This window comes from Klebsiella sp. CN_Kp088 (assembly GCF_040064335.1).
Taxonomy (GTDB): Bacteria; Pseudomonadota; Gammaproteobacteria; order Enterobacterales; family Enterobacteriaceae; genus Klebsiella; species Klebsiella aerogenes.
Window position 1 is genome coordinate 1 of record NZ_JBEAIQ010000018.1, and the last position, 57,671, is coordinate 57,671.

44 protein-coding genes and 1 riboswitch (1 of these 45 running past the window's edge) are annotated in these 57,671 nt (G+C 57.1%); of the genes, 20 read left to right on the forward strand and 24 right to left on the reverse strand.

The window, feature by feature from the left end:
* Positions 1-65 precede the first annotated feature (65 nt).
* The 4 genes from ABLV08_RS09210 to citS form a co-directional block, all read right to left on the reverse strand.
* Entirely contained in the window at positions 66-1,367 is a 1,302-nt protein-coding gene (locus tag ABLV08_RS09210) for an oxaloacetate decarboxylase subunit beta (protein ID WP_348855770.1), read from the reverse strand.
* Between the two features lie 15 nt (positions 1,368-1,382).
* The gene (gene oadA, locus ABLV08_RS09215) at positions 1,383-3,149 is read right to left on the reverse strand and encodes a sodium-extruding oxaloacetate decarboxylase subunit alpha (protein ID WP_348855771.1); all 1,767 of its coding nucleotides are present in this window, start codon (positions 3,147-3,149) and stop codon (positions 1,383-1,385) included.
* Between the two features lie 15 nt (positions 3,150-3,164).
* Complete coding sequence (locus ABLV08_RS09220) at positions 3,165-3,413, reverse strand: oxaloacetate decarboxylase subunit gamma (RefSeq protein WP_015703617.1); 249 nt, start codon at positions 3,411-3,413, stop codon at positions 3,165-3,167.
* Between the two features lie 157 nt (positions 3,414-3,570).
* A complete protein-coding gene (citS, locus tag ABLV08_RS09225; RefSeq protein WP_015368309.1) occupies positions 3,571-4,911 on the reverse strand; it encodes a citrate/sodium symporter CitS in 1,341 nt (446 codons plus the stop codon).
* A gap of 255 nt (positions 4,912-5,166) precedes the next feature.
* Between citS and citC the strand changes: the two genes are divergently transcribed.
* The 9 genes from citC to ABLV08_RS09270 all read left to right on the forward strand — a co-directional run bounded on the left by citC (position 5,167) and on the right by ABLV08_RS09270 (position 16,146).
* The gene (gene citC / locus ABLV08_RS09230; protein WP_046883337.1) at positions 5,167-6,195 is read left to right on the forward strand and encodes a [citrate (pro-3S)-lyase] ligase; all 1,029 of its coding nucleotides are present in this window, start codon (positions 5,167-5,169) and stop codon (positions 6,193-6,195) included.
* A gap of 30 nt (positions 6,196-6,225) precedes the next feature.
* Complete coding sequence (gene citD / locus ABLV08_RS09235) at positions 6,226-6,519, forward strand: citrate lyase acyl carrier protein (RefSeq protein WP_012542888.1); 294 nt, start codon at positions 6,226-6,228, stop codon at positions 6,517-6,519.
* Positions 6,516-7,385, forward strand: coding sequence for a citrate (pro-3S)-lyase subunit beta (gene citE / locus ABLV08_RS09240; protein ID WP_015368307.1), 870 nt, complete (start codon positions 6,516-6,518; stop codon positions 7,383-7,385). Before citD ends, citE begins: the two co-directional genes overlap by 4 nt.
* 10 nt (positions 7,386-7,395) lie before the next feature.
* Positions 7,396-8,922 carry a citrate lyase subunit alpha gene (citF, locus tag ABLV08_RS09245; RefSeq protein WP_015368306.1) on the forward strand — a complete coding sequence of 509 codons (1,527 nt, stop codon included), beginning with the start codon at positions 7,396-7,398 and terminating at the stop codon, positions 8,920-8,922.
* Between the two features lie 19 nt (positions 8,923-8,941).
* Positions 8,942-9,850: a triphosphoribosyl-dephospho-CoA synthase CitG gene (gene citG / locus ABLV08_RS09250; RefSeq protein WP_015368305.1), complete on the forward strand. Its 909-nt coding sequence runs from the start codon at positions 8,942-8,944 to the stop codon at positions 9,848-9,850.
* A 227-nt stretch (positions 9,851-10,077) separates the two neighbouring features.
* Complete coding sequence (gene dapB / locus ABLV08_RS09255) at positions 10,078-10,899, forward strand: 4-hydroxy-tetrahydrodipicolinate reductase (RefSeq protein ID WP_015704365.1); 822 nt, start codon at positions 10,078-10,080, stop codon at positions 10,897-10,899.
* 455 nt (positions 10,900-11,354) lie between these two features.
* A complete protein-coding gene (gene carA, locus ABLV08_RS09260) occupies positions 11,355-12,503 on the forward strand; it encodes a glutamine-hydrolyzing carbamoyl-phosphate synthase small subunit (protein WP_015704367.1) in 1,149 nt (382 codons plus the stop codon).
* 17 nt (positions 12,504-12,520) lie between these two features.
* Positions 12,521-15,745, forward strand: coding sequence for a carbamoyl-phosphate synthase large subunit (gene carB / locus ABLV08_RS09265; RefSeq protein WP_348855772.1), 3,225 nt, complete (start codon positions 12,521-12,523; stop codon positions 15,743-15,745).
* Between the two features lie 167 nt (positions 15,746-15,912).
* Entirely contained in the window at positions 15,913-16,146 is a 234-nt protein-coding gene (locus tag ABLV08_RS09270; RefSeq protein WP_015704368.1) for a YgdI/YgdR family lipoprotein, read from the forward strand.
* Positions 16,147-16,196: 50 nt separating this feature from the next.
* Here ABLV08_RS09270 and ABLV08_RS09275 read toward each other — a convergent pair whose 3' ends face one another.
* Positions 16,197-19,037 (reverse strand): autotransporter outer membrane beta-barrel domain-containing protein, encoded by a 2,841-nt coding sequence (locus ABLV08_RS09275; protein ID WP_348855773.1) that lies wholly within the window; start codon positions 19,035-19,037, stop codon positions 16,197-16,199.
* Between the two features lie 382 nt (positions 19,038-19,419).
* Between ABLV08_RS09275 and kefF the strand changes: the two genes are divergently transcribed.
* The 3 genes from kefF to folA all read left to right on the forward strand — a co-directional run bounded on the left by kefF (position 19,420) and on the right by folA (position 22,488).
* Positions 19,420-19,953 (forward strand): glutathione-regulated potassium-efflux system oxidoreductase KefF, encoded by a 534-nt coding sequence (kefF, locus tag ABLV08_RS09280; protein WP_015704370.1) that lies wholly within the window; start codon positions 19,420-19,422, stop codon positions 19,951-19,953.
* The gene (gene kefC / locus ABLV08_RS09285) at positions 19,946-21,811 is read left to right on the forward strand and encodes a glutathione-regulated potassium-efflux system protein KefC (RefSeq protein WP_048230107.1); all 1,866 of its coding nucleotides are present in this window, start codon (positions 19,946-19,948) and stop codon (positions 21,809-21,811) included. The genes kefF and kefC overlap by 8 nt, the downstream gene beginning before the upstream one ends.
* Positions 21,812-22,008: 197 nt before the next feature.
* Positions 22,009-22,488: a type 3 dihydrofolate reductase gene (gene folA, locus ABLV08_RS09290; RefSeq protein WP_032713333.1), complete on the forward strand. Its 480-nt coding sequence runs from the start codon at positions 22,009-22,011 to the stop codon at positions 22,486-22,488.
* A gap of 631 nt (positions 22,489-23,119) precedes the next feature.
* On the opposite strand, the gene apaH is transcribed toward folA, so the two are convergent.
* From apaH to lptD, 6 genes are all read right to left on the reverse strand, one after another.
* Positions 23,120-23,968: a bis(5'-nucleosyl)-tetraphosphatase (symmetrical) ApaH gene (gene apaH, locus ABLV08_RS09295; RefSeq protein ID WP_015368293.1), complete on the reverse strand. Its 849-nt coding sequence runs from the start codon at positions 23,966-23,968 to the stop codon at positions 23,120-23,122.
* Positions 23,969-23,972: 4 nt separating this feature from the next.
* Positions 23,973-24,350 carry a Co2+/Mg2+ efflux protein ApaG gene (gene apaG, locus ABLV08_RS09300; RefSeq protein WP_015368292.1) on the reverse strand — a complete coding sequence of 126 codons (378 nt, stop codon included), beginning with the start codon at positions 24,348-24,350 and terminating at the stop codon, positions 23,973-23,975.
* 2 nt (positions 24,351-24,352) lie between these two features.
* Positions 24,353-25,174 (reverse strand): 16S rRNA (adenine(1518)-N(6)/adenine(1519)-N(6))-dimethyltransferase RsmA, encoded by an 822-nt coding sequence (rsmA, locus tag ABLV08_RS09305; protein ID WP_348855775.1) that lies wholly within the window; start codon positions 25,172-25,174, stop codon positions 24,353-24,355.
* Positions 25,171-26,151, reverse strand: a complete 981-nt coding sequence (gene pdxA, locus ABLV08_RS09310; RefSeq protein WP_049052656.1) for a 4-hydroxythreonine-4-phosphate dehydrogenase PdxA — start codon at positions 26,149-26,151, stop codon at positions 25,171-25,173. Before pdxA ends, rsmA begins: the two co-directional genes overlap by 4 nt.
* Positions 26,152-26,263: 112 nt before the next feature.
* The gene (gene surA, locus ABLV08_RS09315; RefSeq protein WP_015368289.1) at positions 26,264-27,550 is read right to left on the reverse strand and encodes a peptidylprolyl isomerase SurA; all 1,287 of its coding nucleotides are present in this window, start codon (positions 27,548-27,550) and stop codon (positions 26,264-26,266) included.
* Positions 27,551-27,604: 54 nt separating this feature from the next.
* Positions 27,605-29,950, reverse strand: a complete 2,346-nt coding sequence (gene lptD / locus ABLV08_RS09320) for an LPS assembly protein LptD (RefSeq protein WP_032713339.1) — start codon at positions 29,948-29,950, stop codon at positions 27,605-27,607.
* 240 nt (positions 29,951-30,190) lie between these two features.
* On the opposite strand from lptD, the gene djlA reads away from it, so the two are divergent.
* Positions 30,191-31,018 carry a co-chaperone DjlA gene (gene djlA / locus ABLV08_RS09325; protein ID WP_032713340.1) on the forward strand — a complete coding sequence of 276 codons (828 nt, stop codon included), beginning with the start codon at positions 30,191-30,193 and terminating at the stop codon, positions 31,016-31,018.
* Positions 31,019-31,050: 32 nt separating this feature from the next.
* Here djlA and ABLV08_RS09330 read toward each other — a convergent pair whose 3' ends face one another.
* Both ABLV08_RS09330 and ABLV08_RS09335 read right to left on the reverse strand, forming a co-directional pair.
* Positions 31,051-31,749, reverse strand: a complete 699-nt coding sequence (locus ABLV08_RS09330) for a response regulator (protein WP_045386012.1) — start codon at positions 31,747-31,749, stop codon at positions 31,051-31,053.
* Entirely contained in the window at positions 31,739-33,364 is a 1,626-nt protein-coding gene (locus ABLV08_RS09335; RefSeq protein ID WP_032713342.1) for a sensor histidine kinase, read from the reverse strand. Before ABLV08_RS09335 ends, ABLV08_RS09330 begins: the two co-directional genes overlap by 11 nt.
* A 275-nt stretch (positions 33,365-33,639) precedes the next feature.
* On the opposite strand from ABLV08_RS09335, the gene ABLV08_RS09340 reads away from it, so the two are divergent.
* Both ABLV08_RS09340 and citX read left to right on the forward strand, forming a co-directional pair.
* Positions 33,640-35,004, forward strand: a complete 1,365-nt coding sequence (locus ABLV08_RS09340; protein WP_015368284.1) for a 2-hydroxycarboxylate transporter family protein — start codon at positions 33,640-33,642, stop codon at positions 35,002-35,004.
* Between the two features lie 169 nt (positions 35,005-35,173).
* Complete coding sequence (gene citX, locus ABLV08_RS09345) at positions 35,174-35,713, forward strand: citrate lyase holo-[acyl-carrier protein] synthase (protein ID WP_045386015.1); 540 nt, start codon at positions 35,174-35,176, stop codon at positions 35,711-35,713.
* Positions 35,714-35,775: 62 nt separating this feature from the next.
* Here the strand turns inward: citX and rluA are convergent, their stop codons facing one another.
* The 6 genes from rluA to araB form a co-directional block, all read right to left on the reverse strand.
* Positions 35,776-36,435 (reverse strand): bifunctional tRNA pseudouridine(32) synthase/23S rRNA pseudouridine(746) synthase RluA, encoded by a 660-nt coding sequence (gene rluA / locus ABLV08_RS09350; RefSeq protein ID WP_348855777.1) that lies wholly within the window; start codon positions 36,433-36,435, stop codon positions 35,776-35,778.
* Positions 36,436-36,447: 12 nt separating this feature from the next.
* A complete protein-coding gene (rapA, locus tag ABLV08_RS09355) occupies positions 36,448-39,354 on the reverse strand; it encodes an RNA polymerase-associated protein RapA (protein ID WP_015704377.1) in 2,907 nt (968 codons plus the stop codon).
* 131 nt (positions 39,355-39,485) lie between these two features.
* Positions 39,486-41,843, reverse strand: a complete 2,358-nt coding sequence (polB, locus tag ABLV08_RS09360; protein ID WP_149271478.1) for a DNA polymerase II — start codon at positions 41,841-41,843, stop codon at positions 39,486-39,488.
* Positions 41,844-42,459: 616 nt separating this feature from the next.
* Positions 42,460-43,155 carry an L-ribulose-5-phosphate 4-epimerase gene (gene araD, locus ABLV08_RS09365; protein WP_015368280.1) on the reverse strand — a complete coding sequence of 232 codons (696 nt, stop codon included), beginning with the start codon at positions 43,153-43,155 and terminating at the stop codon, positions 42,460-42,462.
* A 53-nt stretch (positions 43,156-43,208) separates the two neighbouring features.
* Complete coding sequence (gene araA, locus ABLV08_RS09370) at positions 43,209-44,711, reverse strand: L-arabinose isomerase (protein ID WP_015368279.1); 1,503 nt, start codon at positions 44,709-44,711, stop codon at positions 43,209-43,211.
* Positions 44,712-44,721: 10 nt separating this feature from the next.
* Entirely contained in the window at positions 44,722-46,431 is a 1,710-nt protein-coding gene (gene araB / locus ABLV08_RS09375; RefSeq protein ID WP_032709876.1) for a ribulokinase, read from the reverse strand.
* A gap of 334 nt (positions 46,432-46,765) precedes the next feature.
* Here araB and araC point away from each other — a divergent pair, with 334 nt between their 5' ends.
* Positions 46,766-47,611 carry an arabinose operon transcriptional regulator AraC gene (gene araC / locus ABLV08_RS09380; RefSeq protein ID WP_015368277.1) on the forward strand — a complete coding sequence of 282 codons (846 nt, stop codon included), beginning with the start codon at positions 46,766-46,768 and terminating at the stop codon, positions 47,609-47,611.
* 128 nt (positions 47,612-47,739) lie between these two features.
* Positions 47,740-48,507 (forward strand): DedA family protein, encoded by a 768-nt coding sequence (locus ABLV08_RS09385; RefSeq protein ID WP_015368276.1) that lies wholly within the window; start codon positions 47,740-47,742, stop codon positions 48,505-48,507.
* On the opposite strand, the gene thiQ is transcribed toward ABLV08_RS09385, so the two are convergent.
* The 4 genes from thiQ to sgrR all read right to left on the reverse strand — a co-directional run bounded on the left by thiQ (position 48,494) and on the right by sgrR (position 53,692).
* Positions 48,494-49,195, reverse strand: coding sequence for a thiamine ABC transporter ATP-binding protein ThiQ (thiQ, locus tag ABLV08_RS09390; protein WP_020079620.1), 702 nt, complete (start codon positions 49,193-49,195; stop codon positions 48,494-48,496). The genes ABLV08_RS09385 and thiQ overlap by 14 nt on opposite strands.
* Complete coding sequence (thiP, locus tag ABLV08_RS09395) at positions 49,179-50,789, reverse strand: thiamine/thiamine pyrophosphate ABC transporter permease ThiP (protein WP_032713348.1); 1,611 nt, start codon at positions 50,787-50,789, stop codon at positions 49,179-49,181. The genes thiQ and thiP overlap by 17 nt, the downstream gene beginning before the upstream one ends.
* Positions 50,765-51,748: a thiamine ABC transporter substrate binding subunit gene (thiB, locus tag ABLV08_RS09400; protein ID WP_045363426.1), complete on the reverse strand. Its 984-nt coding sequence runs from the start codon at positions 51,746-51,748 to the stop codon at positions 50,765-50,767. Before thiB ends, thiP begins: the two co-directional genes overlap by 25 nt.
* 31 nt (positions 51,749-51,779) lie before the next feature.
* Positions 51,780-51,999, reverse strand: a riboswitch (TPP riboswitch).
* Between the two features lie 37 nt (positions 52,000-52,036).
* Entirely contained in the window at positions 52,037-53,692 is a 1,656-nt protein-coding gene (sgrR, locus tag ABLV08_RS09405; protein WP_032709878.1) for an HTH-type transcriptional regulator SgrR, read from the reverse strand.
* A gap of 87 nt (positions 53,693-53,779) precedes the next feature.
* Here sgrR and sgrT point away from each other — a divergent pair, with 87 nt between their 5' ends.
* Complete coding sequence (sgrT, locus tag ABLV08_RS09410) at positions 53,780-53,932, forward strand: glucose uptake inhibitor SgrT (RefSeq protein WP_015704385.1); 153 nt, start codon at positions 53,780-53,782, stop codon at positions 53,930-53,932.
* 160 nt (positions 53,933-54,092) lie between these two features.
* Complete coding sequence (locus ABLV08_RS09415) at positions 54,093-55,277, forward strand: sugar efflux transporter (protein WP_015704386.1); 1,185 nt, start codon at positions 54,093-54,095, stop codon at positions 55,275-55,277.
* A gap of 44 nt (positions 55,278-55,321) precedes the next feature.
* Here ABLV08_RS09415 and ABLV08_RS09420 read toward each other — a convergent pair whose 3' ends face one another.
* Complete coding sequence (locus tag ABLV08_RS09420) at positions 55,322-56,632, reverse strand: MFS transporter (RefSeq protein WP_149271480.1); 1,311 nt, start codon at positions 56,630-56,632, stop codon at positions 55,322-55,324.
* Positions 56,633-56,862: 230 nt separating this feature from the next.
* Between ABLV08_RS09420 and ABLV08_RS09425 the strand changes: the two genes are divergently transcribed.
* On the forward strand, positions 56,863-57,671 hold the 5' portion of the coding sequence (locus ABLV08_RS09425) for a LysR family transcriptional regulator (RefSeq protein WP_047052913.1). It continues 88 nt past the right edge of the window; only the first 809 of its 897 coding nucleotides appear in the window; its start codon is at positions 56,863-56,865; its stop codon lies beyond the right edge, outside the window.

Genomic DNA, 57,671 nt, shown 5'->3' on the forward strand with positions numbered 1-57,671 from the left:
CTACAAACCGGAGCGGACCGGTAGCCCGGATAAGGCGCCAGCCGCCATCCGGGAAGGATGCCGGCTTACATCGCCAGCACGTACTTGAGCATCACCCCGGCGGCGATCGCCGAGCCGATCACCCCGGCCACGTTCGGGCCCATCGCGTGCATCAGCAGGAAGTTCTGCCCGTCCGCTTCCAGACCCACCTTGTTGGATACCCTCGCCGCCATCGGCACCGCCGACACCCCGGCGGAACCGATCAGCGGGTTGATCTTGTGTTTACTGAACACGTTCATCAGCTTCGCCATGATCACCCCGGCGGCGGTGCCCACGCAGAAGGCGATCACCCCCAGCAGCAGGATCCCCAGCGTCTGCGGCTGCAGGAACTTGTCCGCCACCAGCTTGGCCCCCACCGACAGTCCGAGGAAGATGGTGACGATATTGATCAGCGCGTTCTGCACCGTGTCGCTCAGCCGATCCACCACGCCGCTTTCGCGCATCAGGTTGCCGAAGCAGAACATCCCCAGCAGCGGCGCGGCGTCCGGCAGCAGCAGCGCCACCAGCAGCAACAGCACCGCCGGGAAGAGGATCTTCTCGCGTTTGCTCACCGTACGCAGCTGCACCATGCGGATCTTCCGCTCTTTGTCGCTGGTCAGCGCCTTCATGATCGGCGGCTGGATCAGCGGCACCAGCGCCATATAGGAGTAGGCGGCCACCGCGATGGCCCCCAGCAGCTCCGGCGCCAGCTTGCTCGACAGGTAGATAGCCGTCGGGCCGTCGGCGCCGCCGATGATGCCGATGGCCGCCGCCTGCGGCAGGGTGAAGTGGATGAAGCCGAAGTAGTTCAGCGTCAGCGCCCCGAGCACGGTGGCGAAGATCCCGAACTGCGCCGCCGCCCCCAGCAGCAGGGTGCGCGGGTTGGCCAGCAGCGGGCCGAAATCGGTCATCGCCCCGACGCCCATAAAGATCACCAGCGGCGCGATACCCGAGCCAATCGCCACCTTATAGAAGATGGCCAGCACTCCGGAGGAGTAGCCCATATCCACCGCCAGCGTCTCCATCTGCCCCTGTACCGACGGCTGGGCCAGCGCCAGCGCTTCCTTGATGGCGTGGACGTCCGGCGCGCAGTTGAGCTTCGCGGCAATCACCGCCAGCTGGACCGGGTCGTGATGGGCCAGCAGATTTTCCAGCGCGCTCAGCGCCAGCCCGGCCTCCGGGATATTGGAGAGCAGGCCGCCGAAGCCAATCGGCAGCAGCAGTAACGGCTCGAACTTTTTAGCAATCGCCAGCCACAGCAGCAGCAGGCTGACCAGCAGCATCGCGGCCTGGCCGGCCTGCAGGTGCATCAGCCCCATGCCCTGAATCAGGGCGTTCAGACTTTCCATTTGCGCTCCTCGTCCTTACGCCAGCTGCAGCAGGGTGTCGCCGACCGCCACCGCATCGCCGGATTTCACTGCGATACCGCGTACGGTACCGGCCTGCGCGGCGCGGATTTCGGTTTCCATCTTCATGGCTTCCAGAATCAGCAGCACCTCGCCTTCCGCCACCGCCTGGCCTTCGCTGGCCAGCACCTTCCAGATGGTGCCCGCCAGCGGCGCGGTCACCGGGGTGCCGGCGCCAGTCGGGGCGGCAGCCTGAACCGGTGCGGAAGACGGGGTGGTCGCCGTCAGCTGACTGACGTCGCCGCCGTCGCTGACCTTGACCACGAAGGCTTTGCCTTCCACTTCGACGGTGTAGATACCGGAGGCGGCGGCTTTTGCCGGCGCGGCAGAGGTGGCTTCTTCCACCTGCGGCACCGGCTCAAAGGCCGCCGGGTTGTGGCGGTTTTCGAGGAACTTCAGGCCGATTTGCGGGAACAGCGCCACGGTGAGCACGTCGTCGATGGCGTTTTCGGCAAGCGTGATGCCCTTCTCCTGCGCCTGGCGTTTGACGTCGGCTTCAAGCTCCGCCAGCTCCGGCTTGAGTAAATCCGCCGGGCGGCAGGTGACGGCGTCGGCGCCGTCGAGCACCCGCACCTGCAGGGCGGCGTTAACCGGCGCCGGGGTGTGGCCGTATTCGCCTTTCAGGATACCGGCGGTCTCCTTCGCAATGGTTTTGTAGCGTTCGCCGCCCAGCACGTTGAGCACCGCCTGGGTGCCGACAATCTGCGAGGTCGGGGTCACCAGCGGGATGAAGCCGAGGTCCTCGCGCACGCGGGGGATTTCCGCCAGCACTTCATCCAGACGGTGGGCGGCGCTCTGCTGCTTCAGCTGGCCTTCGAGGTTGGTGAGCATGCCGCCCGGCACCTGGGCGACCAGGATACGGCTGTCGGTGCCTTTCAGCTGGCCTTCGAAGGCGTGGTATTTTTTGCGCACCTCGCGGAAGTACGCGGCGATGCTCTCCAGCTTGTGGATATCGAGGCCGGTGTCGTACGGCGTGCCGGCGAGGGTGGCCACCAGCGCTTCGGTGGCCGGGTGGCCATAGGTGGCGCTCATCGAGGAGATGGCGGTATCGACGCCGTCGACGCCGGCTTCAATGGCCTTCAGCAGCGCCATCTCCGCCATGCCGGTGGTGGCGTGGCAGTGCAGGTGCAGGGTGACGTCATAGCGTTTTTTGATTTCGCTGACCAGCTCAAAGGCGGCATGCGGGGTGAGGATGCCGGACATGTCCTTGATGGCGATGGAGTCGACGCCGGTCTCCAGCAACTGTTCGGTGAGGTCGAGCCAGGTCTGCAGGGTGTGCGCCGGGCTGGTGGTGTAGCTGAGGGTGCCCTGGGCGTGGGCGCCGTGGCGGCGGACCGCCTGCAGGGCGGCCTGCATGTTGCGCGGGTCGTTCATGGCATCAAAGACGCGGAAGACGTCCATGCCGTTTTTGACGGCGCGCTCCACAAAGCGCTCCACCACGTCATCGGCGTAGTGGCGGTAGCCGAGCAGGTTCTGGCCGCGCAGCAGCATCTGCAGCGGAGTTTTCGGCATCGCCTTTTTCAGCTCGCGCAGGCGGACCCACGGGTCCTCGCCGAGGAAGCGGATGCAGGCGTCAAAGGTGGCGCCGCCCCAGCATTCGAGGGAGCGGTAGCCGACCTCATCGAGCGCAGCTGCAATAGGCAGCATATCGTCGAGACGCAGACGGGTGGCGAACAGGGACTGGTGGGCGTCGCGCAGGACGACATCGGTAATGGCAACGGTCATGAATTCCTCCGTGAATTAAGAATTAAGGCGGCGATGGTGGTGAATGGCGGCGACAATCGCCGGCTTTAAACGGGCGAAGTCGTCGGCGGGCGCGACGGCCGCAGGCGCCGGTTTGGGCGCGGCAGGCGGCTCAGGGAACAGACGGGTAACGGCGAGAGACATTCCCCGGATGGCGAAAATGAGCAGCAGCAGGAACGCCAGCACGAAGCCCATGCCGAGGAACATCAGGGTGAAGCCTTCGCCTAACAGAACGGCATCAGTCATAAAAAATCTCGAATAAGGGCACGATGGCGCGTTGGTTGGCGAGCTTGTCGACGCTTCCGGCTAAGGAGCAGGGTGGATTTCCCGCAGCCGCCCCCGGCGCTGGTCCCTGACTGGGTCAACTGCTTCGGCCGCTCAACGGCGCCATCGTGCGTATGGGTTAAATCATCATGCCGAACACGATGCTGGCGATGACCAGCACAATACCGCCGCCCAAACGGGAGGAGATTTGCGCATAAGAGATAAGGCTCATACGGTTACAGGCGGACAGAACTTCCAGGTCCCCGGATCCGCCGCGGTTAGCCATACACAGGCCAGCGGTGATCGCTGATTCAATTGGGAAGAAGCCCATCATCCAGCCGCCGATCGCCGCGCCGAGCACTGCGCCGATAACGATAATGGCGGCGATAACGACGTTAGCGAAGGTGATGGCATTGATGATTTCCTGCAGGTCGGTGTAGCAGACGCCGACGCCGACCATCAGTACCCACAGCAGCTGTTTAGAGAAGAAATCAGACAGACGCTTGGCGCCGGCTTTGATTTCCGGTGAACACAGGCCGGAGGCGTTCAGCGCTGCAACGATCAGCACCATCCACGCGAAGTAGTGAATCGAAACGCCGCCAATGCTTGGCAGGATTTTCTTCGCGACGACATACGCCAGCAGGAAACAGGTTGTGGCAAGCACCAGACCGACGGCGGTTTCACGATGCGTGATTTGTCCCGCTTTCTCGTCATCTTCGACTTTGAACGAGGCTTTACGCACCAGTTCGCCTTCGCCGCTCATCCAGGTGTGTTTTTTGCCGATGATATCGAGGACGGCGGCAAAGACGATGGCGAAGATGTTAGCGATGGTCAGAATAGCGATAGCGGTTGAGTAGTACTCTTCGCGAGAACGACCGGTGACGGAGTGATAGATCTCCGACAGCGGAACCGCGCCCGCGCCGTTGCCGCCGCCCATGATCGGCAGGACATACAGCATCATGATGCGATCCACCGGAATACCGAACACCAGGCCGATAGCGATGCCGAAAATAGACGCGCCGACAATGCCCATCAGGATGGTTGGAATATAGCCGAGCAGTGATTTCAGCAGCAGGCGGCGGTTCACCGACAGAATTGCTCCGGTAATTAATACCGCGATGAATAAGTTAAGGAAGTTACTCTTATCCATAACGTTGCTGATAGCATCGATTTCTTTCTGCGTAAAAATACCGGCGTAAACAAAATAAGCGGCTACCAGGAAAATCATTACTGGAGCACCACCTATATATTTGTTGAATATTGGCAGGCGTTTGCCAATTTCACCGAATATAGCGCCGATGATAAACATGATGGCAAAACCGCCGACGATGTCGGTGGGTAAAGCGTTATAAAAATGTGAAAGTAATAGCGTAATTAACGCAAACGCGTAAAGGGGAAGCGGCATGCCGAAGATTTTAAATCCCAGCAGGTCGCTAACGCCCTTCTTCTCCGTCGCCGGAGCCTGACTCATGTTAGTCATAAACGTTTTCCTGTTTATTGATGGAGTAATAATACCGGCGCATAGTAATAAATAGCTTTAGTGGTAAGGTGTGATTACCTTCACTGAATACTCGTGTTTTTTATTAATTTAATTGGTTTAATGATGCTGAATTAATTAACAACATAAAAACCATAAAGACAATTAAGCCACGAGAAAAACTGTGACTTAAATACAAGTATCAACAGCCGAACGCTGGCGAAATACAGTTCGTTTTGGAATAACGAAGCGCTAAAAATGACTCTGATATTAAAACGCGTTCAGCTATTAAAAGATAAACCGCGGCGAGAAGCGATCGATCGGTTTCTTCGCCAGCATCAGCTGTCGTTAGAAGCCGATTGTGAAATGGCGATCGTCGCCGAGTATCAACAGCGGCTGGTCGGCTGCGGTGCTATCGCCGGCAATGTGCTGAAATGTATTGCCATCGATCCCTCGCTGCAGGGGGAAGGGCTGAGCCTTAAATTACTGACCGAGCTCCTGACGCTGGCCTATGAACTGGGGCGTAGCGAACTGTTTTTGTTCACTAAACCTTGCAATGCCGCGCTATTTTCCGGCGCCGGCTTCTGGCCGATAGCCCAGGCGGGCGACCGCGCCGTGCTAATGGAAAATAGCCGCGAACGACTGACTCGTTACTGCCGACAGCTGGCGATGTACCGTCAGCCGGGAAGAAAAATCGGCGCTATCGTGATGAACGCCAACCCCTTCACCTTTGGCCACCGCTGGTTGGTGGAACAGGCGGCCAGCCAGTGCGACTGGCTACATCTGTTTGTGGTCAAAGAAGATGCGTCCTGCTTTTCCTATCACGATCGCTTCAAACTCATTGAACAGGGGATTACCGGCATCGATAAGGTGACGCTGCACCCCGGTTCGGCGTATCTGATCTCGCGGGCGACGTTCCCCGGCTATTTCCTGAAAGAGCAGGGGGTGGTTGATGACTGCCACAGCCAGATTGACCTGCAGCTCTTCCGCGAACGTCTGGCCCCGGCGCTACAGATTACCCATCGCTTTGTTGGCACCGAGCCGCTGTGTCCCCTGACCCGTAATTACAACCAGCGCATGAAGTCCCTGCTGGAAGCGCCAGGCGACGCGCCGCCCATTGAAGTGGTTGAGCTGGCGCGAATCGAAAAAAATGGCGGACCCGTGTCGGCCTCCCGAGTGCGCGAACTCTATCGACAGCGCAACTGGCAGGCGGTAGCGGCGCTGGTACCGCCGGGGACCCTCTCTTTTCTGATGCAACTGGCGGAAAGCGAACATCAAACCGCCTGATTTTTATGCCCTAACTAAGGATTTTCCCCTATGGAAATGAAGATTGACGCCCTGGCCGGCACGCTGGAATCCAGCGATGTGATGGTCAGGATTGGACCGGCGGCGCAGCCGGGCATTCAGCTGGAAATCGACAGCATTGTGAAACAGCAGTTTGGCGCCGCAATTGAGCAGGTAGTTAGAGAAACGCTGGCGCAGCTTGGCGTGAAGCAGGCCAACGTGGTGGTCGATGATAAAGGCGCGCTGGAGTGCGTACTGCGGGCCCGCGTACAGGCCGCGGCGCTGCGCGCGGCGCAACAGTCCCAATTACAATGGAGCCAGCTATGAAACCACGTCGCAGTATGCTGTTCATCCCTGGCGCTAATGCCGCCATGTTAAGCACTTCATTCGTTTACGGCGCCGATGCGGTGATGTTCGACCTTGAAGATGCCGTTTCGCTACGCGAAAAAGATACCGCCCGCCTGCTGGTGCATCAGGCGCTGCAGCATCCGCTGTATCAGGATATCGAAACCGTGGTGCGCATTAACCCACTGAATACGCCGTTCGGTCTCGCCGACCTTGAAGCGGTAGTCCGCGCGGGCGTGGATATGGTGCGTCTGCCGAAAACCGACAGCAAAGAAGATATCCATGAGCTGGAAGCGCATGTTGAGCGGATTGAACGCGAGTGCGGCCGGGAAGTGGGCAGCACCAAGTTAATGGCGGCGATCGAGTCGGCGCTGGGCGTGGTGAACGCGGTGGAGATCGCCCGCGCCAGCCCGCGTCTGGCGGCGATCGCGCTGGCGGCCTTCGATTACGTCATGGATATGGGCACCTCCCGCGGCGACGGTACTGAACTGTTCTACGCCCGCTGCGCTGTACTGCATGCCGCGCGCGTTGCCGGCATCGCCGCCTATGACGTGGTGTGGTCGGATATCAATAACGAAGAGGGCTTCCTGGCGGAAGCGAATCTGGCCAAAAACCTCGGTTTTAACGGCAAATCGTTGGTTAACCCACGACAAATTGAACTCCTGCATCAGGTCTATGCCCCGACGCGCAAAGAGGTCGATCACGCGCTGGAAGTGATTGCCGCGGCGGAAGAAGCCGAAACGCGAGGTCTTGGCGTGGTATCGCTGAACGGCAAGATGATCGATGGACCGATTATCGACCATGCTCGCAAAGTGGTGGCGCTCTCGGCTTCCGGTATTCGTGATTAAGGGGAATAAGATGAAAGAGACAGTAACAATGCTTAATCAGCAGTACGTGATGCCGGAAGGGTTAGCGCCTTATGCGGGCGTGACGGCGAAAAGCCCGTGGTTGGCGAGCGAAAGCGAAAAACGTCAGCGTAAAATCTGCGATTCGCTGGAAACGGCGATTCGTCGTTCCGGTTTGCAAAACGGCATGACCATTTCGTTCCACCACGCGTTTCGCGGCGGTGACAAAGTCGTCAATATGGTAGTGGCGAAGCTGGCGGAAATGGGTTTTCGCGATCTGACGCTGGCATCCAGTTCGCTGATCGACGCCCACTGGCCGCTGATCGAGCATATTAAAAATGGCGTGATCCGCCAGATCTACACCTCCGGCCTGCGCGGCAAGTTGGGCGAGGAGATCTCCGCCGGTTTGATGGAAAACCCGGTACAGATCCACTCCCACGGCGGTCGCGTACAGCTGATTCAAAACGGCGAGCTGTCGATTGATGTCGCGTTTCTCGGCGTTCCTTGCTGCGATGAGTTTGGCAACGCCAACGGCTTTAGCGGTAAATCACGCTGCGGTTCGCTGGGCTACGCGCGCGTTGATGCGGAACATGCCAAATGCGTAGTGCTGCTGACCGAAGAGTGGGTGGATTATCCTAACTATCCGGCCAGTATCGCCCAGGATCAGGTCGATCTGATAGTCCAGGTGGACGAAGTCGGCGATCCGGAAAAAATCACCGCTGGCGCGATCCGTCTGACCAGCAACCCGCGTGAGTTGCTGATCGCCCGCCAGGCGGCGAAAGTCGTTGAGCATTCCGGGTACTTTAAAGATGGTTTTTCGCTGCAGACCGGTACCGGCGGCGCCTCGCTGGCGGTGAGCCGCTTCCTCGAAGATAAAATGCGCCGTAACGGTATTACCGCCAGCTTCGGCCTTGGCGGCATCACCGGGACGATGGTTGACCTGCACGAAAAAGGGTTGATTAAAACGCTGCTCGATACCCAATCGTTCGATGGCGACGCGGCGCGTTCATTGGCGCAGAACCCAAACCACGTTGAGATCTCCACCAACCAGTATGCCAGCCCGGGTTCTAAAGGCGCCTCCTGCGAGCGCTTAAACGTGGTGATGCTCAGCGCGCTGGAAATCGATACCGACTTTAACGTTAACGTGATGACCGGCTCTAACGGCGTGCTGCGCGGCGCGTCCGGCGGCCATAGCGATACCGCCGCCGGCGCGGATTTGACGATCATTACCGCGCCATTAGTTCGCGGCCGTATTCCCTGCGTCGTGGAAAAAGTGCTGACCCGCGTCACGCCGGGAGCCAGCGTAGATGTGCTGGTCACCGACCACGGCATAGCGGTAAACCCGGCGCGCCAGGATCTGATCGACAATTTGCGCAACGCGGGCATTCCGCTGATGACTATTGAGGAACTGCAGCAGCGTGCGGAACTGCTAACCGGCAAGCCGCAGCCGATCGAGTTTACCGATCGGGTGGTGGCGGTGGTGCGCTATCGCGATGGCTCCGTGCTTGATGTTATTCGTCAGGTGAAAAACAGCGACTAAATGCAGAGGGGGAAGGGCAATGAGCGAAGTGTTAATCAATCCGCAGCGTTCGCTGCGCGTGAAACCGCTGAACGCTGAAGAGGTGGTCAGCGCGGTAGAGCGCGCGCTGTTGACCGAAGTTCGCCTGACCCCAAAGCCCGGGTTGGTGGATATTCGTAACGCTGGCGCCCATCACGATATGGACCTGGCCTCGTTTGAGGCCAGTACCGCGGTGGTGGCGCCGTGGATGGAGAAATTTTTCATCATGGGCCACGATACCGCGGCGATCGTGCCGGAACAGGTGTTAATGATGCTGCGTCCAGTGGGAATGGCCTGTGAGAACGATATGCTGGAGGTCACCGGCGGGGTGAATACCCATCGCGGGGCGATCTTCGCTTTCGGTTTGCTGAGCGCGGCGGCGGGAAGGCTGGTATCGAAAGGCGAGCCGATTGAACAGCATCGGCTATGCGACCAGGTGGCGCGATTCTGTCGCGGCATGGTTATGCAAGAACTCTCCGCTTCCAGCGGCGAACCGTTAAGCAAAGGCGAAGCCCATTTTCTACGTTATGGTCTCTCCGGCGCCCGCGGCGAGGCTGAGAGCGGCTTTCGTACCGTGCGAACCCAGGCGCTACCGGTGTTCAACCGCATGATGGAAGAGACTGGCGATAGCAACCTGGCGTTGCTGCAAACCTTGCTGCATCTGATGGCGTGGAATGATGACACCAATCTGGTCTCACGCGGCGGGCTTGCCGGCCTGAACTTTGTGCAGCAGGAGGCGCAGCGGCTGTTGTGGCAGGGCGGCGTCATGGCTGACGGCGGGCTGGAGGCGTTGCGTCAATTCGATGACGAACTGATTGCCCGCCACCTCAGCCCCGGCGGCAGCGCCGATTTGTTGGCGGTAACCTGGTTTTTGTCCGCTTTTCCCGCCGGTGAGCTTTTCCCTCTTTGATTTAGTACAACAACGCCTTAGCCCGCACCGCGCGGGCGGGGCGCTACCGTACCCCCACCCGAATTCCACTACTTAAACGCCGAATCGCGGCACAATCATATAGTTTTTACTGATATCGACCGCCGTTTGTCATAAATTTCTAATTATCGGCGTTTTTGAGTAGCGGCTATGCAACGGGCTGGTTACTCTGAAAACAATTCACGTGAAGTTAACAAAAGAGAATAGCTATGCAAGATGCACAAATCCGCGTGGCCATCGCCGGCGCGGGAGGCCGGATGGGACGCCAGTTAATACAGGCTGCGCTGCAGATGGAAGGCGTGGCGCTTGGCGCGGCGCTGGAGCGCGAAGGTTCAAGCCTGGTGGGCAGCGATGCGGGCGAGCTGGCAGGCGCAGGCAAATCAGGCGTTACGGTACAAAGCAGCCTGGCGGCGGTAAACGATGATTTCGATGTTTTAATCGATTTTACTCGCCCGGAAGGCACGCTCAACCATTTGGCTTTCTGCCGTCAGCACGGCAAAGGGATGGTGATCGGCACCACCGGTTTTGATGATGCCGGAAAGCAGGCGATTAGCGATGCCGCGCAGGACATTGCCATCGTCTTTGCCGCTAACTTTAGCGTTGGCGTCAACGTGCTGTTAAAGCTGCTGGAGAAGGCGGCGAAGGTGATGGGCGATTATACCGATATCGAAATTATCGAAGCGCACCACAGGCATAAAGTGGATGCGCCATCAGGTACCGCGCTGGCGATGGGCGAGGCGATCGCCGGGGCATTGAACAAAGATCTGAAGGACTGCGCCGTCTACAGTCGTGAAGGTCATACCGGCGAACGCGTTCCGGGTACCATTGGCTTTGCTACCGTTCGCGCGGGCGACATCGTCGGCGAACATACGGCGATGTTCGCCGATATCGGGGAACGTATCGAAATTACCCACAAGGCTTCCAGTCGGATGACTTTTGCCAATGGCGCCGTTCGTTCTGCTTTGTGGTTGAAAGACAAAAAAAGTGGTCTCTTTGACATGAAAGATGTGCTTGATCTGAATGCTTTATAATGATTATTACCCATCGTGATGTGGTTATTGCATTCAATATGTGATTGATTGCAAAGGGCAATATTTTATTGCCCTTTTTTATTTTTCCATCTTGAACTGTTTTTCTTTGTTAGTGGTTTAAAAATCTGACTTATCTCATGATTTATGGTTATTGGATTGTAAATTTTGACCATCTGGTCCACTTTTTTACCCTCCGGTGACTGATTTTACAGTTTTCCACGCCCGCAAGCGTTTTCTCAACCAGGTTAGTTGATCTTTTTACCGTAAAAATCGCCCGTTACGCGCCAGTGGCGTAAAATAAGGTTAAAAATATCTGCTTTAAGTTGACTTTTACCCGACATCTCTCCAGAATGCCGCCGTTTGCCAAAATTCTGCGGGCAAAAATTTGCATTGATTCAGATCTATGTCTGAATTAATATGCAAATAAAGTGAGTGAATATTCTCTGGAGGATGTTTTGATTAAGTCAGCGCTTTTGGTTCTGGAAGACGGAACCCAGTTTCACGGTCGGGCCATCGGGGCAACCGGCACGGCGGTTGGGGAAGTCGTTTTCAATACTTCAATGACCGGTTATCAAGAAATCCTCACTGATCCTTCCTATTCCCGCCAAATCGTCACTCTTACTTATCCCCATATTGGCAATGTCGGCACCAACGCCGCCGATGAAGAATCTTCTCAGGTACATGCACAAGGTCTGGTCATTCGCGACCTGCCGCTGATTGCCAGCAACTTCCGCAATACCGAAGACCTTTCTTCTTACCTGAAGCGCCATAACATTGTGGCCATTGCTGATATCGATACCCGTAAGCTGACGCGTTTACTGCGTGAGAAAGGGGCGCAGAATGGCTGCATCATCGCCGGCGATAATCTTGATGCCCAACTGGCGCTGGAAAAAGCCCAGGCATTCCCTGGTCTGAACGGCATGGACCTGGCGAAAGAGGTCACGACCGCAGAGACTTACGCCTGGACCCAGGGGAGCTGGACACTGGCAGGCGACCTGCCGGAAGCGAAGGCGGAAAGCGATCTGCCGTTCCACGTCGTGGCTTATGACTTCGGCGCCAAGCGCAATATCCTGCGGATGCTGGTTGACCGCGGCTGCCGCCTGACTATCGTTCCGGCGCAAACGTCGGCAGAAGACGTGCTTAAGCTGAATCCGGACGGTATTTTCCTGTCTAACGGCCCTGGCGACCCGGCGCCGTGCGATTACGCCATCGCGGCGATTGAAAAATTCCTCACCACCGATATTCCGGTCTTTGGCATCTGTCTCGGCCATCAGCTGCTGGCGCTGGCGAGCGGCGCGAAGACCATTAAGATGAAATTCGGCCACCACGGCGGTAACCACCCGGTTAAAGATATCGATAACAATGTAGTGATGATTACCGCTCAGAACCACGGCTTTGCCGTTGACGAAGCGACGCTGCCTGCCAACCTGCGCGTGACTCACAAGTCACTGTTCGACGGCACCCTGCAGGGGATTCATCGTACCGACAAGCCGGCGTTTAGCTTCCAGGGGCACCCTGAAGCGAGCCCGGGCCCGCACGATGCCGCGCCGCTGTTCGACCACTTTATCGAGTTAATTGAGCAATACCGTCAGTCCGCGAAATAATCAGGAGTAAAAGAGCCATGCCAAAACGTACAGACATAAAAAGTATCCTGATTCTGGGCGCGGGCCCGATTGTTATCGGTCAGGCGTGTGAGTTTGACTACTCTGGCGCCCAGGCCTGTAAAGCCCTGCGCGAAGAGGGTTACCGCGTTATTCTGGTGAACTCTAACCCGGCAACCATCATGACCGACCCGGAAATGGCCGATGCGACCTATATCGAGCCGATTCACTGGGAAGTGGTGCGTAAAATTATCGAAAAAGAGCGCCCGGACGCGGTGCTGCCGACCATGGGCGGCCAGACCGCGCTGAACTGCGCGCTGGAGCTGGAACGTCAGGGCGTGCTGGCAGAATTCGGCGTGACCATGATTGGCGCGACCGCCGATGCGATCGATAAAGCGGAAGACCGCCGTCGCTTCGACGTGGCGATGAAAAAAATCGGTCTCGACACCGCGCGTTCCGGCATTGCGCACACCATGGAAGAAGCGCTGGCGGTGGCCGCTGAAGTTGGTTTCCCATGCATCATCCGTCCGTCCTTTACTATGGGCGGCACCGGCGGCGGTATCGCCTATAACCGCGAAGAGTTCGAAGAAATCTGCGAACGCGGCCTGGATCTCTCTCCGACCAACGAACTGCTGATTGATGAATCGCTGATCGGCTGGAAAGAGTACGAGATGGAAGTGGTGCGCGATAAGAACGATAACTGCATCATCGTCTGCTCGATTGAAAACTTCGATGCCATGGGGATTCACACCGGCGACTCCATCACCGTCGCCCCGGCGCAGACCCTGACCGACAAAGAATACCAAATCATGCGTAACGCCTCGATGGCGGTACTGCGTGAAATCGGTGTGGAAACCGGCGGTTCTAACGTACAGTTCTCGGTGAACCCGAAAGATGGTCGCCTTATCGTTATCGAAATGAACCCGCGCGTCTCCCGCTCTTCGGCGCTGGCCTCAAAAGCGACCGGCTTCCCGATTGCCAAAGTGGCGGCGAAGCTGGCGGTAGGTTACACCCTCGATGAGCTGATGAACGACATTACCGGCGGCCGTACTCCGGCTTCCTTCGAACCGTCCATCGACTATGTCGTGACCAAAATTCCACGCTTTAACTTTGAAAAATTTGCTGGCGCTAACGACCGTCTGACCACGCAGATGAAATCCGTCGGCGAAGTGATGGCGATTGGTCGCACGCAGCAGGAATCTCTGCAGAAAGCGCTGCGCGGCCTGGAAGTGGGCGCCACCGGCTTCGACCCGAAAGTCAGCCTCGACGATCCGGAAGCGCTGACCAAAATCCGCCGCGAGCTGAAAGATGCGGGCGCCGAGCGTATCTGGTACATCGCTGATGCCTTCCGTGCGGGCCTCTCCGTCGACGGTGTCTTCAACCTGACCAATATCGACCGCTGGTTCCTGGTACAAATCGAAGAGCTGGTGCGCCTGGAAGAGAAAGTGGCGGCCGTGGGCATCAACGGCCTCGACGCTGACTTCCTGCGCCACCTGAAGCGTAAAGGCTTTGCCGATGCGCGTCTGGCGAAACTGGCGGGCGTGCGCGAAGCGGAAATCCGCAAGCTGCGCGATCACTACAACCTGTACCCGGTCTACAAGCGCGTGGATACCTGCGCGGCGGAATTCGCCACCGATACCGCCTACATGTACTCCACCTATGAAGACGAGTGCGAATCTAATCCGTCCGTTGACCGCGATAAAATCATGGTTCTCGGCGGCGGCCCGAACCGTATCGGTCAGGGTATCGAGTTTGACTACTGCTGCGTACACGCCTCGCTGGCGCTGCGCGAAGACGGTTACGAGACCATCATGGTCAACTGTAACCCGGAAACCGTTTCGACCGACTACGACACTTCCGACCGTCTGTACTTCGAGCCGGTAACGCTGGAGGACGTACTGGAAATCGTGCGCATCGAGAAGCCGAAAGGCGTCATCGTGCAGTACGGCGGCCAGACCCCACTGAAGCTGGCGCGTGAACTGGAAGCCGCAGGCGTGCCGGTTATCGGCACCAGCCCGGACGCCATCGACCGCGCTGAAGACCGCGAGCGCTTCCAGCATGCGGTTGACCGCCTGAAACTGAAGCAGCCGGCGAACGCCACCGTGACCGCGATTGAGCAAGCGGTTGAGAAGGCAAAAGAGATCGGCTATCCGTTGGTGGTGCGCCCGTCTTACGTGCTCGGTGGCCGCGCGATGGAAATCGTTTATGACGAAGCTGACCTGCGCCGTTACTTCCAGACGGCGGTGAGCGTCTCCAACGATGCGCCGGTACTGCTGGACCGTTTCCTCGACGACGCGGTTGAAGTCGACGTCGACGCTATCTGCGATGGCGAAATGGTGCTGATTGGCGGCATCATGGAACATATCGAACAAGCGGGCGTGCACTCCGGTGACTCTGCCTGTTCTCTGCCAGCCTACACTCTGAGCAAAGAGATTCAGGATGTGATGCGTGAGCAGGTGCAGAAACTGGCCTTCGAACTGCAGGTTCGCGGCCTGATGAACGTACAGTTCGCGGTGAAAAACAACGAAGTGTACCTGATTGAAGTCAACCCGCGCGCGGCGCGTACCGTACCGTTCGTCTCGAAAGCCACCGGCGTACCGCTGGCGAAAGTGGCGGCACGCGTAATGGCCGGTAAAACGCTGGCGCAGCAGGGCGTCACCAAAGAAATCATCCCGCCGTACTATTCGGTGAAAGAGGTGGTGCTGCCGTTCAACAAATTCCCGGGCGTTGACCCGCTGTTAGGGCCGGAAATGCGCTCTACCGGGGAAGTGATGGGCGTGGGCCGCACCTTCGCGGAAGCGTTCGCCAAAGCGCAGCTGGGCAGCAACTCCACGATGAAGAAACAGGGGCGCGCGCTGCTCTCCGTTCGCGAAGGCGACAAAGAGCGCGTTGTCGACCTGGCGGCAAAACTGCTGAAACAGGGTTTCGAGCTGGATGCAACCCACGGCACTGCGATTGTTCTGGGTGAAGCCGGTATCAACCCGCGTCTGGTGAACAAGGTGCATGAAGGTCGTCCGCACATTCAGGACCGTATCAAAAATGGCGAGTATACCTACATCATCAACACCACCGCAGGACGTCAGGCGATTGAAGACTCCAAGCTGATTCGCCGCAGCGCGCTGCAGTACAAGGTGCATTACGACACCACCCTGAACGGCGGCTTCGCCACCGCGATGGCGCTGAATGCCGATGCGACCGAGAAGGTTATTTCGGTGCAGGAAATGCACGCGCAAATCACTAAATAAGCGTACCGGCCGGGCCGGATAGCGACACATAGGGGCTGACGATATCGTCGGCCCTTTTTTTTACGGCAATCATCTTCGGAGAGTTCTGCTTTTATCTGCCTGCTGGGTCAGGCTAACTATAGTTAGCACGATAACGATACCAATTGATGAAAAGACAGGAGGATACAATGCGGAACAAAATTCTGGTGGCATCCGCGCTGGCGGCAACGGCGATGGTATTTGTGGCAGGTTGCTCATCAAATCAGTCGCTCAAAACGACAGATGGCAAAACAATTGTGACCAGCGGTAAGCCGCAGGTCGATGATGATACAGGCCTGGTATCCTACAAAAATGCGGAAACCGGTCGCGTGGAGCAGATTAATCGCGACCAGGTGAAGTCAATGGACGAGCTGGATAACTAAAAAAAAGCAGTGGCTTCGGCCACTGCTTTTTACCTTTCAGTGTATAGCGATTACCAACGGTGATTCAGCAGAATGTGGCCGCCATACGCGGCGTAGCTGTTTTCACCCCATTCGCCGCTGGCGCGCAGCGAGATGGTGGTCGTCTCGTTCACATTACCGGTTACGCCCAGCTCTAACTGACCGCGATCGTCCGGCGTATCGTTGCTGACTTTTTCGCCATTGAATGCCAGATCGTTTTGACCCGCGCCTTTCAGCCAGTTCACGGCGACATAAGGCTGCCACGCTTTAACATCGTGTTGCTCGAAATAGCTGCTCTTCACGCCGAGACGGCCAAACAGGCTATTGTTATCCACGGTCGTTACCCGCACGCCATCCGGATCGGTATGATTTTCCTGATCGAGATAGCTGTAGATCATCTGCGCCTGAGGTTCAATCTTCCAGGTACGCGTATTGTCTGAAGGGATCACCCATGCATGGCCGACTTCGACAGAGGCGGCAAAGCCTTTGCTATCATACTTTTCATTGTTGCGATTGCTGGTGACCGTGTTGTTATACCAGCTGTAGGACGCCCAGGTATCGATGTAGCTGCCCAGACGTAATTTCGGATCTTCCTGCCAGGTCGCGTACAGGCCAACGTTGAAACCGTCGACTTTACCCTGCGCGTCACGCACGTTGTGTTTCGCATCCGAGTCTGTTTTCGCCTGGCCCGCGCCAAACATGCCGCCGGCACGCAGTATCCCTTTGTCCATCGGCTTGCTCATGAAATCACTGCCGACCTGAAGCACGGTGGTAGTGGTGTCATAGCTGACTTTATCGCCGCCGGCATCGTTCTCATGATAGCGGCCCTTAACGTACATCCAGGTGTTCAGATTGTCTTCGTTGCGGAACGTGAGCTGGTCGCGATCGTCACGTTTATGCAGGAACATACTCTGCGCAGCAAGGTAGTTACCCAGATAAGCGCCGACTTCCGGCGCCATCACTTCTGGCGCGGATTGACCGCCATTATCGGTATTGCTGCCGTTACCGCTGTCGCCATCAGTGCCACTGCCGCCATCAGTGCCGCTATCGCTGCCGCTGTCACCATCGTCAGTATCATCCGACGGATCGTCAGACGGGGTCGCTTTGGATTCCAGATACCAGTTGCCGTTGTCGTGTTGATACAGACCATACTCATAAGCCCCGGCGACAACCGGTTTGGATAAGGTTAACTGTGCTTCTGAGCTGCCGCTGACGCTGACAATCTCCATACCATTAACGGTTTGCGCGCCCAGCCCGCCGATATTGGCGATGCTGACGCCAGACTGGCCGTAGCTGCTTCCGGTAATTGATAAATGGTCGGTCGGCGCGCTGTCTTCGCCCAGGGTGCTGTTCATTACGATCTGGCTGCCGGCGGAACCGGTATAGTCGCCGTTAATGGTAAAATTGTTGCCAACGCTATTATCGGCGGCGCTGAGTAACAGCGTACCGCTGTTGGTCACATTGCCGTTAATCGTATCGACGCCGGATGTTCTTAGCGTTGCGTTACCTTCAACCGCATTCCACGCCGCGAGGATACCGCCGCTGAGGATATCAATGTTGTTATTGACTTCGCCGGCGCTGGCAAATTGCGCGCCATTGTCAATGGTGAGGGTGGCGTCGCTGCCGACGACGCCGAGAGTAGCGCCTTCCGCGACCAGAGTGGTGCCGCTTTTCAGAAGGGTATTACCGGTGTAGCTATTGGTGCCGGTTAAGGTCAGGGTATTGGTATCGACTTTTTCCACGTTGCCGCTACCGATGATGCTGGTGGCAAACGTAGAGTCGCTTCCCTGATTGAAGATCAGTGTGCCGTTGTTGGTCATGCTGCCGGTGAGGGTCGCGGTCTTCTGCCCGTTCCCCAACTGTAGCGTGGCCGCTTCCGCTACCAGCGTGTTGCCGCTATTCGCGACAGCGCCCGCCAGCGTTAACTGGCCGCTATTAACCTGGAGGGAATCGCCGCTGCCGATGATGTCCAGGTTGCCGGTGAGCGTCCAGGCCTCGCCGTTCATTTTCACGGAGGCAAAACCGTCGCCGTCATTCAGGCCGACGAAGTTGCTGTCTTCTGTGCCAGAACCGACCAGCGAGAGTGTATTACCCGTTGAGCCCGTGGAGATGACATCGCCAATGAGGGAAGAGCCGGTATTGAGCACCAGGCTGTTATGTTTGCTGCTGGCAAACATGACGGCCGTACCGCCGCCGCCGAGTAAACCGCTGTTGATAATATCGGCTTTCGCGCTATCAACGACGTTGATCCCGTTTTGGCTGCCCTGCACGGTGCCGCTGTTGCTAATTTTGCTGTTGCCGTCGCTTAACGCCACACCATCACCAGCGGTACCAGTGATGGCGCCGCTGTTATCTAACCCGACGCCAATTTGCGAACTCAGGCCGTTTTTGCCGGTGATCACGCCTGTATCGGTATTGGTGATATTAATTGCCGATGACTCTTCGCTAACGAAAATACCGTTGTTGGCGCCAGTAATGATTCCACTATTATTAATCGCACCCGCCATTGATTGCACGTTAACGGCATTATCAGTTGCAGATGAAATAATTGCATTTTCATTATTGTTTATTTCAACGGATTGCCCATCGATGTTAATATTCAATCCTATTCCCATTCCGGAAATATTGCCATCATTGGTGATTTTTTTGACGTTCATTCCACTAACGGAAACTGCCGGGGTGTTCTCCGTGGATGAGACGGTGACATCCCGATTAATAACGTATTCGGTATCAGCCGAGAAGTCTTGCGGCACGGAGGTTGACTGGTCAATTGTGGCTGCGCTGACGACTATTGGCGTAACCATTAATAAGGTGGGAAATATCCTTGCCAGCGTTTTGGTTGTTCTGTTTAGTTCAAAGTGTTTATTGCTCATGTACACATCCATTTGCGTGAATAGCGTTTCCGGATAACGCTATCTATTAGAGATTGTTTTTAGTATAAAGTCGCGGGGCTCAAAATGAAGAGCGTAAAATTATTGGTTGCTCAATGCAGGGTGTATAGTTTTATTTTTTAAATAATGTATTAATTCCACCTTAAAATATATTGTGGTTGTATTATTCCTAATGATAAATTCGTATGGCGAATTCTTCTTACCTTTATTTTCCTTTAATTCTCTTTTTTTAGCCTAAATTTTGTAATGACCAACAGGTTGATCATCTGCTGCGATTGACTTTTCTCTCGTCATTACCCCCTTTCAGTGAGCGAGTTAACTGTCTACACTCACTGCTACAAGAATACAAAAGACAGGCCCATTCATGATTCTGATAATTTACTCGCATCCTTATCCGCATCACTCGCATGCGAATAAACGGATGCTTGAGCAAGCAGGGACGCTTGATGGCGTAGAGATACGCTCCCTCTATGAGCTATATCCCGACTTCAATATCGATATCGCTGCCGAGCAAGCGGCGCTGGCGCGCGCCGATCTGGTTATCTGGCAGCATCCAATGCAGTGGTACAGCGTACCGCCGCTGCTAAAACTGTGGATGGATAAAGTGCTGTCTCACGGCTGGGCGTACGGCCACAATGGTATTGCGTTGCATGGTAAATCGCTGATGTGGGCGGTTACTACCGGCGGCGGCGAAAGCCATTTCGATATTGGTTCATTCCCCGGCTTTGACGTGCTGGCGCAGCCTCTGCAGGCGACGGCGCTGTACTGTGGCATGAAATGGCTGCCGCCGTTTGCCATGCACTGCACCTTTATCTGCGATGACGAAACGCTGCAGGCGCAGGCCCGTCATTATCGTCAACGCTTAATCGAATGGCAGGAGGCGCATAACAATGGATAGCCATACGCTAATACAGGCGCTGATCTACCTCGGATCCGCTGCGCTTATCGTGCCGATCGCCGTGCGTCTGGGGCTGGGGTCGGTACTGGGGTATTTGATCGCCGGCTGCGTTATCGGCCCGTGGGGACTGCGACTGGTCACTGACGCAGAGGCGATTCTGCATTTCGCCGAAATCGGCGTCGTACTGATGCTGTTTGTCATCGGTCTTGAGCTGGATCCGCAGCGCTTATGGAAGCTGCGCGCCTCGGTATTTGGCGGCGGCGCGCTGCAAATGGTGGTGTGCGGCGCGTTTATCGGCCTGTTCTGCATGCTGCTTGGCTTGCGCTGGCAGGTTGCGGAGCTGATCGGAATGACGCTGGCGCTGTCGTCAACGGCGATTGCCATGCAGGCGATGAATGAACGTAACCTGACGGTGACGCAACTGGGGCGTAGCGCTTTTGCCGTGCTGTTGTTCCAGGATATCGCTGCTATTCCTTTGGTCGCGATGATTCCGCTGCTGGCGGCCAGCGGTGGCTCAACGACCCTGGCCGCGTTTGCGCTGTCGGCGTTGAAAGTGGCCGGCGCGCTGGCGCTGGTGGTGCTGTTAGGGCGCTATCTGACCCGGCCGGTGCTGCGCTTCGTTGCCCGTTCCGGCCTGCGCGAAGTATTCAGCGCCGTGGCTCTGTTCCTGGTCTTCGGCTTCGGATTGCTGCTGGAGGAAGTCGGGCTGTCGATGGCGATGGGCGCGTTTCTTGCCGGGGTGCTTCTGGCAAGTTCGGAATACCGTCATGCCCTGGAGAGCGATATCGAACCGTTTAAAGGGTTGCTGTTGGGGCTGTTCTTTATTGGCGTCGGTATGTCTATTGACTTCGGCACCCTCGTCACCCATCCGCTACGTATCCTGATCCTGCTGGTGGGTTTTTTGGCGATTAAGGCTCTGATGCTATGGCTGATTGCTAAACCACTGGGAGTGCCGCGCGCGCAGCGCCGCTGGTTTGCCGTGTTGTTGGGGCAGGGGAGTGAGTTCGCTTTCGTGGTCTTCGGCGCCGCGCAGATGGCCGATGTGTTGGATAGTGAGTGGGCGAAGGCGTTGACGCTGGCGGTGGCGCTATCGATGGCGGCAACGCCAATCCTGCTCGTGCTGCTGACGCGGATGGAGAAATCCGCCAGCGGCCAGGAGCGCGAAGCGGACGAGATTGACGAAGAGCAGCCGCGAGTGATTATCGCCGGTTTTGGCCGCTATGGGCAGATTGCCGGGCGCGTGCTGCTTTCCAGTGGCGTGAAAATGGTTATCCTCGATCACGATCCGGACCACGTTGATACCCTGCGCAAATTCGATATGAAGGTGTTTTACGGCGATGCTACGCGTGTGGACCTGCTGGAGTCTGCAGGGGCGGCAAAGGCAGAAGTGCTGATTAACGCCATCGACGATCCGCAGGCCAGCCTGCAGTTGGTGGAGCTGGCGAAAGAGCACTTCCCGCATCTGCAGATCATTTCGCGCGCCCGCGATGTCGATCACTACATTCAGCTGCGCCAGGCCGGGGTGGAAGCACCGGAGCGTGAGACCTTCGAATCGGCGCTGAAAAGCGGTCGTATGACGCTGGAAGCCCTGGGCCTTGGTGCTTATGAGGCCCGCGAGCGTGCCGATTTATTCCGCCGCTTCAACCAGCAGATGGTGGAAGAGATGGTGGCGATGGCGGAAAATGATGCCGCTTCGCGGGTGGCGGTATTTAAACGGACCAGCGATATGCTTACCGGCATCATCAACGAGGACCGTAATCATTTGTCGCTGGTGCAGCGCCACGGTTGGCAAGGTACTGAAGAAGGGCGGCACACCGGAGACGTCCGTGATGAGCCGGACAATAAGCCTTCAACCTGAGGTGGTAAGCAGATGTTGCGTTAACTTTACAGCTAACATTTTGTTTTCAATTTAGTTCCTGATCTGGCGGCTCATGAGGGTTACGTGGGCTCGCCAGCAAATCTAAAAATTTTCTTATTCTTTACTCTTCGTTCAGTCGACGAAGTATTACGCTTTCCGTATAGTGGCGGCAATTTTTTGCATTCGGGATATTTTCAATGATTAGTCTGATTGCGGCGTTAGCTGTAGATCGCGTAATTGGCATGGAGAACGCTATGCCATGGGACTTGCCTGCCGATCTCGCCTGGTTTAAACGTAACACCTTAAACAAGCCGGTGGTAATGGGGCGTTTGACCTGGGAATCCATCGGTCGCCCGTTGCCAGGACGTAAAAATATCGTTATCAGTAGCAAGCCAGGCAGCGACGATCGCGTGCTGTGGGTGAAGTCTGTTGATGAAGCGATTGCCGCCTGCGGCGACGCGGAAGAGATTATGGTGATCGGCGGTGGCCGCGTTTACGAGCAGTTCCTGCCAAAAGCGCACAAACTCTACCTGACCCATATCGATGCGGAAGTGGAAGGGGATACCCATTTCCCGGATTACGATCCGGACGAGTGGGAATCGGTATTCAGCGAGTTCCATGATGCCGATGCGCAAAACTCCCATAGCTACTGCTTCGAGATCCTCGAGCGCCGTTAAGCGAAATCGCATGGATTAAAAAACCCCGGTCGCGTCAGGCGTGGCCGGGGTTTTGTTTTTTCAGGAATCTCCCGATTACCGTCCGGTACGGGCCGTAGGCCGGGTAAGGCGTTAGCCGCCACCCGGTAAACAAACGGCGCCGTGGGTAGATACTGTTATCAGTTTGCAATGGTTTCGCTCCTCGAAAAGCGGTTGTTCTGTGCTGTTTCCGAACACATTGCGCTCCCGATATTTCTTCTGCGTTATGTCTCTCATGGCGCAGGGAGCGCACAGAGGGCGGCCAGTCGCCGCCGCCCTCTGTACTCCTGGGCTCTGGCCGCCAAAATCGCCACTTCGTGGTGCCTTCGACTTATCCCTGCAGGCTTCGGGTCGGGCCGAGGCTGCGTCCTTGCAAATCACGGCCCTCAGCCCGCATCCATGCGGGCTGCCCCGGCCTGCCGGGAACGTCTCAGCGATTTTGAGGCCACCAACACCGGCAGTTTCAGTAGCCATGGGGAGAGAGGTAGAGTTGAGAGCTTCAGCTCACAACGGTACAGGCCGTAGGTCGGGTAAGGCGTAGCCGCCACCCGGTAAACAAACGGCGCCGCGGGTAGCCCGGATAAGGCGCAGCGCGCCGCTATCCGGGAGCGACTCAGGAGGCGACTGCTTCGCCTTCGTCGAGGCTTTTCTGGCGGTTGGAACGCTGGGTGAAATACGTTTTATCTTCCCAGCGCAGGCAGGTCAGATCGCCACCCCAGCAGCAGCCGGTATCCAGCGCGTAGATCCCTTCCGGCGTACCGCGGCCTTCCAACGACGCCCAGTGGCCAAAGGCAATACTGTACTCGCGAGCGACAGGGCCCGGAATGGCAAACCATGGCTTCAGTGGGGCAGGCGCGTCTTCCGGCGCCTCTTTGCTGTACATATCCAACTGGCCGTTCGGGAAGCAATAGCGCATGCGGGTGAAGGCGTTGGTGATAAAGCGCAGGCGCGCCAGGCCGCTGAGCTCATTGCTCCAGTGGTTCGGCATATCACCGTACATCGCGTCGAGGAAGAACGGATAGGAGTCGCTGGCCAGCACGGCTTCGACATCGCGCGCGCACTGTTTGGCGGTTTCCAGATCCCACTGCGGCGTGATGCCGGCATGAGCCATCACCAGCTTTTTCTCTTCGTCCACCTGCATCAACGGCTGGCGACGCAGCCAGTTAAGGAGTTCGTCAGCGTCGGGCGCTTCCAGCAGCGGTGTCAGGCGGTCTTTGGGTTTGTTGCGGCTGATGCCGGCAAATACCGCCAGCAGGTGCAGGTCATGGTTGCCCAATACGATGCGCACGCTATCGCCGAGCGTTTTCACAAACCGCAGCACTTCCAGAGAGCCGGGGCCGCGTGCGACCAGATCGCCAGTGAGCCACAGTGTGTCCGTATCAGGGTTAAACTCCACCTGCTCCAGCAATGCGATCAGTTCATCGTAGCAACCATGAACGTCGCCAATAAGGTATGTAGCCATTGTTTTAATGTATAAGCGTTGGAACTGCGAGACGGAAGACAGGGATCTCGATATTGAACGGCACGCCGTTGCTATCAATCATCTCATAGTGACCCTGCATGGTACCCAGCGGCGTTTCGATAACCGCGCCGCTGGTATATTGATACTCTTCGCCGGCAGGGATGTGCGGCTGTTCGCCGACCACCCCTTCACCCTGGACTTCCGTCTCGCGACCGTGTCCATTGGTGATAAGCCAGTAGCGGCCGAGAAGCTGAACCTGACTCCGCCCCAGGTTGCGAATGGTGACGGTGTAAGCGAAGACGTAGCGCTCTTCTTCCGGAGAAGATTGCGATTCGATATAGACGCTTTGCACCTGGACGCAAACACGAGGCGAATTAATCATGGCTAGCTCTCCTTCGAAGGCAGATTGTGGGATAACCAGTTGGCCATCTTACAGTACTGCTCTACAGAAATATTTTCCGCACGTACCGCCGGGTCGACGCCCAGCTCCCTCAGCACTTCAACGCTAAACAGATTGCCGAGACTATTACGAATGGTCTTACGGCGCTGGTTGAAGGCTTCAGTAGTGATACGGCTCAGCACGCGGACATCCTTCACCGGGTACGGCATGGTGCGGTGCGGCACCAGACGCACGACGGCAGAATCCACTTTTGGCGGCGGCGTAAAGGCGGTCGGCGGAACTTCAAGTACCGGGATCACCTGGCAGTAGTACTGAGCCATTACGCTTAAACGACCATACGCTTTACTGTTCGGCCCGGCAACCAGACGATTAACCACTTCCTTCTGCAGCATAAAATGCATATCGGCAATGGCATCAGTATAGCTGAAGAGGTGGAACATCAGCGGCGTTGAGATGTTGTACGGCAGGTTGCCGAAGACGCGCAGCGGCTGGCCCATTTTCTCCGACAGTTCGCCGAAGTTCATGGTCATCGCATCCTGCTGGTAAATGGTCAGCTTAGGACCGAGGAACGGATGCGTCTGCAGGCGGGCCGCCAGATCGCGGTCCAGCTCGATAACGGTTAATTGATCGAGGCGTTCGCCGACCGGTTCGGTCAGCGCGGCGAGACCCGGGCCAATTTCGACCATCGCCTGGCCTTTCTGTGGATTGATGGCCGAGACAATGCTGTCGATCACGAACTGATCGTTGAGAAAGTTTTGCCCGAAGCGTTTACGGGCTAAATGGCCCTGATGGACTCGATTATTCATTGGGTATTAACAATCATTTTGATGGCGAGATTAAGCGCCGTGATAAAACTGCCGACGTCCGCTTTTCCCTGACCGGCTAATTCCAGCGCGGTACCGTGGTCAACGGAGGTACGAATAAAAGGTAAACCGAGCGTAATATTCACGCCACGGCCAAAGCCCTGGTATTTTAGCACGGGCAGGCCCTGATCGTGGTACATCGCGAGTACCGCATCGGCATTATCGAGATATTTTGGCTGAAAAAGGGTATCCGCAGGCAGTGGACCGCTAAGATTCATGCCTTTCGCCCGCATCTCTTCCAGCACCGGAATGATGGTATCGATCTCTTCCGTCCCCATGTGGCCACCTTCGCCGGCGTGGGGATTCAGGCCGCAAACCAGCACGTGCGGTTGAGCGATGCCAAATTTATGCCGCAGATCGGCATCCAGGATGGTAATCACTTCGCGCAGCAGCTCCGGCGTAATCGCCTCGCTTATTGCCTTTAGCGGAAGATGGGTCGTGGCCAGCGCGACCCGCAGCTCTTCGGTCGCCAGCATCATGACCACTTTACTGGCGTGAGCGCGCTCTTCGAAGAACTCGGTATGACCGGTAAAGGCGATACCGGCGTCGTTAATGTTGCCTTTGTGCACCGGCCCGGTAATCAGCGCCGCGAATTCGCCATTAAGGCAGCCATCGCAGGCGCGCGCCAGCGTTTCCACCACATAACTGCCATTCTCGACATTGAGCACGCCCGGCTGCACCGGCGCGTTGAGGGTGACGGGAAGCAGAGTGAGCGTGCCCGCCCGCTGAGGTTGCGGCAGACGTGAGGGATCGTAAGGGATGAGCGATAAAGGAAGATCGAGCTGGCGGGCTCGGTCAGTTAACAGGGCGCCATCGGCGCAGATAACCAGTTCAACCGGCCAGTCGCGCTGCGCAAGCTCGGCGACAAGATCGGGACCAATCCCCGCGGGCTCGCCGGGAGTGATAACAACACGTTGCATAGAAACGTTCCTTCGGGCCAGGGTGGCCCGGCTGCGCAGTCGACCCCAGCCGTTGCTGGGGCGACCGGTCTACCCTCCCGCTATGCCTTAAAGACATGGAGAGGGGAGAACTTTAGTTGCTCAGAATTTTGACGTAGGCGCTGGCGCGCTGTTCCTGCATCCAGGTTGCCGCTTCTTCAGAGAATTTGCGGTTCATCAGCATGCGGTAAGCGCGGTCTTTCTGCGCGGCGTCGGTTCTGTCGACGTTGCGGGTATCCATCAGTTGGATCAGGTGCCAGCCGAAGGAGGAGTGAACCGGGCCGCTGGTCTGGCCTTTGTTCAGACGCATCAGCGCATCGCGGAACGCGGGATCGAAGATATCCGGCGTCGCCCAGCCTAAGTCACCGCCCTGGTTGGCGGAGCCCGGGTCCTGAGAAAACTCTTTCGCTGCTTTATCGAAAGTCGTTTTACCGCTCTTAATGTCTGCCGCAATCTGCTCCAGCTTCGCCTGGGCCTGGGCGTCATTCATGATCGGCGACGGCTTCAGCAGGATGTGACGGGCATGAACTTCGGTGACGGAGATATTCTGGCTGCCGCCGCGCATATCGTTCACTTTCAGGATGTGGAAGCCGACGCCGGAACGAATCGGACCGACAACATCGCCTTTCTTCGCGGTACTCAGCGCCTGCGCGAAGATACCCGGCAGCTCCTGAATACGGCCCCAACCCATCTGGCCGCCTTTCAGCGCCTGCTGGTCAGCGGAATAGGTGATAGCCAGTTTGCCAAAGTTAGCGCCGCTACGGGCCTGTTCAACGACGGACTTCGCCTGTTCTTCCGCAGCCGCAACCTGATCGGAGGTCGGGTTTTCCGGCAGCGCGATCAGGATGTGGCTCAGGTTCAACTCGGTGCTGGCATCGTTCTGATCGCCAATCTGCTTGGCCAGCGCCTCAACTTCCTGCGGCAGCACGGTAATGCGGCGGCGCACTTCGTTGTTACGCACTTCCGAAATCAGCATCTCTTTACGGATCTGGTTACGGTAGGTGTTGTAGTTGATGCCTTCATAGGCCAGACGGCTACGCATCTGATCCATCGACATGTTGTTCTGTTTGGCGATGTTAGCGATGGCCTGATCAAGCTGATCGTCGCTGACTTTTACGCCCATTTTCTGCCCCATTTGCAGAACGATCTGGTCCATGATCAATCTTTCAAGGATCTGATGACGCAGGGTCGCGTCATCCGGCAGCTGCTGTCCCGCCTGACCAGCGTTGAGCTTCACCGACTGCATCAGACCATCGACGTCGCTTTCCAGAACAACGCCATTATTGACGACAGCCGCTACTTTATCGACCACCTGCGGGGCGGCGAAACTGGTATTCGCGATCATGGCGATACCGAGAAGCAGCGTTTTCCAGTTCTTCATACTTTTTCCATTTCAATTAACCGCAAATGCGGATTACGTTTTAAACCAGAGGCCTTACAGTGAGCTCTGGTACGGCAAAATGTTCGAGCGCAGCATCTGCTGGGTACCAAGTCCGTAGTTGGAGCTCAGACCACGCAGTTCGATGTTGATACCGAAGGTGTTGTCGTATTTGCTCTCGCCGCCGTTGTTGTTATCCCAGCCGTTGATCTTACGTTCGTAGCCAAGGCGGATAGCGTAGCAGCAAGAGTTGTACTGCACCCCTAACATCTGGTTAGCCGCTTTTTTGGTATTGGTGTCGAAGTAGTACGCGCCGACCACTGACCAACGATCGACAATCGGCCAGCTGGCGGTCATACCCACCTGAGAAATACCTTCTTTGTACTGCTGAGCGGTGGAATACGAAGGCAGCGTCGCCTGAATATATTCCGGACTCGCGTAACGGTAGTTCAGTTGCACTAAGCGGTTTTCGTCGCGGCGGTATTCAATGGTTCCGTTGCCGGTTGCGACGTTATCCAGACGCGTATCATACTGGATCCCCCCGCGTAAACCCCAGTTATCGGTGATACGCCAGTAAGTATCGCCGGCCCAGACCAGTGAACCCGTGGTGTCGTTATTCTCCCAGTTGATGTTGTCCGCACCGGTGCGAGACTCGGTGAAATAGTAGATTTGACCAACGGAAATATTAAAACGTTCAACGGCCGCGTCATCATATACGCGAGATGTGACGCCGGTGGTGACCTGGTTAGCTGACGCGATACGGTCAAGGCCGCTGTAGGAGCGGTCGCGGAACAGGCCGCTATAGTCGGACTGCAGCAGTGTCGAGTCGTAGACGCCAATGTGGCTCTGGTCGCGATACGGGATGTACAGGTACTGCATGCGCGGTTCCAGGGTCTGGGTATACCCTTCCTGCATATCGCGTTCGAAGACCATTTTGCCGTCGATTTTGAATTGCGGCATCACGCGGTTAACCGAATCTTTGTAATCGGTACCGTTAGCGGTGTTGTACTGATCGAGATTACTCTGCTGATAGTGGGTCGCCAGCAGCTTCGCCTCGGTATTGATGCTTCCCCAGCCGTTAGACAGCGGCAGGTTGATCGTCGGCTCCATGTGCAGGCGCGTTGCTTCCGGCATATCGCCGTTGGTGTTGACGAAGTGCACCGCCTGCGCATACAGATGAGTATCGAACGGACCGACGTCATTCTGGTAGGCGTTAATATCGAGCTGAGGCTCAGCAGCGTAGGAGTTGCTTGAGCTACGGTCGAAGACCTGGAACTGCTTGGTCGACACGGTGGCGTCAAAGTTCTGGTTAACGTAACCGGCGCTGAATTTCTGCGTCGCGTAGCCGTCGGTACTGGAGCCGTACTTAGAGCTAAAGTCGTTAAAGTAATCCGGGTCGCTGACTTTGGTGTAGTCGGCGTTCAGACGCCACACCTGATCGATAACCGCGTTGTGGTTCCAGTAGAACATCCAGCGGCGGCTGTTGCTGTCGTTGGAATGATCGTCTTCGTACACTTTATCGGAAGGCAGGTAATCGAATTCGAATAAACCTGCGCCCGCCTGGGTCAGATAACGGAATTCGTTTTCCCACATTACGCCGCCGCGTTTATTCATATAGTGCGGCGTAATGGTGGCGTCGAAGTTCGGCGCGATATTCCAGTAATAGGGCAGCGAGAACTCAACGCCATTTTTAGTGCTGTATTTGGCGTTGGGGATCAGGAAGCCGGAGCGGCGCTTATCGCCGACCGGGAGCTGCAGATAAGGGCTATAAAAAATAGGGACGGAGCCAAGCTTGAAGCGCGCGTTCCAGATTTCGGCAACCTGCTCTTCGCGGTCATGGATAACCTCGCTGCCGACGACGCTCCAGGTATCAGAACCCGGCAGACAAGAGGTAAAGCTGCCGTTTTCCAGAATGGTATAGCGGTTTTCGCCGCGTTGTTTCATCAGGTCGGCGGTACCGCGCCCCTGACGGCCAACCATCTGATAGTCGCCTTTCCAGACGTTGGTATCCTTGGTATTCAGGTTCGACCACGCCTTTGGTCCCTTCAGAATGACCTGGTTGTCGTCGTAATGAACGTTGCCAAGCGCATCAACGGTACGCACCGGCTGCGGTTGTCCCGCCGGCTGCTGCTGATGCAACTGTACCTCGTCGGCCTGCAGGCGACTATTCCCCTGATTAATATCAACGTTGCCGGTAAACACGGCATTATCGGGGTAGTTGCCTTTCGCATGATCGGCATCAATCGTCACCGGTTGATCGTTAGGCTTCCCTTCAACGAGAGGACGATTATAGCTTGGCACGCCAAGCATACATTGCGTGGCGAGATCGGCGGCCATGCCCTGTTGACTATACAAGGCGCTGGCGATCATGGTGGCCAGGAGGCTGGGGATACGTTTTTTCATACGTTTTATTTGTTGTTCCGTCATCTTGTGGCAGCGGCTTGCAAACGGTCAGAGCCTAACGTACTCATCTTAATCGCGCTAGTCTTATCCGCTCGTTTCGTTTCTGAGCGTTAGGCACCGTGTAGAATGGCGAGTATGATAAAGCAAATTATAGGCGATGTCCCACATGACCGTGGCGTCAGCGCTTGGTAACGTGCGGTCATATATAGCTTAACGGGTAGCAGAAAGATTGGGGAGTCTATGCAGTATTTGGGTAAAGTGATTGGTGTCGCGGTTGCATTATTGATGGGCGGCGGCTTCTGGGGCGTGGTGCTTGGCTTATTAGTGGGGCATATGTTTGACCGCGCTCGTAGCCGTCGTCTGAATTTATTTGCCAACCAGCAGGAGCGGCAGTCGCTGTTCTTTTCCACCACGTTTGAAGTGATGGGGCATCTGACTAAATCGAAAGGCCGCGTCACGGAAGCCGATATTCATGTGGCGAATGTGCTGATGGATCGAATGAACCTGCACGGCGAGTCGCGCACCGCGGCGCAGCAGGCTTTTCGCGCCGGTAAGGCCGATAATTATCCGCTGCGCGAGAAAATGCGTCAATTGCGCAGCGTCTGCTTTGGTCGCTTCGATTTAATTAGGATGTTTCTGGAAATTCAGCTGCAGGCGGCCTTCGCCGACGGCGAATTACATCCCAATGAGCGCGAAGTATTGTTTGTTATCGCCGACGAGCTCGGTATCTCGCGCGCGCAGTTCGAGCAGTTCCTGCGTATGATGCAGGGCGGCGCGCAGTTCGGCGGCGGCTCGCAACAGCAATCCTATGGTCAGCGCGGCGGCAATGGCGGCTGGCAACAGGCGCAGCGCGGCCCGACCCTTGAAGACGCTTGTAACGTGCTCGGCGTGAAACCGACCGATGATGCCACAACCGTCAAGCGCGCCTATCGTAAATTAATGAGTGAGCATCATCCGGACAAGCTGGTGGCCAAAGGGCTGCCGCCGGAGATGATGGAAATGGCGAAGCAGAAAGCGCAGGAGATCCAGAAAGCCTGGGAGCTCATCAAAGAGCAGCGCGGCTTCTGAATCCTGTAAGGCTTCTCCTGCGGGGAGAGGCCTTAGTTCGCACCCTGCGCGCGGCGATACATCCGCCGCGGGTGGCCAATCTTACCGTACAGCATTTCCACTTCCAGAAAACTCACTTCTACGCAGTGCTCGAGATAACGACGGGCAGTGGTCTTGCTCAGTCCGGTTTCGTTGACCACTTCGTCCACTGAAAAGCAGTGCGTTTCGCGGCCATGAAATAAATTTTGCACCAGCGCCAGGGTCTTTTCCTCGATGCCCTTGCTGCCGTTATCGGCGCGAAAATTTTTGGCCTGCAGCTGATACAGGGAATCAACGTTTTGCTGATCGACGATTTTCCATTCCCGCTGCTGGTCATAAAACTGAATAAAGCGCTCCAGCGACTGGCTCAGCCGTTTCCATGAGACCGGCTTGAGAATGTAGTCGAAGGCGCCATTGCGTATCGCCTGGCTGCAGGTTTCCATATCGCTGGCGGCGGTGATGAAAATGACCGAACAATTGGCGTTGGCCAGAAGCGGGTCGGTCATCAGCGTAACGCCTTTGCCGTCCGGCAGATAATTATCCAGCAGGACCAGCTGCGGCGGCCTGGCGTTGAGCATCTGCCGCGCCTGGGAAAGCGAGGCGGCCGTTCCCGCCAGCCGCATGCGCGGGTGTTTCTGAATGAGCTCGGCGTGCAGGCGGGCCAGCTCGTTTTCATCTTCGATGATCAGCACATCGACCAGATCATGATGCATCGTTGGTCTCCGGTTGCGGATGGGCTGGCGGGTCGGCGGGAATAAACAGAGTAAATATCGTTCCGCGCGGCGCATTATCGGCGACTTCAATCGTGCCGCCAGCCTGAGTCACATAATGTTCAATAAGATACAGACCAATACCGTGATCGCCACGGGTTTTCGTCGTCACTCCACGTTCAAAAATACGCTCGCGGATATCCGGGCGGATACCGACACCGCGGTCGGCCACCTCAATCATCAGCTCGCGGGCATTGAGTTGAATCAGTACCTCGACCGGCTCGTGCGGTAGTTCGGCGCGTTGCGTGGCTTCAATGGCGTTATCCAGCAGATTGCCGATGATCGAAATAAGTTCCGACTCCATCAGCGACGACAGCGGGCGATCGATACGGCAGGCCGGATCAAAGCTCAGTTCAACGCCTTTTTCATAGGCGCGGGTGGCTTTACCCAGCAGTAGGCCGCATAGCGTCGGCGATCGGAAACGCGAGGAGATGAAGTCCAGTAGCTCCTGGGCATGCTCCGATTGCGCCTGTATATAGCGAATGGCTTCGTCGTAGTGGCCCATATGCAGCAGGCCGGAGAGCGTGGTCATGCGGTTGAGCTGTTCGTGGCGCATAATGCGCAGGTTATCGACATAGCGTTTCACCTGGCTTAGCTGAGCGGTGAGGGCGTTAATTTCATCGCGGTCGCGGAAGGTGATCACCCAACCCTGCAGCGAGTTTTCCAGCATGATGCGCACCCGGCTGGCGAGTACCGTCAACTGGTTAAAGCGACACAGTTCATCATGAGTATCATTCGCCAGCATTGCGCCGCTGGCGAAGAACGGCTGCGGGGCGATCACGCTATCAATCGATTTGCCGCGCAGCAGATGCGCGGGCTGCTTAAGCCCCAGCAGGCTGCGGGCGGCGTGGTTAATCACCTCAATCCGTCGCTGGCTGTCGATAACGATAACTCCTTCGAAAATCGATTCCATCATCGCTTTTTGCTGGCGTACCAGCAGGCCAATTTCGCGCGGCTCCAGCGAAAAAATCTGTTTTTTAATACTGCGGGTAAAATACCAGGAGAAGATAAACAGGGCGATCAGCAACAGAATGGCGGCGACAAAAATATTCACCACCTTTTGCACGGTAATGCTGTCGAGATAGCTGGTCAGATAGCCGACGGAGACAATGCCAATCACCCTCCCGTTATCATCGACAATGGGCGTTTTACTGCGTAGCGAGACGCCCAAACCGCCTTTACGGATGGTGGTGATAGTTTTGCCTTCCAGCACCGCCTGGTTATCGCCACCCACTAAGCGCGTGCCGACCCATTCCGGGTGGACGGAATGAAACAGGTGAACGCCTTTATCATCACCGATGACGATAAAGCTGGCGTCGCTGTGGACGGCGATTTGCTTCATGAAAGCGCCGATAGCCTGCGGGTCGTGCAGGCTAACCTGCTGGCGCAGATTGGGCATCAACGCAATCTCTTCGGCCTGAATTTTCGCCCTGGCGCTCATTTCCTGATACAGCTGGCGGCTGGCGTCGAGATAATAATAAACGCCAAGCAGAGCGAATAAGATGGAGAAAAAGGCCACCAGGGAGATGAACAGCTTAAATTGAAATGAAACTTTCATAGTTATGCGCACAGTATTTGAGATGCGGCAACGATATCGTCAGCGGCCAGAGGGACAATTTATCTACTGGCACCTATTTATAAAGGGTAATTATCCGGTTATTAAAAAAACCATAAAAACCACGCTAAGAAATTAGATATATATCACTAGAGTCAATAGAAACCATAAAAACCATAATGACCATTAAAACTTCTTTTTTAATCTGCCTTTTCTCACATTAACGCCGTGCTCCCCCCTCTACCCTGAACAGGAATAATAACTACAGGGCTGAATTTATGAGCACCACAGACAACGCATTCTCTGCAACCCTTGAACCTATTAACAAACCGAAGGCCTCGCTGAAGCAGCGCTGGTGGCACGTGATGGATAGCTGGAAAGTGGGGATTATCCCGCTGCCGCTATTTTTGTTGGCCGGCGGTCTTATCGCGCTGGACTGCCTTGGCGGCAAGCTGCCGAGCGATATCGTGGTGATGGTGGCGACGCTGGCCTTCTTCGGTTTTGCCTGCGGCGAGTTCGGCAAGCGCCTGCCGGTACTTGGTAAGCTTGGCGCGGCGGCGATTTGCGCCACCTTTATTCCTTCCGCGCTGGTCCATTACGGCCTGCTGCCGGATGTGGTGGTTGAATCCACCACCAAATTCTATAAATCGACCAATATTCTTTATCTCTACATCTGCTGCATTATCGTTGGCAGCATTATGAGCATGAACCGTACCACGTTGATTCAGGGGTTCCTGAAGATCTTCCTGCCGATGCTGTGCGGCGAAGTTGTCGGTATGTTGGTCGGCGTGGGAGTTGGCAGTCTGTTGGGGATGGATCCGTTCCAGGTCTTCTTCTTTATCGTGCTGCCGATTATGGCCGGCGGCGTGGGCGAGGGGGCGATCCCGCTGTCGATTGGCTATGCGGCGCTGATGCATATGGATCAGGGCGTTGCGCTGGGACGCGTGCTGCCGATGGTGATGCTGGGCAGCCTGACGGCGATTGTCATCGCCGGCTGTCTGAACCAGCTTGGTAAACGCTTCCCGCATCTGACCGGCGAAGGCCAGCTAATGCCGAACCGCAGTAATGAAACCCGCAGCCTGAGCGAAAGCGAAGGATTTGGCGGTAAAACGGATGTGGCGACGCTGGCCTCTGGCGCGCTGCTGGCGGTGCTGCTGTATATGATGGGCATGCTGGGGCACAAATTGATTGGCCTGCCGGCGCCGGTTGGCATGTTGTTCCTCGCGGTGCTGCTGAAGCTGGCGAATGTCGTTTCGCCGCGTCTGCAGGAGGGCTCGCAGGTGGTGTATAAATTCTTCCGTACCGCGGTGACTTACCCGATTCTGTTTGCCGTTGGCGTGGCGATTACCCCGTGGCAGGAGCTGGTAAACGCCTTCACGCTGACCAACCTGCTGGTCATTGTTTGCACCGTGTCGGCGCTGGTGGCCACCGGGTTCTTTGTCGGCAAAAAAATGGGGATGCATCCGGTCGACGTGGCGATTGTCTCCTGTTGCCAGAGCGGGCAGGGCGGCACCGGCGACGTCGCCATCCTGACTTCCGGCAACCGTATGAACCTGATGCCCTTCGCCCAGATAGCCACCCGTATCGGCGGTGCGATTAATGTGTCGTTAGGGCTGCTGTTCTTAAGTCATTTCTTATCGTGATTTAGTGCTGCGCTAATAGCAAAAACTGCCATTTCCCTCCGCAGGACGAAGAAAATTTCTTTGTCCTGCGCCCTAAATTCTGTGCAATTAGCGATACAATAGGCGGCGTTATCCGCGATAGCGACGGCAGCTCCGAGCTGCCTTTTTGATCATTAAAGGAGAGGAAAGAATGTCAGTGCATACTCCCGCCCGGGCGGGCGTCAGCATGGAAAATCTGCTGGCGGCGAAAGAGCAGCGCGCAGCCCGTCAACAAGACTGGCTCAACCATTATCAACAACCGGTCATTTCTCTCACCCTGGTAACGCCAGGGGCGGTAAAAGACAGTATTCGCTATCGCAATATGATGGGTGTTGCGCTGCAGGCCTGTGACCAACTTCTGTGGCAGCAGCGTTGGAAAACGATCGACCGCCAGGTGTTGTGGCTGCCTACCGGCCCGGAAGCGATGTGGTGCGTTGAGCACTCCGCGGCAGAGATCAAAGCGCTATGCAGCGAACTGGAACAGAATCATCCGCTGGGTCGCCTGTGGGATATCGATGTCATTTGTCCGCAAGCGGGGCTGATTAGCCGCCAGGCGCAGGGCGAAGCGATGCGCCGCTGCCTGCTGTGCGATGAACCGGCCCACGCCTGCGCGCGCAGCCGTCGTCACGACACCGGGCTGGTGGTCGCTCGCGTTGAACAGATGATTGATGCGTGGTTCGCCCGCGATTAATCGCGTTAGCGTTAGCGATTTCCCCGGCGGCGTAGCGCAACCGGGGGCGTCCGGATAATGACTTAAAAGTCGATCGGCGCGCGGAAGGTCATCGCGTTGCCGTAGGCTGGATGGGTGATGGTTAACGTTTCGGCGTGCAGTAGCAGGCGCGGGGCCATCGCCAGCGCCTCCGGCGTGGCGTAAAAGCGGTCGCCGAGGATCGGATGCCCTAACGCCAGCATATGCACGCGAAGCTGATGCGAGCGCCCGGTAATCGGCTTCAGGCGCACGCGGGCGGTGTTGTCCTCCGCGTACTCCAGCACTTCATATTCGGTTTGCGCCGCTTTGCCGGTTTCGTAACACACCTTCTGCTTTGGCCGGTTCGGCCAGTCGCAAATTAGCGGTAAATCCACCAGACCTTCCGCAGGCAGCGGATGACCCCAGACGCGGGCGACGTACTGCTTTTTCGGCTCGCGCTCGCGGAACTGACGCTTTAGTTCACGCTCGGCGGCCTTATTCAGCGCCACCACAATCACGCCGCTGGTAGCCATATCCAGGCGATGCACCGATTCGGCCTGCGGAAAATCGCGCTGGATACGCGTCATCACGCTATCCTTATGCTCCTCCAGCCTGCCGGGCACGGACAACAAGCCGCTCGGCTTGTTGACCACCATAATGTGCTCATCCTGATACAGAATCACCAGCCAGGGATCCTGCGGCGGATTGTAGTTTTCCATCGCCATTTTCGCGTTCCGTTACTGGTGAGTGACGACGATCAGACGCAGCGCGTCCAGACGCCACCCGGCCTGCGCCAGCGCATCCATCACCTGCTGGCGGTTGCTTTCAATCGCCGCCAGTTCGTCGTCACGGATGTTCGGGTTCACCGCTTTCAGCGCTTCGAGACGCGACAGTTCCGCCGTCAGTTTATCATCGGCTTCGTTACGCGCCGCGTCGATCAGCGCCTGCGCCGCTTTGGCTATCTGTGCTTCGCCCTGCTGCAGAATCGCGTGAACGTCCTGCTGCACCGCGTTGACCAGTTTGCTACCGGTATGGCGGTTGACCGCGCTCAGCTGGCGGTTGAAGCTTTCGAACTCCACCTGCGCGGCGAGGTTGTTGCCGTTTTTATCCAGCAGCATGCGAACCGGGGTCGCCGGCAGGAAGCGGTTAAGCTGTAATTGCTTCGGCGCCTGCGCTTCGACAACGTAGATTAGCTCCAGCAGCAGTGTGCCAACCGGCAGCGCCTTGTTCTTCAGCAGCGAAATGGTGCTGCTGCCGGTATCGCCGGAGAGGATCAGATCCAGACCGTTGCGAATCAGCGGGTGTTCCCAGGTGATGAACTGCGCGTCTTCACGCGACAGCGCCACGTCACGCTCGAAGGTAATGGTGCAGCCATCTTCCGGCAGGCCCGGGAAATCCGGCACCAGCATATGATCGGACGGGGTCAGGACGATCAGGTTTTCGCCGCGGTCATCCTGGTTGATGCCGACGATATCAAACAGGTTCATCGAGAAGGCGATCAGGCTGGTATCGTCATCCTGCTCTTCGATGCTCTCCGCCAGAGCCTGCGCTTTTTCACCGCCGTTGGAGTGGATCTCCAGCAGACGGTCGCGGCCCTGTTCCAGCTGCGCTTTCAGCGCTTCATGCTGCTGGCGGCAGGATTTGATCAGATCGTCGAAGCCATCGGTGGATTCTGGCGCGGCAAGGTAGTTTATCAGCTCATCATGGACGCTGTCGTAGACGGTACGGCCGGTCGGGCAGGTATGTTCGAAGGCGTCGAGCCCTTCGTGATACCAGCGCACCAGCACTGACTGCGCGGTTTTTTCCAGATACGGCACGTGGATCTGGATATCGTGCGCCTGGCCGATACGGTCGAGACGGCCAATACGCTGCTCCAGCAGATCCGGGTTAAACGGCAGGTCGAACATCACCAGGTTGCTGGCGAACTGGAAGTTACGCCCTTCGGAGCCGATTTCGGAACACAGCAGCACCTGCGCGCCGGTGTCTTCTTCGGCAAACCACGCCGCGGCGCGGTCGCGTTCGATAATCGACATGCCTTCATGGAATACCGCGGCGCGGATACCTTCACGCTCGCGCAGTACCTGCTCCAGCTGCAGCGCGGTAGCGGCCTTGGCGCAAATCACCAGCACTTTCTGCGAACGGTGGCTGGTCAGGTAACCCATCAGCCATTCGACGCGCGGATCGAAGTTCCACCAGGTGCCGGTATCGCCTTCAAACTCCTGATAGATCTGCTCCGGATAAAGCATATCGCGCGCGCGCTCTTCCGCGGTTTTGCGTGCGCCCATAATACCGGAGACCTTGATGGCCGTCTGGTATTGGGTAGGTAGCGGCAGGCGAATAGTGTGCAGCTCGCGTTTCGGGAAACCTTTCACGCCGTTACGGGTGTTACGGAACAGCACGCGGCTGGTGCCGTGGCGGTCCATCAGCATTGAAACCAGCTCCTGACGCGCGGCCTGAGCATCTTCACGATCGCTGTTGGCAGCCTGCAGCAGCGGCTCGATGTCCTGCTCGCCGATCAGATCGCCAAGGGTATTGAGTTCATTATCGTTCAGCTTGTTGCCCGCCAGCAGCAGGGCGACGGCGTCGGCGACCGGGCGATAGTTTTGTTGTTCTTCAACAAACTGTTCAAAATCGTGGAAGCGGTTTGGATCCAGCAGACGCAGGCGCGCAAAGTGGCTCTCCATGCCCAGCTGTTCCGGCGTCGCGGTCAACAACAGGATGCCCGGCACGCGTTCGGCCAGCTGTTCAATGGCCTGATATTCACGGCTCGGCGCCTCTTCGCTCCACACCAGGTGGTGCGCTTCATCGACCACCATCAGGTCCCACTCGGCGTCGCACAGGTGCTCCAGGCGCTGCTTGCTGCGGCGTACGAAGTCTAAGGAGCAGATCACCAGCTGTTCGGTTTCGAACGGGTTGTAGGCGTCGTGCTGCGCTTCGGCATAGCGTTCGTCGTCGAACAGCGAGAAGCGCAGGTTGAAGCGGCGCAGCATTTCCACCAGCCATTGGTGCTGGAGGGTTTCCGGGACCACGATCAGCACGCGCTCGGCGGCGCCGGAGAGCAGCTGCTGGTGGAGGATCATCCCGGCTTCGATGGTTTTACCTAAGCCCACTTCATCGGCCAGCAGAACGCGCGGCGCGTGACGACGGCCTACGTCGTGGGCAATATTTAACTGGTGCGGGATCAGGCTGGTGCGCTGGCCGCGCAGGCCGCTCCACGGCATGCGGTACTGTTCGCTCTGGAACTTACGCGCGCGGTAGCGCAGGGCAAAGCGGTCCATCCGGTCGATTTGCCCGGCGAACAGGCGGTCCTGCGGCTTGCTGAAGGCGAGCTTACTGTCGAGCAGGACTTCGCGCAGGGTAACATGTTCTTCTTGCGTATCCAGGCGGGTGCCGGTGTAGGACAGCAGCCCATTTTCTTCATTTACTTCGTCAACGTGGAGCTGCCAGCCTTCGTGGCTGGTAATGGTATCACCCGGGTTAAACATCACGCGGGTAATCGGGGAATCGTTGCGAGAGTACAGACGGTTTTCGCCGATGGCGGGGAAAAGGAGAGTGACCATGCGCGCATCCAGCGCTACCACTGTCCCTAGTCCTAGTTCGCTCTCTGTATCGCTAATCCAGCGTTGACCAAGTGTAAAAGGCATATGTGTTCGGCTCTTTGTTCTTTAATTGCAGGCAATAGTGCATCCTCAGCATAGTTACGCTGAGGAATCAAAATTGGGTCCAGGAATGGAAAGGGCGCTATGGTACTGGATGCCGCGGTGTTAGTCACCTGTCAAAATAGCCCCAGTTGCCCTGTCACTATTGTAGCAAAGTCGTCGTTGACGAAGGGAAGGATTCCTTCCGCCACCGGCTGCAATTGCTTTGACAGATAGTGATCGTAATCGAGCGGCGACTGCTGGTAATCCACCGGCTCCGGGCCGCCGGTAGTCCAGACATATTTAATGGTGCCGCGCTGCTGATACTGCTGCGCCCGTCCAAGCTTCACGTTGTGTTCATCCGCCAGCCTCGCGGCGCGCACGTGCGGCGGCACGTTACGTTGATACTCTGCCAGCGGTCGGCGCAGGCGCTTGCGATAAACCAGTTGCTCATCGAGCTCGCCGTTCATCAGCCTGGCGATAGTCTCCCGCACATAATCCTGATACGGCTGATGGCGGAAGATGCGTAGATACAGCTCCTGTTGAAACTGCTGGGCCAGCGGCGTCCAGTCGGTGCGTACCGTCTCCAGCCCCTTGAACACCATGCGCTGGGCATCGCCTTCCTGAATCATCCCGGCATAACGTTTTTTACTGCCGGTATCGGCGCCGCGGATCGTCGGCATTAAAAAGCGGCAAAAGTGGGTTTCATACTCCAGCTCCAGCGCGCTGGTCAGTTGGCTTTTACCCAGTTCCTGCGCCCACCAGTCGTTGACATAGGCAACCAGCTTGCGGCCGATTTCCGCCGCCTGCGCTTCGCTATGCGGGCGCTTGAGCCAGACGAAGGTGGAGTCGGTATCGCCGTAGATAACGTCATAGCCCTGGGCTTCAATCAGCGCTTTGGTCTGGCGCATGATCGCGTGGCCGCGCATGGTGATCGACGACGCCAGCCGTGGATCGAAAAAGCGGCAGGCGCTGGTCCCCAGCACGCCGTAAAAGGCGTTCATGATGATCTTCAGCGCCTGCGACAGCGGCTTATTATGCTGACGCTTGGCTTCATCGCGGCCGTGCCAGATCTGCCCGACGATGCCTGGCAGGCAGTGCTTTTCGCGCGAGAAGCGGGCGCCGAGAAATCCTTCGGTGCTGTGGCGGTCATCGGGCTGCGCCAGCCCTTCAACCAGGCCGACCGGATCGATTAAAAAGGTGCGGATGATCGACGGATACAGGCTTTTGTAGTCCAGCACCAGTACCGAGTCATACAGGCCGGGGCGGGAGTCCATGACGTAGCCGCCGGGACTGGCCTGCGGGGGAACTTCGCCGAGATTCGGCGCCACGTAACCCAGGCGGTGCATGCGCGGGAAATAGAGATGGCTGAAGGCGGCGACCGATCCGCCGTGGCGATCGGCGGGCAGACCGTTGACCGTCGCCCGTTCGAGCAGAAACGGCATGATCTCCGTCTTGTGAAAGATCCGTGTCACCAGCTCGCAATCCTGTAGGTTATAGGTCGCCAGCGCCGGTTTATCTTCATGAAAGCGGCGATCGATTTCGTCCATCCGATCCCACGGGTTGTCGATAGCTTTACCTTCGCCCAGCAGCTCGCGGGCGACGGCCTCGAGTGAAAATGAGGAGAAGTTCCAGAACGCCGATTTTAGCGCTTCGATGCCATCGATAATCAGCCGGCCGTTGGCCTGGGCGAAAAAGACGCCGTTCTTAAAACCGTGCTCGCGCCACTCCAGCTCGCTATTGCCGCGGCCGAGCAGCAGCGGGATGCGGTAGCGCTCGGCGTGTTTTTGCAGGACCCGCAGATCGAACTGCACCACGTTCCAGCCGATCAGCACGTCGGGATCGTGTTCGGCAAACCAGGCGTTGAGCTTTTCCAGCAGCAGCGGACGGCTGGCAACGTAGACCAGGCTGAAGCCCACATCCGGCGGCGTAGCGGGCTCGGGGCCCAGCATGTAGACCACCCGCTGGCCGCAGCCTTCCAGGCCGATGCAGTAGAGCTCGCCGTGGCGGCTGGTTTCGATATCCAGCGAGACCCATTTCAGCGGCGGGCGATAGTCCGGATGCGGTTTCATGCGCGCGTTAACCAGCTGCGAACCGCGCGTTTCGCCTTCTACCCAAACCGGGGCGGTGATAAAGCGCTCCATCAGGTAACGCTCCGGCGGGCGGATATCGCCTTCGTAAACGGTGACGCCGTTTTCACGTAGCTTTTTTTCCAGCCGCATCAGCTGGCGATGGCCGCGGCAGTACAGGCCGAAAACCGGCTGGCGATGGAAATCTATTAGCGCGAGCTGGGCCAGACGATAGCCGTTTTCACCCTGCAGCAGACGTTCAGCCTGCGAGCGCTGCGCTTCAGGAATAAACGCGACGGATTCCTGCGGCGGCAGCGTGACCTGCAGCGGGCCGTTATCGGTCGCCAGCCAGAAGGCCAGTTCCGTTCCCTGCGGGGTATCCCGCCAGTGACGGGTGAGTAAAAATCCTGCTTGCGGCTGCGTCACGCGTGCTCTCAACGATAAAAAACCAGGCCTGATTATAGCCTGGTTTCACGATGGGTGCTGGGGTTTTATACAGGTATTCAGCGCCGCGGTTGCCCCGGATTTCTGCTTGCGCCTCATCCGGGCTACGCCCGGCATGTGATCTGTAGGGCCGCGCAAGCGCAGCGCCGCCGGGCAATATCCGTGGATCAGGTGCCGCTTTGCGCCGGATGGCGGCTGCGCCTTATCCGGCCTACGGTTCTATTCACCATGCTGGCTGATACTGCCGGTGTTGGTGGCCTCAAAATCGCTGAGACGTTCCCGGAAGGCCGGGGCAGCCCGCATGGATGCGGGCTGAGGGCCGTGATTTGCAAGGACGCTGCCTCGGCCCGACCCGAAGCCTGCAGGGATAAGTCGAAGGCACCACGAAGTGGCGATTTTGGCGGCCAGAGCCTGGGAGTACAGAGGGCGGCGGCGACTGGCCGCCCTCTGTGCGCTCCCTGCGCCATGAGAGACATAACGCAGAAAAATTAACCGGGAGCGCAATGTGCTCTGAATTAACACAAAACACACGTTTTTCCCGGACCAAAACAGTTGTAAACCGACAACAGTTTCTACAACATGGCCCAACCAGCGGCCGTTATTGGCCGTAGTAGGCTTTGGCCCCGTGCTTACGCAGATAGTGCTTATCGAGCAGCGTCTGCTGCATATCCGGCAACTGCGGCGCCAGCTGGCGGCAGAAGATCCCCATATAGGCGATCTCCTCCAGCACGATGGCATTGTGTACCGCGTCTTCGGCGTTTTTACCCCAGGCAAATGGGCCGTGGGAATGCACCAGCACGCCGGGCATTTGCGCCGGATCGATTCCCTGCTGACGGAAGGTTTCGACAATCACATTGCCGGTTTCCCACTCATATTCGCCGTTGATCTCCGCATCGGTCATCAACCGGGTGCAGGGGACCGGGCCATAAAAATAGTCTGCGTGGGTGGTGCCGGTCGCCGGAATAGATTGTCCGGCCTGCGCCCAGATGGTGGCGTGGCGCGAATGGGTATGCACAATCCCGCCAAGCGTCGGAAACGCCTGATACAGCAGGCGATGGGTCGGCGTATCGGAAGAGGGCTTTTTGTTGCCTTCCACCACTTCACCGGTTTCCAGGCTGACGACGACCATGTCGTCAGCGGTCATCAGGCCGTAATCCACGCCGGAGGGTTTAATAACCAATACCCCTTTGTCACGATCGACGGCGCTGACGTTACCCCAGGTTAAGGTCACCAGATTATGCTGCGGTAGCGCTAAGTTGGCCTCCAGCACCTGGCGTTTGAGATCTTCTAACATCTTGTTCTCCCTGCCCGATGAGCGGATTGTCATCGGGCATTATGCTTGTGCGCTTAGCGTTTGCTACCGTAATAGACTTCATTCCAGCGCAGCGCGTCTTTGAACGACGGCAGGCGGGTGTCGTTGTCGATGACGGTCAGTTCAATATCCTGCAGCTCGGCAAACTGGCGCATATCGTCGAGGGTTAGCGCATGGCTGAAGACGGTATGGTGCGCGCCGCCGGCGATGATCCAGGCTTCCGAGGCGGTACGCAGATCCGGTTGCGCCTGCCACAGCGCGTTGGCCACCGGCAGCTTCGGCAGATCGTGCGGCGTCGCGACGGTTTCGATGGTGTTGACCAGCAGGCGGAAACGATCGCCTAAATCAATCAGGCTGGCGACGATCGCCGGGCCGGTTTGGGTGTTGAAGATCAGACGGGCCGGATCGGCCTTACCGCCAATGCCCAGCGGCTGGACGTCGAGGATCGGCTTCTCGGCGGTAGCGATAGTCGGGCACACTTCCAGCATGTGCGAGCCCAGCACCAGATCGTTGCCGTTGTCGAAGTGATAGGTGTAATCCTCCATAAAGGAGGTGCCGCCCTGCAGACCGGTCGACATCACTTTCATGATGCGTAGCAGAGCGGCGGTTTTCCAGTCGCCTTCGCCGGCAAAGCCGTAGCCCTGCTGCATCAGGCGCTGTACGGCGAGACCCGGCAGCTGTTTCAGGCCGTGAAGGTCTTCAAAGGTGGTGGTAAAGGCGTGGAAACCGCCTTGCTCAAGGAAGCGTTTCATCCCCAGTTCGATGCGCGCGGCGTCCAGCACGTTCTGGCGTTTATCGCCGTGCACCTGCGCCGCTGGCGTCAGGCGGTAGCTGCTTTCGTACTCATCGACCAGCGCGTTGATATCGCCGTCGCTGATGCTATTCACCACCTGCACCAGATCGCCGACCGCCCAGGTGTTGACCGAGAAGCCGAACTTAATCTGCGCCGCCACTTTATCACCGTCGGTTACCGCCACTTCGCGCATGTTATCGCCAAAGCGGCACACTTTCAGATGACGGGTATCCTGCTTAGAAACCGCCTGGCGCATCCACGCGCCGATTCGCTGGTGCGCTTCTTTATCCTGCCAGTGGCCGGTGACGACGCTGTGCTGCTGACGCATGCGCGCGCCGATAAAGCCGAATTCGCGGCCGCCGTGCGCGGTCTGGTTGAGGTTCATAAAGTCCATATCAATGCTGTCCCATGGCAGGGAGGCGTTGAATTGGGTATGGAATTGCAGCAGCGGCTTGTTGAGGAGCGTCAGGCCGTTAATCCACATTTTCGCCGGCGAGAAGGTGTGCAGCCAGACCACTAATCCGGCGCATTTATCATCGTAGTTGGCGTCGCGGCAAATATGCGTGATTTCATCCGGCGTGGTGCCGAGTGGTTTCAGCACCAGCTTGCACGGCAGTTTTGCTTCCGCATTAAGGCTATTCACCACATGTTCGGCATGTTTCGTCACCTGGCGTAGGGTCTCCTGGCCATACAGGTGCTGGCTACCAATTACGAACCATACTTCATAGTTATCAAAAATCGTCATTTTCGTATCCTTAATGGGTGAGCGCTGCCGGAGATTGCGGGGCGTTTTCCGCCTTTGCAGCCGAAGGGAGATAGTGTTGTTCCGCGCTAGCCGACCACTGCTGGTAGCGCTGATACAGTTGTTCGAAACGTTGCGCCTGTTGCGCGCGCGGCTGCAGGGTGTTTTCCACCTCGCTTGCCATGTTGCGCTGCGCGGCAGGGATATCCGGATAGACGCCCGCGGCGACGGCGGCGAAGATGGCGGCGCCCAACGCGCAGCATTGATCGGAGGCGACAATCTGCAGCGGGCGGTTCAGGACGTCGCAGCAGGCCTGCATGATGACCTGGTTCTTGCGCGCGATGCCGCCGAGCGCCATCACGTTATTCACCGGAATGCCCTGCCCGGTGAAGCACTCCATAATGGCGCGAGCGCCGAAGGCGGTGGCGGCAATCAAACCGCCGAACAATGCCGGGGCGTCGGTGGCCAGATTTAAATCGGTAATAACGCCTTTCAGCCGCTGGTTGGCGTTTGGCGTGCGGCGGCCGTTGAACCAGTCCAGCACCACCGGCAGGTGATCGAGGGAGGGATTATTGGCCCAGGCTTCGGTGAGCGCAGGCAGCAGCTGTTTTTGACTGGCTTTGATTGGCTCGCGCAATTCAGGGTGCTGTTGGGCCAGCTGTTCCAGTGGCCAGCCGAGAATGCGGCCAAACCAGGCATAGATATCGCCGAATGCCGACTGACCGGCCTCCATACCGATGAAATCCGGCACCACGCTGCCGTCCACCTGGCCGCAGATACCTTTCACCGTGCGGTTGCCCACGCTCTGTTTATCGGCGATCAGAATGTCGCAGGTGGAGGTGCCGATCACTTTAACCAACGCGTTAGGCTGCGCGCCGGCGCCGACCGCGCCCATATGGCAATCGAAGGCGCCGCCGGAAATGACCACCGTTTCCGGCAGACCGAGGCGCTGCGCCCATTCGGCGGTCAGGTTGCCGACGGGGAGATCCGCGGTCCAGGTGTCGCGGAATAGTGGCCAGGTAAGGTGGCGGTTAATAATCGGGTCGAGTTCGTCGAAGAAACTGGCGGGCGGCAGTCCACCCCAGCTTTCGTGCCACAACGATTTGTGCCCGGCGCTACAGCGACCGCGACGGATATCCTGCGGACGGGTGGTGCCGGAAAGCAGGGCGGGTACCCAGTCACAAAGCTCAATCCACGACGCCGCGGCCTGCGCGACGGCGCTATCTTCGCGAGTGACGTGAAGGATCTTGGCCCAGAACCATTCGCTGGAGTAGATGCCGCCGATATAGCGCGAGTAGTCTTCTTTACCCGGCGCGTGGCACAGGCGGGTGATGGCCTCCGCCTCTTCCACCGCGGTGTGATCTTTCCACAGCACGAACATGGCGTTCGGGTTGTCAGCGAATTCTTCGCGCAGCGCCAGCACGTTTCCGTCTGCATCAATCGGCGCCGGGGTTGAGCCGGTGCTGTCGACGCCGATACCGACCACCGTCGCCCGTTGTTCAGCGCTTAATGCCGCCAGTACGCTTTTCAGCGCTGATTCCATGGATTCAATGTAATCACGCGGGTGATGGCGGAAGCGGTTATTCGGCCCATCGCAGAACAGCCCTTCCTGCCAGCGTGGATACCACTCTACGCTCGCGGCCAGTTCCGCGCCGGTAGCGCATTCCACCGCCAGCGCGCGTACTGAGTCACTACCAAAATCGAGGCCAATCGCAATTGCCATCTTGTTACTCCATGCTGAAATCATTCATGCAGCAACAGTAGATATCCCCGGCCAAATCCGTCAGGCCGTATTCGCTAATCTTATGGATTATATTGCTGTCACCTTGCAAAGTGTGACGCCGTGCAAATATTCGATGTGGACTTTCCTGCCGTATTTATAGACACTTTTGTTATGCGCTGGATCAACGCGGAATGCGTGCTGGTAGCGCTTTTTTCGCTAGCCGTGCGGGTTTTTGTCTAAATTCCCACCGGTATCGCAGTCGAAACAGCGTGGATGGCGATAAAATGATGAATATGGACAATTGGTGTCAAAAAACTCGTGGAGAACGACGCTTATGGCCGAAACGCAAAACGATCCGCTGCTGCCGGGCTACTCCTTTAACGCCCATCTGGTCACCGGCCTGACGCCGATTGAGGCGCAGGGATATCTCGATTTCTTTATCGACCGCCCGCTGGGCATGAAAGGCTATATTCTCAACCTGACGATCCGCGGCGAGGGGGTGATCAACAACCACGGCGAGCAGTTCGTCTGTCGTCCCGGCGATATGCTGCTGTTTCCGCCGGGGGAGATTCACCACTATGGTCGCCATCCCGACGCCAGCGAGTGGTATCACCAGTGGGTCTATTTCCGCCCACGCGCCTACTGGCATGAATGGCTCAACTGGCCGACGATCTTCGCCCATACCGGTTTTTTCCGCCCGGATGAGCAATGGCAGGCGCGGTTTGGCGAACTGTTCGGGCAGATCGTTGACGCCGGGCAGGGGGCGGGGCGCTATTCCGAACTGCTGGCGATTAACCTGCTGGAACAGTTGCTACTGCGGCGCATGGAGGCGATTAACGAATCGCTGCATCCGCCGCTGGATAACCGGGTGCGCGACGCCTGTCAGTACATCAGCGACCATCTGGCGGACAGCCATTTCGATATCGCCAGCGTCGCCCAGCACGTCTGTTTGTCGCCTTCTCGTTTGTCGCATCTGTTTCGCCAGCAGTTGGGGATAAGCGTACTTGGCTGGCGGGAAGATCAGCGAATTAGCCAGGCCAAACTGCTGTTGAGTACCACCCGGATGCCGATTGCCAGCGTCGGCCGCAACGTTGGCTTCGAAGATCAGCTCTATTTTTCGCGAGTCTTTAAAAAATGCACCGGCGCCAGTCCCAGTGAATTCCGCGCAGGATGTGAATAAAAAGTAAAGAAAGTGAAATGATGACCCGCTTAAATGTCACAGCCAGTAAACTATTAAGACAATTGGTGGCTTGACGACGACGTGACGGCTCCGGAGAATCCGGGCTTCGTTTTTTAACCGGGTACATTATGCAGGCATTGCTGGAACACTTTATCACCCAATCCACGGTCTACTCGTTGATAGCCGTGATGCTGGTGGCATTTCTTGAGTCGCTGGCGCTGGTGGGGCTTATCTTACCCGGCACGGTCATGATGGCTGGTCTGGGGGCGCTTATCGGCAGCGGCGAAGTTAACTTCTGGCAGGCGTGGCTGGCGGGGATTGTCGGCTGCCTGTTGGGAGACTGGATCTCATTCTGGCTCGGCTGGCGCTTTAAAAAGCCGTTACACCGCTGGTCGTTTATGAAAAAAAATCGCGCGCTGCTGGAGAAAACCGAACACGCGCTGCACCAGCACAGCATGGTGACGATTCTGATTGGCCGCTTTGTCGGGCCGACGCGGCCATTGGTGCCGATGGTCGCCGGGATGCTCGACCTGCCGGTAGCGAAGTTCGTGCTGCCGAATATTATTGGCTGCCTGCTCTGGCCGCCGCTCTATTTCCTCCCCGGCATTCTGGCGGGGGCGGCGATAGATATTCCTGCCGATGAAAACAGCGCCAGCTTCAAGTGGCTGCTGCTGGGCGCGGCGCTGCTGGCGTGGCTGGCGGGCTGGCTGTGCTGGCGGCTGTGGCGGAGCGCGAAAACTTCCGGCGATCGTCTGACCCGTTGGTTACCGCGTGGACGCCTGCTGTGGCTGACGCCGTTGATGGTGACGCTGGCGGTAGCGGCGCTAACGTTTGTCTTCCGCCACCCCCTGATGCCGGTCTACCTTGAGATACTGCATAAGGTCATTTCGCGCTAATTCCCAACAGCGCCGAGGCGCTGCTGTTGCCGCTTAACAGGTCGTCAGTGGCGCCGTCCCAGGCAATGCGCCCTTCGGCGACCACGATGGAGCGAGGCGCAATGCGCGCCGCATCCTCCACGCTGTGCGATACCATCAACAGCGTCAACTGCTGCCGCTGACAGACATCGGCGACCAGCGTTAGCATCTCCTGGCGCAGTGCCGGATCAAGCGCCGAGAAGGGTTCATCAAGCAGCAGCACCGGCTGTTGGCGCACCAGACAGCGGGCCAGCGCCGCCCGCTGCCGCTGGCCGCCGGATAGCTCGCCAGGCAGGCGATCCAGCAGCGTATCCATTCCCATCTGTCCGGCTATCGCCGTGACCTGCGCGCGCTGCTCGCGGTTCAGCTTCAGGCCGGGGTGAATGCCGAGGCCAATATTCTGCCGGACGGTGAGATGGTTAAACAGGTTGTTCTCCTGAAACAGCATAGAAACCGGACGCTGTGCCGGCGGCGTGGCGTTATGCTTCTCGCCGTCGATCAGTAGGCTACCGCTGGCGGGGGGCAGAAACCCGGCAATCAGATTCAGCAGCGTGCTCTTTCCGGCGCCGCTGGGACCGAGCACGGCGATGCGCTCTCCGCGCTCGACGCTGAGCGTAAAGCGCATCGGCAAGTGCTGATACAGCCAGGTGACATCATTGAGTTTTAGCATCGCGTCCCGGTAGTTTCTCGATCAAAGTAAAAAGGATAAAGCACAGCAACAGGAGCAGGAGGGCGGTGACCGCGCCGTCCTGGCTGCGGTAGGAGCCGATCTGCTGATACAGATAGAACGGCAGCGTGCGGAAAGATTCATTGCCGAATAGCGCCACCACCCCGAAGTCGCCGATTGACAGTACGCAGGCGAAAGCCAGGGCCTGCGCCAGCGGCCGTTTCAGCGCCCGCAGCTCCACCACCCGCAGCCGGTTAAAACCTTGTAGCCCCAACGACTGACACAAAGCGCCATAGCGGGCGGCAATATCGCGCATTGGATTTTCCAGCACTTTTAGGGCATAGGGGATAGCCATCAGCGCGTTGGTAAAGATGACAATCCCGTCGGCGGATTCCGGCAGGCCGACGCTGTTATTGAGCAGCAGGAAGAAACCGGTCGCCAGCACAATTCCCGGCATGGCGAGGATGAGCATACCGCTGAGCTCCAGCGTCTGCCCGGCCAGCGGCAGGTTGCGGGCGCGCAGTTCACGGCTGCTCCACAGCAGCATCATGGTCAGAATGACGCTGAGCACACCGGCGGCGAGGGCGATACGCAGCGAGGTCCACAGCGCCTGCCATAGCGCGGCTTGGCCCAGCACCTTCGGCAGATTGACGTTGAGACCATCGACGATCACCGCCAGTAGCGGCGGAAGCAGCAACAGCAGAGCGAGCGCGATTAGCGCGTAATCACACAGGCGACTATGCAGACGGTCGTCGGGGTCGCGCCAGCCTTGTACCTGACTGGCGCCGATCGCCACGGCTTTGCTCAGGCGCTGGCTCAGCAGCACCAGCCCAAGGCAGCAGATCATTTGAATAATCGCTAACAGCGCCGCCCGCGCCGGGTCGTAATCAAAGCTTAGCGCCTGATAGATAGCCAGCTCAATGGTGGTGGCCCGTGGCCCGCCGCCTAGTGACAGCACGGTGGCGAAACTTGCGAAGCACAGCATAAAGATCAGCGCGGCCACCGGTGGGATCTGTCGACGCAGCCACGGCCATTCCACAAGACGGAAGAAGACGAAACCGCGCATGCCGAGCTGAGCGGCGATTTGCCGCTGTTCGCCGGGGATGTTTTCCAGCGCCTGCAGCAGCAGGCGGGTCGCCATTGGCATATTAAAGAACACATGGGCCAACAGGATGCCCTGTAAGCCATATGGCGAGAAATCCCACTGCCAGCCGAGCGCGTGGAACAGCGCGGCGAGCCAACCCTGGCGGCCATAGACGCTGAGGATGCCGAACACCGCCACCAGAACCGGCAGGATCAACGTCATCGCGCACAGGCGCAGCAGCAGCATGCGCCCCGGAAAGCGGCGGCGATACAGGGCGCGGGCAAGGAATATCGCCGGCACTACCGAAAACAGCGCCGACAAAAACGCCTGCCAGAAAGAAAAGCGTACGACGTGCCAGAGATAGCTATCGCTGAGGATCGTCTGCCAGGGCGCCTGCGGCGCCTCCAGCCACAGCGCCAGAAACGCCGCCAGCGCTACGATGACCAGTAAGCAGGCCGCCGCGGCGCCGGGGATCAACCAGCCGAAACTTAGCGGCTGACGGCGCGTTGCCATGAACCGATCCAGTTTTGACGTTCAGCGGCGACCTGCTGCGGGGTGAACTGCAGCGTGGTTTGCGGTTTGGTCAGCGTGTTGAAGCCAGCCGGCAGCGCCACCTGGGTCACCGGGTACATCCAGTTGCCGGTGGGGATGGCGTTCTGGAAGCCTGGCGAGACCATAAATTTCAGGAACTTCTCCGCCAGTTCCGGCTGCTTGCTGGCGGCGGTACGCGCGGCGACTTCAACCTGCAGATAGTGGCCTTCGGTAAAGTCCGCCGCGGCATAATTATCTTTTTTCTCTTCGATGAGGTGATAAGCCGGCGAGGTGGTGTAGCTCAACACCAGGTCGCTTTCGCCTTTCAGGAACAGGCCGTAAGCTTCGCTCCAGCCCTTGGTGACGGTGACGGTTTTGGCCGCCAGCTTCTGCCAGGCTTCCGGCGCCTTATCGCCATACACCTTTTGCATCCACAGCAACAGGCCGAGCCCCGGCGTACTGGTGCGCGGGTCTTCGTAAATCACGCGCCATTTCTGCGGGCTCTCGACCAGCTCTTTCAGGCTTTTCGGCGGGTTTTTCAGCTTGTTTTTGTCATACACGAAGGCGAAGTAGCCGTAGTCGTAAGGCACGAAAGTATCGTTATCCCAGCCGCCGGGTACGGTGACTGCGCTGGCCGGCACGCCGCTTTTGGCAAACAGTTTGCTCTGCGCCGCCGCTGCCAGCAGATTGTTATCAAGGCCGAGCACGACATCGGCTTTGCTGTTTTTGCCTTCCATTCGCAGCCGGTTAAGCAGCGAGACGCCATCTTCGAGGGCGACATATTTCAGTTCGCAGCCGCAATCGGCCTCAAATGCCTTTTTCACCGCCGGGCCAGGACCCCAGTCGGCAGAGAATGAATCGTAGGTGTATACGGTCAGGACCGGTTTAGCAAAGACCGGGGCGGCGACCAGCGCCAGCAGGGGAAGCAGTTTTTTCAACACTTTGCACCTCAGTATATGGGGAGGCAAAGGATTTTGAGTAGGCCTCAAATCCCTTCGCCGGCGTTATCCGGATCAGGTTCGACGGGTATTTTCTCAGCCCATACGCTTCATCCTTCAAGCCGCATCTGCGTTAGCTTCGCGCGTTCACCCCAGTCACATAGTTATCTATGCTCCAGGGGACTCACCCGCTTGCTGCCTTGATGCAACTTGAATGATATTGCGTATGTTTATTAGCACCCCGTTGAGAACGGCGATAGTGTAATGATTTTGTTAGATGACGCAAAGCATTCAGGGCTCCGGCGGGGCGAACCACGCCGATTTAAAGTCGAACCAGCCGAGGGTGTTCATGCGCACGCCGCGCATGCTGCGCTGGCCCTGAATCATTAGCCAGTGGTGGATCAGCGGAACAATATGCTGTTTCTCCAGCAGTTGCTGGCTCCAGGTTGCCGGGTTGAACTCGCCCGCGCGCCAGCGGTTGGCGTCTGCCTCCCAGTCGATGGGAATGCAGTGATGCATGAGCGGCACTTCATATAAATAAGCGAACAGGGAAAAATCGATTGGCAGCGTGAAGTTGACGCTGTTGAGCCAGATATCGCTCACCGTTTCGCCGCGATGCCAGTCGTCGTACTCCAGCTCCTGAATGTTCAGCCTCACCTGATGTTCCGCCAGCAGCGCCCGCATGATCCCGCCAATGACCCGATGTTCCACATGATCGCGATAGTAGGTGAGGGTAACTGACTCCAGGCCGGCCGGTTTTTCGCAGGCGTGACTGCGGGCGTGGTGCCAGCGCGGCAGCAAGCCGTAGGCCGGGAACCAGTTGCCTTGATAGTGCTCGCCGGCGTGATATAGCAGGTTGGCGGGCTGGAACAGATAACTTAACCAGCGGCGCACGTCATCATTGCCGCCCAGCGGACTGCGACTATCAAAGAGCAGGTAATAGCACCCTTCTTCCAGGCGGCTCTCTACGGCTTTTTCGCTCTCGGTATTGCCCTGCAGGGTTAAGCCGCCGTTGGGTTCTTCGCTAATTTCCGGCAGCACCCAGACGTTAACCTCATCGATCAGCGCCCGATAGCCGAAGTACTCTTCGAAGGCATGGATTTTTAACTGGTTTTGATTATTGCGCGCGACCGCGTAAGGGCCGGTACCGATAGGCATACTGGAAAAGTTCTCCATCGTCCGCCATTCCTGCGGCAGCGCCATCGCCGGGACCTGGCCTAACAGCCAGGGCAGCCAACGATCCGGTTGGCTGAGATGAATATCCAGCGTCCAGGCGGTCGGCGAGACGATGCGCTCGATATGGGAAAATAGCGGCAGTTCGCTGCTGCGCTGTAGCGAGGAGATAACGTCGGCCATCTCCAGCTCCCGGCCATGATGGAAATGAATGCCGGGACGCAGAAAAAAACGCCAGTGGTTAGGCGAAATTTGCTGCCAGTGGTGGGCGATATCGGCCTCCAGTTCCCCATTTTCCTCATTTACCCGCGTCAGCGCGCTAAAAATTTGCCGCGCGATGTGGGTCTCCGAACGGCGCAACGCACTGCCGGGCAGCAGATTCTTCATCGGCCGATAGTAGAGCACGCGCAGGATGTGGCGCCCCTGGCGGAAGCTGCGGCCAAGATGGGAGATCAACATCTGTCTGACCGCGGTTTTATCGCCAACCAGTTGCACCAGCTGATCGATGCGATCCTGCTCCAGTAGATCCTCGGCGCGCTGCTGCTGTAGCGCCAGACCGGTATAAAGGAAGGTCAGTCGGGAACGCTTGCCGCGCCCGGCTTCGGATTCCCAGGCAAGCCAGCCGCGCGCTTCCATCAGATTAAGTAAGGTGCGCATATGGCGGCGCGAACAACTGAGCATTTCCGCCAGTTCGTTGAGGGTGGTCTGCTGCGACCTACCGTCGCAGCATTGCCACAGGCGGATGAACTGTTGTTGCAGACGACTGGAAGGCATAAAAGGGGAACTCCTGACGAAAACTCAGCAATTTATCAGTTCCTATATTAAGCCAATAATGGACCTCGATGAAGTAAGGAGATGAATATGACGAGGTCAACCACTAAGCAGTTCTATCAACGGTACTTTTCTGCGACGCAGGGAGCGTCCTGGCTGGCCCGCCAGTTAGCAGGTAGGCAGCAGAAAATGCTGGAGGAATTGATGCAGTGGGGAGTTACGTCGCCGACCTCCGATCGTTGACTTGCCGACATCATGTGTGACTGAGTATTGGTGTTATACTCGCCATCTTCAGGCTGCAAGCGCATTGGCTGCAACTCGAAATCCAGAGTATTGAATCACCCGCCAGCAGATTGCTTCTGCTGGCTTTTTTCGTTTACTTCGCGTGTGTTAAGGATATTTCATGCTGTGGTTGATGACGATGGGGCGACGGCTAAACGGCGTCTACGCCGCCTTTATGCTGGTGGCTTTTATGATGGGGGTGGCCGGGGCGCTGCAGGCGCCGACGCTTAGCCTGTTTCTCAGCCGTGAAGTCGGCGCGCAGCCGTTCTGGGTTGGCCTGTTTTATACGGTGAATGCGATTGCCGGTATCCTGGTGAGCCTGGCGCTGGCCAAACGATCCGATAGCCGCGGCGATCGTCGGCGGTTAATTATGTTCTGCTGCCTGATGGCAGTGGGTAACGCGCTGCTGTTCGCTTTCAACCGCCATTATCTGACGCTTATTACCTGCGGCGTCATGCTGGCTTCGGTCGCTAATGCGGCAATGCCGCAGCTGTTTGCCCTCGCCCGCGAATACGCCGATAGCTCTGCCCGCGAAGTGGTGATGTTCAGCTCGGTGATGCGCGCCCAGCTGTCGCTGGCGTGGGTCATTGGTCCACCGCTGGCTTTTATGCTGGCGTTGAATTATGGCTTTACGACCATGTTCTCCATTGCCGCCGGGATTTTTGTCATCAGCCTGGCGCTGATTGCCTTTAAGCTGCCTTCGGTGGCGCGCGTGACGCAACTGCAGGAAGGCAGCAGCCTGCCGGAGCTGGAAGGCGGCTGGCGCGATAAAAACGTGCGCATGCTGTTTATCGCTTCTACGCTGATGTGGACCTGCAACACGATGTATATCATCGATATGCCGTTGTGGATCAGTAGCGATCTTGGCCTGCCGGATAGCCTGGCGGGGATACTGATGGGCACGGCTGCCGGTCTTGAAATTCCGGCGATGATCCTGGCTGGCTACTACGTTAAGCGTTGGGGTAAACGCAAAATGATGGTGGCGGCAGTCGCCGCCGGCGTGCTGTTCTATGTGGGGCTGATTATGTTCCATGGCCGCACGGCGCTGCTGGCGCTGCAGCTATTCAATGCTATTTTCATCGGTATTATCGCCGGGATCGGCATGTTGTGGTTCCAGGATCTGATGCCGGGGCGCGCCGGGGCGGCGACCACGCTGTTTACCAATAGTATCTCCACCGGGGTTATTCTGGCCGGAGTGATTCAGGGAGCGCTGTCGCAAAGCTATGGTCACGGTAGCGTGTACTGGACAATCGCGGCGATTTCTCTGCTGACGCTGTTTTTGACCAGCCGGGTTAAAGATATTTAAGTCAATCTCCCGCGCCGGCCATGCTGGCCCGGCGCGGGATAGCGTTACTTCAGTACGATTCGCTTGATGTCGCCGATAATAAAGATGTAGGCAATCACCCCGATCAGGGCGGTCACGCCAACGTAAATGAGGGCGTAAAAGAAGTTACCGGTGGCTGATATAATCACGCCAATGATGAGTGGCGCAATAATTGATGCCAGGTTGGCGCAGAAGTTAAATATACCGCCGGTCAATCCAGCCATATTATCCGGGGCAATATCAGATATTAACGTCCAGCCCAGACCGACCATTCCCTGACCAAAGAAAGCGATCGACATAATAATAATCACCGTCGAATTCGCGCTGACCCAATTGGCGGCGATAATGCAGCTGGAAAGGAGTAATCCGGAAATTATTGGAAGTTTTCGGCTTATATTTGCCGAGCCGGTACGCTTAAGTAGCCTGTCGGAAATCCAGCCGCCGAAGATGATGCCAACCGCGGCGGCCAGGAAGGGCCAGGTGGCGAAAAAACCTACATGAAGCCACGGTAGATGGCGTTCGTTGGCCAGATAGGTTGGAAACCAGGTGAGGAAAAAGACCAGCGTGGTGTTACCGGCAAACTGCCCCAGGCTGGCGCCGATAATTTGTCGGCAGCACAGTAGCCGCCTGGCATCACGCCAGTTAAATGGAATGTTTTCACTCTTATTGGAAATTTGGTTGGCGCCAATATAATCCAGTTCTGCTTTATTTGCTGTTTTCGATTCATGTGGCTCATGATAAAAACGCCACCATACGAAAGTGAATAAAATTCCCAGCCCGCCGGTCAGAAAAAATAAGGTGCGCCAGCCGTGGTGTTCGAGGATTAAAAATAACAATGGCGAGAAGGCGGCTAACCCAATGTATTCACCAACCGTATAAGTTGCGGTAGCCCTGGCCCGTTCATGCTGGGGAAACCATTTGCTGACAATGCGGCTATTGGCCGGAAAGCAGGGGGCTTCACTGACGCCCAGGCCCAGACGCAAAAGGAGCAAAGATTTCAGCCCCAGCGAGAAGCTTTGCAGCAGCGTAAACAGAGACCAAAAGAAGATGGAGAGGGCGTAGGTCAGTTTATTACCGAATCGGTCTAAAAACATGCCGCCAGGAATTTGCGCCAGCGCATAAGTCCAGGCAAAAGCGGAAAAAACAATGCCCATCATCGCCGGATCAATATGGATTTCAGTGGTTAATTTTGGAGCAACGATTCCAAGAATGGTACGATCGAGATAATTAATCATCGTACCCAGCGATAACAGCGATAAAATAAAAATACGCGTTCTGCTTCTTTTTAGCGTGCCGGGCGATGATGCCAGGCTCCCTTGAGCGTCAGGTATGCACATAAAGATTTCCTTTAAAGTTTAAAATATTTTTGCATGTATTTATGCATGCAGAAATACTCTAAGGATTCATAGACTGGGTCTATGAATGGCAACGCTTTGTTACGCACAAAAGGAAATATCAAATAATATTTGATGTGAATCTGATATTGACTCGTTGTAGCGTATTATCAACCTGCCGCATGGTATATTAAACGCAGTGGTCTTATTCTTATATTATACGGACAAAAATAATGAACCTGAAGCAACTTTATTATTTTAAGCGATTGAGCGAGACGGAGCATTACACCGAGGCAGCATCCAGTCTGTTCATTACTCAACCCTCGCTAAGCCACGCCATATCTGAGCTGGAGAAGGAACTTGGCGTGGCGCTGTTCGCCAGAAAAGGACGCAACGTCAAAATTACGCAAAACGGTAAACGTTTTTTGCCCTATGTGGAGGATGCGCTCACTTCTCTGGAGAACGGGCGTCTGACGCTGCAAAACAATGATAGTGAAAAGAAAGAGAATATTCGTATCGCCTTTATTTATACGATGGGTGAATCTGTTGTTCCTCAGTTAATTAATAAATACACTAATTCACCTTCCAGTCACAAGGTGACTTTTTCCTTTACGCAAGGCACTTCGCTTTCGTTATTACAGGCGTTAAAGGCAGGAAAAACCGATCTGGCGATTTGTTCATATATTGCCGATGAACCCGAAATCGACTTTATTCCTATTATTCAGCAGGAGTTGGTGGTGGTGACCGCGAAAGATCATCCGCTTGCCCGGCTGTATGATAATGAGGTCGATTTGGTTGAGACGATTCACTATCCCTATATCTATTTTTCAGAGAACAGCGGTCTGCGGCCATTTATTGATAATGTCTTTATGCAACAAAAACTGGTACCGGATATCGCCTGCTACGTCGATGAAGATACTGCGATGGCGGGGCTGGTTAGCATCGACTATGGCATTGCGATTATGCCGAGGATCTCCGCACTGGCAAATTATAACGTGCGCATTCTGAAGATTAAAAATGCGATCCCACCTCGTTATATTTA

Excerpts from the sequence above, each read along its gene's own strand:
- sgrT (WP_015704385.1), top strand. The coding sequence starts at position 53,780 with ATGACGAGGTCAACCACTAAGCAGTTCTATCAACGGTACTTTTCTGCG.
- apaH (WP_015368293.1), bottom strand. The coding sequence starts at position 23,968 with ATGGCTACATACCTTATTGGCGACGTTCATGGTTGCTACGATGAACTG.
- sgrR (WP_032709878.1), bottom strand. The coding sequence starts at position 53,692 with ATGCCTTCCAGTCGTCTGCAACAACAGTTCATCCGCCTGTGGCAATGC.
- kefC (WP_048230107.1), top strand. The coding sequence starts at position 19,946 with ATGGATAGCCATACGCTAATACAGGCGCTGATCTACCTCGGATCCGCT.
- araC (WP_015368277.1), top strand. The coding sequence starts at position 46,766 with ATGGCCGAAACGCAAAACGATCCGCTGCTGCCGGGCTACTCCTTTAAC.
- djlA (WP_032713340.1), top strand. The coding sequence starts at position 30,191 with ATGCAGTATTTGGGTAAAGTGATTGGTGTCGCGGTTGCATTATTGATG.
- citD (WP_012542888.1), top strand. The coding sequence starts at position 6,226 with ATGGAAATGAAGATTGACGCCCTGGCCGGCACGCTGGAATCCAGCGAT.
- oadA (WP_348855771.1), bottom strand. The coding sequence starts at position 3,149 with ATGACCGTTGCCATTACCGATGTCGTCCTGCGCGACGCCCACCAGTCC.
- rluA (WP_348855777.1), bottom strand. The coding sequence starts at position 36,435 with ATGGCGATGGAAAACTACAATCCGCCGCAGGATCCCTGGCTGGTGATT.
- rsmA (WP_348855775.1), bottom strand. The coding sequence starts at position 25,174 with ATGAATAATCGAGTCCATCAGGGCCATTTAGCCCGTAAACGCTTCGGG.
- ABLV08_RS09385 (WP_015368276.1), top strand. The coding sequence starts at position 47,740 with ATGCAGGCATTGCTGGAACACTTTATCACCCAATCCACGGTCTACTCG.
- folA (WP_032713333.1), top strand. The coding sequence starts at position 22,009 with ATGATTAGTCTGATTGCGGCGTTAGCTGTAGATCGCGTAATTGGCATG.
- ABLV08_RS09335 (WP_032713342.1), bottom strand. The coding sequence starts at position 33,364 with ATGAAAGTTTCATTTCAATTTAAGCTGTTCATCTCCCTGGTGGCCTTT.
- araB (WP_032709876.1), bottom strand. The coding sequence starts at position 46,431 with ATGGCAATTGCGATTGGCCTCGATTTTGGTAGTGACTCAGTACGCGCG.
- thiQ (WP_020079620.1), bottom strand. The coding sequence starts at position 49,195 with ATGCTAAAACTCAATGATGTCACCTGGCTGTATCAGCACTTGCCGATG.
- ABLV08_RS09420 (WP_149271480.1), bottom strand. The coding sequence starts at position 56,632 with ATGTGCATACCTGACGCTCAAGGGAGCCTGGCATCATCGCCCGGCACG.
- carB (WP_348855772.1), top strand. The coding sequence starts at position 12,521 with ATGCCAAAACGTACAGACATAAAAAGTATCCTGATTCTGGGCGCGGGC.
- ABLV08_RS09415 (WP_015704386.1), top strand. The coding sequence starts at position 54,093 with ATGCTGTGGTTGATGACGATGGGGCGACGGCTAAACGGCGTCTACGCC.
- ABLV08_RS09210 (WP_348855770.1), bottom strand. The coding sequence starts at position 1,367 with ATGGAAAGTCTGAACGCCCTGATTCAGGGCATGGGGCTGATGCACCTG.
- thiP (WP_032713348.1), bottom strand. The coding sequence starts at position 50,789 with ATGGCAACGCGCCGTCAGCCGCTAAGTTTCGGCTGGTTGATCCCCGGC.
- pdxA (WP_049052656.1), bottom strand. The coding sequence starts at position 26,151 with ATGCAACGTGTTGTTATCACTCCCGGCGAGCCCGCGGGGATTGGTCCC.
- citC (WP_046883337.1), top strand. The coding sequence starts at position 5,167 with ATGACTCTGATATTAAAACGCGTTCAGCTATTAAAAGATAAACCGCGG.
- kefF (WP_015704370.1), top strand. The coding sequence starts at position 19,420 with ATGATTCTGATAATTTACTCGCATCCTTATCCGCATCACTCGCATGCG.
- araA (WP_015368279.1), bottom strand. The coding sequence starts at position 44,711 with ATGACGATTTTTGATAACTATGAAGTATGGTTCGTAATTGGTAGCCAG.
- surA (WP_015368289.1), bottom strand. The coding sequence starts at position 27,550 with ATGAAGAACTGGAAAACGCTGCTTCTCGGTATCGCCATGATCGCGAAT.
- dapB (WP_015704365.1), top strand. The coding sequence starts at position 10,078 with ATGCAAGATGCACAAATCCGCGTGGCCATCGCCGGCGCGGGAGGCCGG.
- ABLV08_RS09270 (WP_015704368.1), top strand. The coding sequence starts at position 15,913 with ATGCGGAACAAAATTCTGGTGGCATCCGCGCTGGCGGCAACGGCGATG.
- ABLV08_RS09220 (WP_015703617.1), bottom strand. The coding sequence starts at position 3,413 with ATGACTGATGCCGTTCTGTTAGGCGAAGGCTTCACCCTGATGTTCCTC.
- apaG (WP_015368292.1), bottom strand. The coding sequence starts at position 24,350 with ATGATTAATTCGCCTCGTGTTTGCGTCCAGGTGCAAAGCGTCTATATC.
- citX (WP_045386015.1), top strand. The coding sequence starts at position 35,174 with ATGTCAGTGCATACTCCCGCCCGGGCGGGCGTCAGCATGGAAAATCTG.
- citS (WP_015368309.1), bottom strand. The coding sequence starts at position 4,911 with ATGACTAACATGAGTCAGGCTCCGGCGACGGAGAAGAAGGGCGTTAGC.
- rapA (WP_015704377.1), bottom strand. The coding sequence starts at position 39,354 with ATGCCTTTTACACTTGGTCAACGCTGGATTAGCGATACAGAGAGCGAA.
- araD (WP_015368280.1), bottom strand. The coding sequence starts at position 43,155 with ATGTTAGAAGATCTCAAACGCCAGGTGCTGGAGGCCAACTTAGCGCTA.
- ABLV08_RS09275 (WP_348855773.1), bottom strand. The coding sequence starts at position 19,037 with ATGAGCAATAAACACTTTGAACTAAACAGAACAACCAAAACGCTGGCA.
- lptD (WP_032713339.1), bottom strand. The coding sequence starts at position 29,950 with ATGAAAAAACGTATCCCCAGCCTCCTGGCCACCATGATCGCCAGCGCC.
- citG (WP_015368305.1), top strand. The coding sequence starts at position 8,942 with ATGAGCGAAGTGTTAATCAATCCGCAGCGTTCGCTGCGCGTGAAACCG.
- ABLV08_RS09330 (WP_045386012.1), bottom strand. The coding sequence starts at position 31,749 with ATGCATCATGATCTGGTCGATGTGCTGATCATCGAAGATGAAAACGAG.
- citE (WP_015368307.1), top strand. The coding sequence starts at position 6,516 with ATGAAACCACGTCGCAGTATGCTGTTCATCCCTGGCGCTAATGCCGCC.
- ABLV08_RS09340 (WP_015368284.1), top strand. The coding sequence starts at position 33,640 with ATGAGCACCACAGACAACGCATTCTCTGCAACCCTTGAACCTATTAAC.
- citF (WP_015368306.1), top strand. The coding sequence starts at position 7,396 with ATGAAAGAGACAGTAACAATGCTTAATCAGCAGTACGTGATGCCGGAA.